This is a genomic window from Pseudoalteromonas sp. S8-8, from assembly GCF_000497875.1.
Lineage (GTDB): Bacteria > Pseudomonadota > Gammaproteobacteria > Enterobacterales > Alteromonadaceae > Pseudoalteromonas > Pseudoalteromonas arctica.
This window is the reverse complement of sequence record NZ_AUTR01000069.1, coordinates 1-57,671: the sequence shown is the minus strand read 5'-3', so window position 1 is coordinate 57,671 and position 57,671 is coordinate 1. Positions and strand designations below refer to the sequence as shown.

The 57,671-nt window shown below is 38.2% G+C and carries 55 protein-coding genes and 4 pseudogenes (1 of these 59 running past the window's edge); 8 read left to right on the top strand and 51 right to left on the bottom strand.

The genetic code is table 11. The features are described from left to right. The 3 genes from L659_RS0120730 to fdxA form a co-directional block, all read right to left on the bottom strand. On the bottom strand, positions 1 to 763 hold the 5' end (the start) of the coding sequence (locus tag L659_RS0120730) for a putative bifunctional diguanylate cyclase/phosphodiesterase (RefSeq protein WP_407072741.1). It extends 992 nt beyond the left edge of the window; the window shows 763 of its 1,755 coding nt (coding positions 1–763); it begins with the start codon at positions 761 to 763; the stop codon falls past the left edge of the window. Between the two features lie 578 nt (positions 764 to 1,341). Further along, entirely contained in the window at positions 1,342 to 3,585 is a 2,244-nt protein-coding gene (locus L659_RS0120725) for a carbohydrate binding family 9 domain-containing protein (RefSeq protein ID WP_024591757.1), read from the bottom strand. A 136-nt stretch (positions 3,586 to 3,721) separates the two neighbouring features. Next, the gene (gene fdxA, locus L659_RS0120720; RefSeq protein WP_002958626.1) at positions 3,722 to 4,045 is read right to left on the bottom strand and encodes a ferredoxin FdxA; all 324 of its coding nucleotides are present in this window, start codon (positions 4,043 to 4,045) and stop codon (positions 3,722 to 3,724) included. A 195-nt stretch (positions 4,046 to 4,240) separates the two neighbouring features. Between fdxA and L659_RS0120715 the strand changes: the two genes are divergently transcribed. Together L659_RS0120715 and L659_RS0120710 are read left to right on the top strand one after the other, a co-directional pair. Next, complete coding sequence (locus tag L659_RS0120715) at positions 4,241 to 5,848, top strand: NAD(P)/FAD-dependent oxidoreductase (RefSeq protein WP_024591756.1); 1,608 nt, start codon at positions 4,241 to 4,243, stop codon at positions 5,846 to 5,848. 95 nt (positions 5,849 to 5,943) lie between these two features. Next, positions 5,944 to 7,443, top strand: coding sequence for an amidase family protein (locus tag L659_RS0120710; protein WP_024591755.1), 1,500 nt, complete (start codon positions 5,944 to 5,946; stop codon positions 7,441 to 7,443). Positions 7,444 to 7,473: 30 nt separating this feature from the next. Here the strand turns inward: L659_RS0120710 and L659_RS0120705 are convergent, their stop codons facing one another. The 21 genes from L659_RS0120705 to dapA all read right to left on the bottom strand — a co-directional run bounded on the left by L659_RS0120705 (position 7,474) and on the right by dapA (position 26,022). Then, complete coding sequence (locus L659_RS0120705) at positions 7,474 to 8,778, bottom strand: DEAD/DEAH box helicase (protein ID WP_002958629.1); 1,305 nt, start codon at positions 8,776 to 8,778, stop codon at positions 7,474 to 7,476. Between the two features lie 90 nt (positions 8,779 to 8,868). Continuing rightward, on the bottom strand, positions 8,869 to 10,098 hold the full coding sequence (locus L659_RS0120700) for a beta-ketoacyl-ACP synthase (RefSeq protein WP_024591754.1): 1,230 nt from the start codon (positions 10,096 to 10,098) through the stop codon (positions 8,869 to 8,871). Continuing rightward, positions 10,098 to 10,823, bottom strand: a complete 726-nt coding sequence (fabG, locus tag L659_RS0120695) for a 3-oxoacyl-ACP reductase FabG (RefSeq protein ID WP_024591753.1) — start codon at positions 10,821 to 10,823, stop codon at positions 10,098 to 10,100. The genes L659_RS0120700 and fabG overlap by 1 nt, the downstream gene beginning before the upstream one ends. After that, complete coding sequence (locus L659_RS0120690; protein ID WP_024591752.1) at positions 10,820 to 11,275, bottom strand: ApeP family dehydratase; 456 nt, start codon at positions 11,273 to 11,275, stop codon at positions 10,820 to 10,822. Before L659_RS0120690 ends, fabG begins: the two co-directional genes overlap by 4 nt. After that, positions 11,268 to 12,437, bottom strand: a complete 1,170-nt coding sequence (locus L659_RS0120685) for a beta-ketoacyl-ACP synthase (protein ID WP_024591751.1) — start codon at positions 12,435 to 12,437, stop codon at positions 11,268 to 11,270. Before L659_RS0120685 ends, L659_RS0120690 begins: the two co-directional genes overlap by 8 nt. Then, the gene (locus L659_RS0120680) at positions 12,434 to 12,994 is read right to left on the bottom strand and encodes a DUF3261 domain-containing protein (RefSeq protein ID WP_024591750.1); all 561 of its coding nucleotides are present in this window, start codon (positions 12,992 to 12,994) and stop codon (positions 12,434 to 12,436) included. The genes L659_RS0120685 and L659_RS0120680 overlap by 4 nt, the downstream gene beginning before the upstream one ends. Beyond that, the gene (locus tag L659_RS0120675; RefSeq protein WP_024591749.1) at positions 12,982 to 14,220 is read right to left on the bottom strand and encodes an NAD(P)/FAD-dependent oxidoreductase; all 1,239 of its coding nucleotides are present in this window, start codon (positions 14,218 to 14,220) and stop codon (positions 12,982 to 12,984) included. Before L659_RS0120675 ends, L659_RS0120680 begins: the two co-directional genes overlap by 13 nt. A gap of 1 nt (position 14,221) precedes the next feature. Further along, on the bottom strand, positions 14,222 to 16,462 hold the full coding sequence (locus L659_RS0120670) for an MMPL family transporter (protein WP_024591748.1): 2,241 nt from the start codon (positions 16,460 to 16,462) through the stop codon (positions 14,222 to 14,224). Between the two features lie 46 nt (positions 16,463 to 16,508). Continuing rightward, the gene (locus L659_RS0120665) at positions 16,509 to 17,018 is read right to left on the bottom strand and encodes an outer membrane lipoprotein carrier protein LolA (protein WP_024591747.1); all 510 of its coding nucleotides are present in this window, start codon (positions 17,016 to 17,018) and stop codon (positions 16,509 to 16,511) included. A gap of 23 nt (positions 17,019 to 17,041) precedes the next feature. Continuing rightward, entirely contained in the window at positions 17,042 to 17,470 is a 429-nt protein-coding gene (locus L659_RS0120660) for an acyl-CoA thioesterase (RefSeq protein ID WP_007580812.1), read from the bottom strand. Then, positions 17,463 to 19,007 carry an HAL/PAL/TAL family ammonia-lyase gene (locus L659_RS0120655; RefSeq protein WP_024591746.1) on the bottom strand — a complete coding sequence of 515 codons (1,545 nt, stop codon included), beginning with the start codon at positions 19,005 to 19,007 and terminating at the stop codon, positions 17,463 to 17,465. The genes L659_RS0120660 and L659_RS0120655 overlap by 8 nt, the downstream gene beginning before the upstream one ends. Next, the gene (locus L659_RS0120650) at positions 19,000 to 19,968 is read right to left on the bottom strand and encodes an LpxL/LpxP family acyltransferase (protein WP_024591745.1); all 969 of its coding nucleotides are present in this window, start codon (positions 19,966 to 19,968) and stop codon (positions 19,000 to 19,002) included. Before L659_RS0120650 ends, L659_RS0120655 begins: the two co-directional genes overlap by 8 nt. Continuing rightward, positions 19,958 to 20,707: a glycosyltransferase family 2 protein gene (locus L659_RS0120645; protein ID WP_024591744.1), complete on the bottom strand. Its 750-nt coding sequence runs from the start codon at positions 20,705 to 20,707 to the stop codon at positions 19,958 to 19,960. Before L659_RS0120645 ends, L659_RS0120650 begins: the two co-directional genes overlap by 11 nt. Further along, positions 20,700 to 21,065 (bottom strand): ApeI family dehydratase, encoded by a 366-nt coding sequence (locus tag L659_RS0120640; protein ID WP_024591783.1) that lies wholly within the window; start codon positions 21,063 to 21,065, stop codon positions 20,700 to 20,702. The genes L659_RS0120645 and L659_RS0120640 overlap by 8 nt, the downstream gene beginning before the upstream one ends. Further along, positions 21,049 to 22,413, bottom strand: a complete 1,365-nt coding sequence (locus L659_RS0120635; RefSeq protein WP_024591743.1) for an AMP-binding protein — start codon at positions 22,411 to 22,413, stop codon at positions 21,049 to 21,051. Before L659_RS0120635 ends, L659_RS0120640 begins: the two co-directional genes overlap by 17 nt. Beyond that, the gene (locus L659_RS0120630) at positions 22,406 to 22,972 is read right to left on the bottom strand and encodes a hypothetical protein (RefSeq protein WP_024591742.1); all 567 of its coding nucleotides are present in this window, start codon (positions 22,970 to 22,972) and stop codon (positions 22,406 to 22,408) included. Before L659_RS0120630 ends, L659_RS0120635 begins: the two co-directional genes overlap by 8 nt. A gap of 4 nt (positions 22,973 to 22,976) precedes the next feature. Beyond that, positions 22,977 to 23,222, bottom strand: coding sequence for an acyl carrier protein (locus L659_RS0120625; RefSeq protein ID WP_002958648.1), 246 nt, complete (start codon positions 23,220 to 23,222; stop codon positions 22,977 to 22,979). Between the two features lie 21 nt (positions 23,223 to 23,243). Then, positions 23,244 to 23,501, bottom strand: a complete 258-nt coding sequence (locus L659_RS0120620; protein WP_007580830.1) for a phosphopantetheine-binding protein — start codon at positions 23,499 to 23,501, stop codon at positions 23,244 to 23,246. Beyond that, positions 23,498 to 24,280 carry a lysophospholipid acyltransferase family protein gene (locus L659_RS0120615; RefSeq protein WP_024591741.1) on the bottom strand — a complete coding sequence of 261 codons (783 nt, stop codon included), beginning with the start codon at positions 24,278 to 24,280 and terminating at the stop codon, positions 23,498 to 23,500. Before L659_RS0120615 ends, L659_RS0120620 begins: the two co-directional genes overlap by 4 nt. Continuing rightward, complete coding sequence (locus L659_RS0120610; protein ID WP_173585785.1) at positions 24,273 to 24,986, bottom strand: beta-ketoacyl synthase chain length factor; 714 nt, start codon at positions 24,984 to 24,986, stop codon at positions 24,273 to 24,275. Before L659_RS0120610 ends, L659_RS0120615 begins: the two co-directional genes overlap by 8 nt. A 118-nt stretch (positions 24,987 to 25,104) precedes the next feature. Then, a complete protein-coding gene (gene dapA, locus L659_RS0120605) occupies positions 25,105 to 26,022 on the bottom strand; it encodes a 4-hydroxy-tetrahydrodipicolinate synthase (protein ID WP_024591739.1) in 918 nt (305 codons plus the stop codon). A 171-nt stretch (positions 26,023 to 26,193) separates the two neighbouring features. On the opposite strand from dapA, the gene L659_RS0120600 reads away from it, so the two are divergent. Next, positions 26,194 to 26,847, top strand: coding sequence for a DUF6058 family natural product biosynthesis protein (locus L659_RS0120600; protein ID WP_024591738.1), 654 nt, complete (start codon positions 26,194 to 26,196; stop codon positions 26,845 to 26,847). A 103-nt stretch (positions 26,848 to 26,950) separates the two neighbouring features. Next, the gene (locus L659_RS0120595) at positions 26,951 to 27,811 is read left to right on the top strand and encodes a delta-class carbonic anhydrase (protein ID WP_032827237.1); all 861 of its coding nucleotides are present in this window, start codon (positions 26,951 to 26,953) and stop codon (positions 27,809 to 27,811) included. Positions 27,812 to 27,887: 76 nt separating this feature from the next. Here the strand turns inward: L659_RS0120595 and L659_RS0120590 are convergent, their stop codons facing one another. From L659_RS0120590 to dkgB, 6 genes are all read right to left on the bottom strand, one after another. Beyond that, positions 27,888 to 28,652, bottom strand: a complete 765-nt coding sequence (locus L659_RS0120590; RefSeq protein WP_024591736.1) for a 2-keto-4-pentenoate hydratase — start codon at positions 28,650 to 28,652, stop codon at positions 27,888 to 27,890. A 138-nt stretch (positions 28,653 to 28,790) separates the two neighbouring features. Beyond that, the gene (locus L659_RS0120585; RefSeq protein ID WP_024591735.1) at positions 28,791 to 29,195 is read right to left on the bottom strand and encodes a hypothetical protein; all 405 of its coding nucleotides are present in this window, start codon (positions 29,193 to 29,195) and stop codon (positions 28,791 to 28,793) included. 294 nt (positions 29,196 to 29,489) lie between these two features. Continuing rightward, the gene (locus L659_RS0120580; protein ID WP_024591734.1) at positions 29,490 to 29,834 is read right to left on the bottom strand and encodes a hypothetical protein; all 345 of its coding nucleotides are present in this window, start codon (positions 29,832 to 29,834) and stop codon (positions 29,490 to 29,492) included. 96 nt (positions 29,835 to 29,930) lie between these two features. Then, positions 29,931 to 30,152: a hypothetical protein gene (locus tag L659_RS0120575; RefSeq protein WP_007580848.1), complete on the bottom strand. Its 222-nt coding sequence runs from the start codon at positions 30,150 to 30,152 to the stop codon at positions 29,931 to 29,933. Between the two features lie 456 nt (positions 30,153 to 30,608). Next, positions 30,609 to 30,896, bottom strand: a complete 288-nt coding sequence (locus L659_RS0120570) for a putative quinol monooxygenase (RefSeq protein ID WP_024591733.1) — start codon at positions 30,894 to 30,896, stop codon at positions 30,609 to 30,611. A gap of 79 nt (positions 30,897 to 30,975) precedes the next feature. Next, a complete protein-coding gene (dkgB, locus tag L659_RS0120565; RefSeq protein ID WP_024591732.1) occupies positions 30,976 to 31,791 on the bottom strand; it encodes a 2,5-didehydrogluconate reductase DkgB in 816 nt (271 codons plus the stop codon). Positions 31,792 to 32,812: 1,021 nt separating this feature from the next. On the opposite strand from dkgB, the gene L659_RS0120555 reads away from it, so the two are divergent. Continuing rightward, positions 32,813 to 33,853 (top strand): metal-dependent hydrolase, encoded by a 1,041-nt coding sequence (locus L659_RS0120555; protein WP_024591731.1) that lies wholly within the window; start codon positions 32,813 to 32,815, stop codon positions 33,851 to 33,853. Between the two features lie 74 nt (positions 33,854 to 33,927). On the opposite strand, the gene L659_RS0120550 is transcribed toward L659_RS0120555, so the two are convergent. Continuing rightward, the gene (locus L659_RS0120550; RefSeq protein WP_007580860.1) at positions 33,928 to 34,890 is read right to left on the bottom strand and encodes a sensor domain-containing diguanylate cyclase; all 963 of its coding nucleotides are present in this window, start codon (positions 34,888 to 34,890) and stop codon (positions 33,928 to 33,930) included. A gap of 328 nt (positions 34,891 to 35,218) precedes the next feature. Then, complete coding sequence (locus L659_RS0120545; RefSeq protein ID WP_007580861.1) at positions 35,219 to 35,488, bottom strand: hypothetical protein; 270 nt, start codon at positions 35,486 to 35,488, stop codon at positions 35,219 to 35,221. Positions 35,489 to 35,729: 241 nt separating this feature from the next. Here L659_RS0120545 and L659_RS0120540 point away from each other — a divergent pair, with 241 nt between their 5' ends. Both L659_RS0120540 and ykgO read left to right on the top strand, forming a co-directional pair. Then, the gene (locus L659_RS0120540) at positions 35,730 to 35,996 is read left to right on the top strand and encodes a type B 50S ribosomal protein L31 (protein WP_024591730.1); all 267 of its coding nucleotides are present in this window, start codon (positions 35,730 to 35,732) and stop codon (positions 35,994 to 35,996) included. Beyond that, positions 35,993 to 36,127 carry a type B 50S ribosomal protein L36 gene (gene ykgO / locus L659_RS0120535; protein ID WP_024591729.1) on the top strand — a complete coding sequence of 45 codons (135 nt, stop codon included), beginning with the start codon at positions 35,993 to 35,995 and terminating at the stop codon, positions 36,125 to 36,127. The genes L659_RS0120540 and ykgO overlap by 4 nt, the downstream gene beginning before the upstream one ends. Positions 36,128 to 36,189: 62 nt before the next feature. Here ykgO and L659_RS0120530 read toward each other — a convergent pair whose 3' ends face one another. Further along, positions 36,190 to 36,576 carry an OsmC family protein gene (locus L659_RS0120530; protein ID WP_024591728.1) on the bottom strand — a complete coding sequence of 129 codons (387 nt, stop codon included), beginning with the start codon at positions 36,574 to 36,576 and terminating at the stop codon, positions 36,190 to 36,192. An 83-nt stretch (positions 36,577 to 36,659) separates the two neighbouring features. Then, on the bottom strand, positions 36,660 to 37,049 hold the full coding sequence (locus L659_RS0120525; protein ID WP_024591727.1) for a cytochrome b562: 390 nt from the start codon (positions 37,047 to 37,049) through the stop codon (positions 36,660 to 36,662). Positions 37,050 to 37,662: 613 nt separating this feature from the next. On the opposite strand from L659_RS0120525, the gene L659_RS0120520 reads away from it, so the two are divergent. Then, positions 37,663 to 40,509: a TonB-dependent receptor domain-containing protein gene (locus tag L659_RS0120520; RefSeq protein ID WP_024591726.1), complete on the top strand. Its 2,847-nt coding sequence runs from the start codon at positions 37,663 to 37,665 to the stop codon at positions 40,507 to 40,509. A 326-nt stretch (positions 40,510 to 40,835) separates the two neighbouring features. On the opposite strand, the gene L659_RS0120515 is transcribed toward L659_RS0120520, so the two are convergent. The 17 genes and pseudogenes from L659_RS0120515 to L659_RS01000000123110 form a co-directional block, all read right to left on the bottom strand. After that, positions 40,836 to 42,614, bottom strand: a complete 1,779-nt coding sequence (locus tag L659_RS0120515; RefSeq protein ID WP_024591725.1) for a sugar phosphorylase — start codon at positions 42,612 to 42,614, stop codon at positions 40,836 to 40,838. Between the two features lie 55 nt (positions 42,615 to 42,669). Beyond that, positions 42,670 to 43,890 (bottom strand): glycosyl transferase, encoded by a 1,221-nt coding sequence (locus L659_RS0120510; protein ID WP_002958673.1) that lies wholly within the window; start codon positions 43,888 to 43,890, stop codon positions 42,670 to 42,672. Then, positions 43,883 to 45,628, bottom strand: a complete 1,746-nt coding sequence (locus L659_RS0120505; RefSeq protein ID WP_024591724.1) for an HAD-IIB family hydrolase — start codon at positions 45,626 to 45,628, stop codon at positions 43,883 to 43,885. The genes L659_RS0120510 and L659_RS0120505 overlap by 8 nt, the downstream gene beginning before the upstream one ends. A gap of 144 nt (positions 45,629 to 45,772) precedes the next feature. Continuing rightward, entirely contained in the window at positions 45,773 to 47,011 is a 1,239-nt protein-coding gene (locus L659_RS0120500; RefSeq protein ID WP_007580880.1) for a uracil-xanthine permease family protein, read from the bottom strand. 9 nt (positions 47,012 to 47,020) lie between these two features. Next, positions 47,021 to 47,650, bottom strand: a complete 630-nt coding sequence (upp, locus tag L659_RS0120495; protein ID WP_024591723.1) for a uracil phosphoribosyltransferase — start codon at positions 47,648 to 47,650, stop codon at positions 47,021 to 47,023. A 146-nt stretch (positions 47,651 to 47,796) separates the two neighbouring features. Then, positions 47,797 to 48,753: a phosphotransferase gene (locus L659_RS0120490; protein ID WP_024591722.1), complete on the bottom strand. Its 957-nt coding sequence runs from the start codon at positions 48,751 to 48,753 to the stop codon at positions 47,797 to 47,799. 222 nt (positions 48,754 to 48,975) lie between these two features. Further along, positions 48,976 to 49,950: pseudogene (locus L659_RS01000000123120) on the bottom strand (transposase). A gap of 106 nt (positions 49,951 to 50,056) precedes the next feature. Beyond that, positions 50,057 to 50,278: pseudogene (locus tag L659_RS0120480) on the bottom strand (Mobile element protein); the annotation flags it as partial. Positions 50,279 to 50,372: 94 nt separating this feature from the next. After that, positions 50,373 to 51,164: pseudogene (locus L659_RS01000000123115) on the bottom strand (transposase); the annotation flags it as partial. Between the two features lie 134 nt (positions 51,165 to 51,298). Beyond that, positions 51,299 to 51,697: a hypothetical protein gene (locus L659_RS0120470; RefSeq protein ID WP_024591720.1), complete on the bottom strand. Its 399-nt coding sequence runs from the start codon at positions 51,695 to 51,697 to the stop codon at positions 51,299 to 51,301. Then, a complete protein-coding gene (locus L659_RS1000000123980; RefSeq protein WP_024592114.1) occupies positions 51,694 to 53,451 on the bottom strand; it encodes an RHS repeat-associated core domain-containing protein in 1,758 nt (585 codons plus the stop codon). Before L659_RS1000000123980 ends, L659_RS0120470 begins: the two co-directional genes overlap by 4 nt. Before the next feature lie 164 nt (positions 53,452 to 53,615). Further along, positions 53,616 to 54,590: a transposase gene (locus L659_RS0120460; RefSeq protein WP_024591718.1), complete on the bottom strand. Its 975-nt coding sequence runs from the start codon at positions 54,588 to 54,590 to the stop codon at positions 53,616 to 53,618. Positions 54,591 to 54,684: 94 nt separating this feature from the next. Further along, positions 54,685 to 54,783 (bottom strand): annotated as a pseudogene (locus L659_RS1000000123975) (kinase); the annotation flags it as partial. A gap of 270 nt (positions 54,784 to 55,053) precedes the next feature. Beyond that, positions 55,054 to 55,536: a hypothetical protein gene (locus tag L659_RS0120455; RefSeq protein WP_024591717.1), complete on the bottom strand. Its 483-nt coding sequence runs from the start codon at positions 55,534 to 55,536 to the stop codon at positions 55,054 to 55,056. A gap of 124 nt (positions 55,537 to 55,660) precedes the next feature. After that, complete coding sequence (locus L659_RS1000000123280) at positions 55,661 to 56,086, bottom strand: hypothetical protein (protein WP_024591716.1); 426 nt, start codon at positions 56,084 to 56,086, stop codon at positions 55,661 to 55,663. An 87-nt stretch (positions 56,087 to 56,173) separates the two neighbouring features. Next, a complete protein-coding gene (locus L659_RS0120445) occupies positions 56,174 to 56,398 on the bottom strand; it encodes a hypothetical protein (protein ID WP_024591715.1) in 225 nt (74 codons plus the stop codon). 220 nt (positions 56,399 to 56,618) lie between these two features. Next, positions 56,619 to 57,671: transposase (locus L659_RS01000000123110; protein ID WP_024589690.1), on the bottom strand; the 1,053-nt coding region annotated here is incomplete at its 5' end.

Genomic DNA, 57,671 nt, shown 5'->3' with positions numbered 1-57,671 from the left:
GCACAAAGTCTTTTTCAAGCTCACTTAGCACGTGCTTAGCAATTTCAACAACTCTGTCGCTATCATCAAGTAATTCTATAAAAATGGAGAACTCGTCTCCTCCTAACCTTGATAAGTTTTGCTCTAATTGGTTAGCACTATTTATGTTACTTAATTTATGGTGGCGTAAAACATTCGCAAGTCGGCTAGCAACTTGAACTAATATTTCATCACCAAAACTGTGACCAAACGAATCGTTTACTTGTTTAAAACCATCAAGGTCTATAAACAGGAGTGCACACTTGAGATCTTCCTGATTCGCATGATTAATTTGTCTGTCGATATGTTCAATATAAGCATGGCGGTCAATTAATAGCGTCAGTTTGTCTTGGCATATACTGGTTTGTGTTTGTTTTACATAATTAGCCACATGCGTATTTAAACTATTTATTGATTGGCTTAAGCTGCTTACACCCAAAGGATTCTCTGCCGGTTTTACTTGCAAATTAAATGCAGTGAGTAAGCTATTGGCTTGAAGATTAAGCTCCGCTATTTGATTTTTATAATGACGCTTCCTACGTTCTCTACGTAAGTACAGGCCAGAACCAAATATTAAGATACATAAAAGTAAAAAATTAATAGGTGATGCAAGTGTCATTATAATTAACTTACTTGAATCAGCAGCTACAAACTGGGTGTCAGTGGTTTTAATAAGCAAAAAGTCAGCAGTGGGCTGCTCAATTATATAGTGGCCATTTAAGATCGGATTATACCAAGGAGCCATATCAAGAGTGGTATTCGTTATTTCGAAACTTCGTATATCAACACTAGTACTAAATAAATTTATACGATTAATCTGATTCGTTAATTCTATGTTTATGCAAAAACAAAATAGAATTATAATTAGAAAAATAAAACCGAACGGTTTAAGTTTACTCATAAAAAAAATCCATCTATTTTGCTTCTCCTATTAAACCTATTACCAAAAGCGGATTATATCGCTTGCATTTAGTACTACGCAAGCATTGATATAATCCTAAGCCATTAGAATAACAAAAATTTGTAACAATAACGGATTAACTAACTATATTTGATATATAGTATAGGTGGCATTAACAAAAATAAACAAAAAGGTTCTAATTGTTTAAAATTTAATACATACCGTCGATAAGCTCTCTTTTGTTTTTTCTTCCGCGTCAATCTAGGCCACACCATTACAGCCTTTAGTATCTGTATTTGCTAATCCTTTCTGACATTCCCGATGCTTCAATACACCATTTCCTAAAATTATTCTTCAAAATCATGCCTTGCTACACAACCTAGGAATGTAACAACTATCGCAGGTACAATTATTATTTTTATTTAAAGCTGCCATGCATAGCTAACTTTTGTAAAAAATGTACGCTGATCTCGCTCAATATTTTTAAGAGAATCGTCTTGGTAACCTCTATCTGAGTAACCCAAATAAAACAGTGTTTGCGCATTAATTTTATATGAGTAAACAAGCTGGCTGCCATAGTCTTTATTGATTTGACTAACTTGGTAAAAGTAGGCGTTTTCGTCTCTATCAATGTCTTCAAATTGTAAAATTAATTTAAGAATTGAACGCATGCTAAATTTATAATGAAGTCTAAAGTCGACCAAGTTAGCAGTAAACACACGTTTCCCTTGCGGGTTGTCTAATTGACTGTAGTTATGTTTTACATCGAGCTGCCAGTGGTCGTTAATATCCCATATAACTTGTGTTTGAGCGTTAAACACATCACCAAGCTGTTCATTTGTATAGTCAATACGGCTTGCATATTCGGTATATAAGGTGAGCTTTAAATCTTTAGTCGGTTTGAACCCTGTGTAAATATAACCAATATTTTGATTGTAAAAATTGCCATTAAAGTTTTCATAACGGTGCACTAAACCAATTTCAAAAATAGATTGTTTTTGGCCTTTAAAGCTTAAAAAGCCTTCGTATTCTTCTTCAAGTAAGTCGCCGTTTTGCGCCCACGTTTTATCCCAGTCAGCTTCGTATGACCATGAGGTAAGTAAATCAGATTCATCTCTGTACCATGTTTGTCCGCCACCAAAGCCTACTTTTTCATAATCAACTTTAGCTTGATAACCTAAATCGGTGCGGTAGTCCTGCCCAATATTTTCATAAGATGCAAATAATTTGTAATCACGTTTATCGCGGGTAAGTTCCAGGGCATATGCTTCATCTGACTGAGTTTCAGATAAGTTATAATTTTGAATTAAAAATTCAGAGTTACGTGTATCAGCAGATGATACTTGATACAAAAGAGTATCCGATTGATTAAACCAGTAGCTACCATCCACTGATAATACAGTGTTGTGATAGTCATCACTTTCTCTGTGCGTGCTTGAAAGGCCAATAGTACCCTGCTGACCTAGGTCATATTGATAACGCCCTGCGGCCGCATTCGTTTTTTCGTTTAAGCTTGCAAAGCCAGAGCCCTGATTCGTTGGCAGTAAAATATTACTATTGTCGTCATCAGCGAGCATTAACGCATAACTATGATCACCCGTTTTACCCGTTAATTTTGCACCTAAAGTAGGCTCTGCAATTGTACGTGTATATAAAAGCTCAAATAAGCTGCTTTTAAAGTAAGAAGCTCCATCTAAAAAGAAAGGACGTTTTTCAGCATAATAAATAGAAAAGGTTGTATTTACATCGAGCTCTAAAGAGTCTGTTTCTACTTGCGAAAAATCTGGGTTGATAGTCGCATTTAAAACAGCGTCCTTGGTTAAACCCCAGCGCAAATCTAAGCCCACTTCGGTATCTATATCACCATTATCCCAGTTACCCGGTAATTCAGATTTATTATCATTACGAAGTGCTGTCAATGTAGGGGTTAATTGAATATTTTTACTCGATTCAATATCGCTAAAACCCACTAACTTATCAAACTGACAAAGGCTACATTTTATATTTCTATCAAATCCCATATTTGATAGCTGATATAAAACATCACGTTGGTAGTTTCTCATGACTGAAAAACCCCACGTTAGCTCTTTTTTATTTTCAGGAAAGCGCAGTGCCTTAAAAGGAATACGCATTTCAACAATGTAACCTTTCTCGTTAATTTGTCCCGCGCTATCCCAAATAGCATTCCATGAGGTATCTGAGCTCCATCCATCAGTATCGGTCATTCTTATATCGCCTTGTGCACCAAGGGGATTCACATGAAATTCATAACCACTGCGTTCATCATTAAATGTATCAATAACAAGAATGACTACGTCGTCTTCCCATAGCGTATCGCGGTCACGAAGTGATGCACGAATTTGTTCAGGGTTTGGATCCTCTGCAATGAAGGCAACATATAAGTTTGTGCCATCTTCGTAAATAAAGGCATCAGTTTTTACAGGAGGTGTGCCTTTTTCGTTAGGCTCATCTTGGTAGAGTAGAGGTATACGTGTCGCATTTTGCCAGTGCGCTTCATCCATAACACCATCAATAGTGATATTTGAATCAATACGAGATAAGGATACTTGCTGTTTACTAGCCGCTACATCAAGGCTTGAGAGTAATAAAACGAAACTTAAAAATAGGAAGGTAAACTTTTTTATTATAGTTATAAAGTACTGCATAAACATCCATTTAGACTGTAATTACTCATAGGGAGTAACTTAAGCTGGGGATTGTAATTTATCCAGGTACATTTGTTAATACTTTGAAATAAAAAATTAACTATTTAATGATAAAGGAGTAACTAATTGTTACGTATTATGTTTCGAGTAGTTTAAGTTTATCGTCTATGCCATTCCATACATCAGCGTCCTCTGGTGCAGGTTTAACCTCTGTAATGCGCGGCCAGACCAGTGCAAGTTCAGCATTCAATTCAGTAAACTCTTTTTGAGATTCTGGTAATTCATCTTCTTGGTATATAGCATCAGCTGAACACTCAGGGACACATAAGCCACAATCAATACAATCAATTGGGCTAATAGCTAAAAAATTAGGGCCTTCAAAAAATGCATCTGCTGGGCACACTGAAACGCAATCGGTGTACTTACATTTTATACAATTTTCGGTAACTACAAACGCCATACTATTTTAATACCTAAGATTTTAAATAACAGCTGCGGATCATACCCATCCACCCCAAAAATACAATAAATAAGTGCCATATCACCCTATTTTAACGTAAAATACGCGCCTTATGTTTGCACACCAACTGTGCCCTACATCCCCTTATTGTGAGCGGTAATTAAAAACCCGCTATGACACCTAAAAGAGATATAAATGATACGTTTAACCGAAATAAAGTTGCCACTTGATCATGACGAAGATGCAATTGGCCAAGCAATTGTAAATAAACTAAAAATCCAACCAGAACAATTGCACAGCTTTAATGTGTTTAAACGTGGTTATGATGCACGTAAAAAAACTGCAATTTTACTTATTTATACACTCGATATAGAAGTAGATAACGAAGCTGATTTACTCGCAGCATTTGAAAAAGACCAACATGTAAAAGTAGCGCCAGACACAAACTATAAATTTGTAGCCCAAGCCAGCGAAAATATAACAGAGCGCCCTGTCGTGATTGGCTTTGGCCCTTGTGGTTTATTTGCAGGCTTATTACTTGCTCAAATGGGCTTTAATCCCATTATATTAGAGCGCGGTAAAGAGGTACGTGAACGTACAAAAGACACGTTCGGTTTTTGGCGTAAACGCACACTTAATACCGAATCAAATGTACAATTTGGTGAAGGTGGCGCAGGTACATTCTCAGACGGTAAGTTATACAGCCAAGTAAAGGATCCAAAACATTACGGTCGTAAAGTCATTACTGAATTTGTAGAAGCTGGCGCACCCGATGAAATTTTATACGTAAGTAAGCCACACATTGGTACGTTTAAACTTGTCACCATGATTGAAAAAATGCGCGCTCGTATAATAGAACTAGGCGGCGAAATTCGCTTTAGCACACGTGTTGACGATATTCATTTAGACGACGGGCAAGTAACAGGTTTAACGCTTTCAAATGGCGAGCAACTAAACACTCGCCATGTTGTATTAGCCGTTGGTCACAGCGCACGCGACACGTTTGATATGATCCACAAAAAGGGGATTTATGTTGAAGCAAAGCCATTCTCAGTCGGTTTTAGAATCGAACATAAACAATCAATGATCGATGAATGTCGTTTTGGTACAAATGCAGGAAACCCAATTTTAGGCTCTGCCGATTATAAACTTGTTCATCATTGCGACAATGGCCGCACAGTTTACAGCTTTTGTATGTGCCCAGGTGGCACAGTAGTCGCTGCAACCTCTGAAGAGGGCCGCGTTGTTACCAACGGTATGAGCCAATATTCACGCAGTGAGCGCAACGCTAACAGCGCTATTGTGGTAGGCATATCACCGGAGCAAGATTTCCCAGGTAATCCACTTGCCGGAATAGACTTACAACGTAAACTTGAAGAGCAAGCGTATGAGCTTGGTGGTAGCAACTACGATGCACCAGCCCAGTTAATTGGCGACTTTTTGAAAGGTAAATCATCAGAAAACTTAGGTGAAGTACAACCCTCTTACACACCCGGTATTAAGTTAACCGACTTGAGTAAAGTGCTACCACAATTTGCAATTGATGCTCTTCGCGAAGCGATACCAGCGTTTAATAAACAAATTCGTGGCTTTTCAACTAACGACGGTTTATTAACCGGCGTTGAAACACGTACTTCGTCGCCTATTAGTATTAAGCGTGATAAAACATTCCAAAGTATTAACACCAAAGGGCTTTACCCTGCAGGTGAAGGCGCAGGCTACGCTGGCGGTATTTTATCAGCGGGTATTGATGGTATTAAAGCGGCTGAAGCGGTCGCACTGTCTATGCTAGAAAACGCTTAAACCTCTTTTTTAAGCTGTTTATCGAAAAGCCTCACTTTGTGAGGCTTTTTTGTGCTAAATGTATAGAAAATAATAACACCTTAAGCACCTCAATAATGATCAAAACATTTACCTTTTCGTTGCTTAGTGTATTGGCAATTTTTAACGCTAAAGCACAAGAACTAAAAACCATCGATGAAATTCACAGTGCATATAAAAATAATTCTATTAATGCACAGCAACTCACCCAAAATTATATAGACCGAATTAATAAACTTAATCCACACTATAATGCGGTTATTAGTTTAGAGCCTACAGCGATTGCTCAAGCTAAAACGTTAGATGAACTTGCCGTCAATGGAACTTGGGCTGGGCCATTACATGGAATACCTGTACTTCTTAAAGATAATATAGAAACTAAAGGCACACTTCCTACAACGGCTGGCTCTTTAGCACTTAAAAATAACGTTACTAATAATGATGCTTTTGTTGTTAAACAACTACGTAATGCGGGCGCTATAATTTTAGGTAAAGCTAATTTAAGTGAGTGGGCAAATTTTCGTTCATCCTATTCATCTTCAGGCTGGAGTGTCGTAGGCGGACAAACACATAATGCGCACGATGTAACACGTAACCCATGTGGTTCTAGCGCAGGTTCTGCTGTTGCGGTAGCACTTAACTTTGCGCCCATAGCATTAGGGACTGAAACAGACGGTTCAATTACGTGCCCAGCTTCAGTAAATGGAGTTTATGCAATAAAACCGAGTATGGGCCAAGTATCACGCTCAGGTGTTGTGCCTCTTTCAAGTAGCCAAGATTCAGTAGGGCCGATGGCGCATTCTCTTAAAGATTCGCTGCTGGTTTTATCTGTTTTGCAAGGTGAGGACTCCCTTGATGCAACAACTACAGGGTTTGAATTAAAAACAGGTAATATAAAATCAAAATCGTCACTTATTATTGGTGCACTGCCTAGCGACAAATTTACAGTTGAAACGCAGCGCCTTTATGCCAAGCAGTTACAAGCATTACAACAGGCTGGACACACTGTTATTAATGTAGATATTACTGATAACTTAGATACGCTATTTGCTGATGAATACTATATTTTACTTTACGACTTCAAAGCCGAAATTAATCATTACCTCGCAAACACTCCAACACAAGTGGCTGTTAAAAGCCTAAAAGCACTTATTAATTTTAATATTCAAAATAAAAAAACAGAAATGCCCCACTTTGAGCAAGACATCCTAGTTCAATCGCAGGCTATTGATTTAACTAACAAACAAAAATACCAGGAGACTAAAGAACGCTATCGCACTTTAGCAACGACAGCCATTGTTAATGTATATAAAAACAACAAGCTTGATATTGTTATAGCGCCTACAGTATCACCGGCCTGGAAAACAGACTTAGTTAATGGTGATAATTTTAATGGCAGTAGTAGTTCGTTATCTGCTATTGCTGGCACAACGCACATAACCCTACCGGTCGGAAAAGTAAGTGGTTTACCGGTTGGTTTGTCCATAATAGCAAATAAAGAGGACGAGCAAGCGGCTTATGTATACGCAAATATTATTGATGAGGTGTTATCACCAGGCACAAAAAAACCTGAGTAAACTCAGGTTTTTTAAACTAAACGGCGTTAACTATGACTTTTTAAGTGACAGTTTTTCGCCTTTTAAGCTTTTACGAACGCTTGAAATACGTGAGCGATTTACTGCTCTCGCTTCACCGGTTGCTTGTCCTGATAACTTGTTAGAACGTGTACGGCGTAAATGCGCTGGTTTTTTACCAATTTTATCAATGAGTACTTCACGGTTACTTACTTCATAACCTTCTAAATATACACGTTTGATTTTTTGGCCGATTAGCGTTTCAATTTCAAACAAAGTGTTTTCTTCTTCACGGCTAACAAATGAGATTGCTTGACCTTGACGACCAGCACGACCTGTACGGCCAATACGGTGAACGTAATCTTCTGCAAGCCATGGTAAATCAATATTAATTACACGAGGTAAGCCATCAATATCAATACCACGAGCAGCGACTTCTGTAGCCACTAATACGCGTACCTTGCCTTCTTTAAATTCACGTAAAGCACGACGACGGTTACCTTGAGATTTATCACCGTGGCAAACGCCTGCCGGAATACCATCGAGGTTAAGCTCTTTAACAAGCTCATCAGCTGTTTCTTTCATGTTTACGAAGACAAGCACTTGTTGCCAGTTTTTCTTACCAATCAATTCAGAAAGTAGCTCTTGCTTACGACGTTCTTCAACTGGGTAAACAACATGCTCAACGGTGCTTGCTGTACTGTTAGTTTGATCAACACGGACTATTTCAGCTTGTTTCAATACTTTAGATGCAAATTGTTTAATTGCTGCAGGGAATGTAGCAGAGAAAAGTAAAATCTGGCGCTCTTCTGCACAGCTTTTAATAACGTTTTGCATATCTTCAATAAAGCCCATATCAAGCATACGGTCAGCTTCATCAAGAACAAGGTGCTTAACACTTGCAAGGCTTAAGTTACCTAAACGAATATGATCAAATAAACGACCTGGCGTTGCAACAACAATATCTACACCTTCTTTTAAAGCATTTGCTTGGCCGGCTGTGCTAACACCACCAAATAAGCTAACGACTTTAAGTGATGTATGCTTTGCAAAATCTCTAAAATTATTTGCAATTTGTTCTGCAAGTTCACGCGTTGGAGCAAGTACTAATGCATGAGGTGCATTAGTTGTGCTGAGTTCAGACTCAACCAATTTTTGGATGATAGGTAAAGCAAACGCGGCAGTTTTGCCGGTACCAGTTTGTGCACTGGCTAAAACGTCTTTACCTTTACGAACAGCAGGAATTGCTGCGCGCTGAATGGGCGTAAGGGTGTGATAGTTAAGTTCGTCCAACGCCTGGATGATTTCAGGAGCGAAACTAAAAGATTTAAAATTCATGCTGTATAACCTACGGCCACATTATCAAGGGTCGCAAATTATACAGTAAAAACGAGCTAACAGTTAGTTATAACTTATCTTTTAACGTGTTTAATCTACTTTATAGCGTTTAAATATTAAAGAGGTGTTAATACCACCAAACGCAAAGTTATTACTCATCACGTAATCGGTATTAATCTCACGCCCTTGATGCCTTATGTAATCAAGCTGAGCACATTCGTCATCAACGTTATCTAAATTAATTGTTGGTGCAAACCAGTTATCTGCCATCATATTAATGCTTGCCCATGCTTCTATTGCACCACAAGCACCTAATGTATGCCCCAAATAACTTTTTAACGAGCTAATAGGTTTGCTGCCCAATGCTTTAAACGTTGCGTGAGACTCGGCAATATCACCTTTATCTGTTGATGTACCATGAGCATTAACGTAACCAATTTTTTCTGGTTCTAAATTGGCATCTTGCAGTGCCATTTCTATCGCTAGTTGCATTGTTTTTGATGTTGGTTGAGTAACGTGCTGTCCATCAGAATTACAACCAAAACCAACCACCTCAGCTAATATTGTTGCTCCGCGCGCTTTTGCATGTTCGTATTCTTCTAAAATAAGTGTACCCGCGCCTTCGCCTATCACTAAGCCATCGCGATTTTTATCAAAAGGTCTTGGTGTTTGTTTTGGTGTTTCATTTTTTGTAGATGTTGCATAAAGCGTATCAAATACTGCAGCCTCTGTGATGCATAATTCCTCTGCTCCACCAGCCACCATTATTTTTTGTCGGCCAAACTTAATCGCTTCATAGGCGAAGCCTATTCCTTGAGATCCCGATGTACAAGCAGAGCTTGTTGTTATAACACGCCCTTTTAAACCAAAAAACACACCAACATTTACAGGGGCAGTATGCGCCATCATTTTAATGTAACTCGTGGCTGTTACACCTGACATCGACCCCGTTTCCATCATATTTGCAAAGGCGAGTAATGGCTCAGTAGAGCCCGTAGATGAGCCATACGCTATACCCGTAGAGCCATCTGTTAGACTTTCGTGCTCGAGTAGTTTGGCTTGTTCAAGTGCGCATTCAGTAGCACGAGTTGACATAAGTGACACTCGCCCCATTGAACGGATTTGTTTTCGTTTGTAATGACCTGGTCGCTCAAAGTGTTTAACTGGCGCGGCTAAACGAGTATTGAGGTCGTCAGCTATATCCCACTCTGGCATAGTAACAACAGCATTTTCGCCTTTAATTAAGGCTTGTTTGAATTCAGACCAATCATCGCCCAATGCAGTGACCACCGACATCCCTGTTACAACAACGCGTTTAATCAAACCATGCCACCATTAACCGAAATCACTTGGCGTGTTATGTAAGCTGCATCATCAGACATTAAAAAAGCGACTGTTCCCGCAACTTCTTTAACGCTCCCCATGCGTTTAAGGGGTATCATTTTCATCATTTCATCAATAGGTAATTCATCAGTCATCGCGGTTTCTATTAAACCAGGTGCCACACAATTAACTGTGATTTTGCGTTTTGCCAATTCTAATGCAAGTGCTTTAGTGGCCCCAATAATACCGGCTTTTGCTGCACTATAATTTACTTGTCCTCGGTTACCTGCAATACCTGACACCGATGACATTGTAATTATTCGCCCACCTTTACGGCTTTGTACCATAGGCATTACAGTTGGGTGTACTACATTATAAAACCCATCAAGGCCTGTACGTATTACACAATCCCAGTCTTCCCCTTGCATAGCAGGAAATGCCATATCGTTAGTAATACCTGCATTACACACCACGCCATAATAAGCGCCATGCTGAGCTATATCTTCTATTATTTGTGCTTTGGCCTGCTCTCTGTCGCATACATCAAATTGTAATAAACTGGTGGTTCTACCTAATGCATTAATTTCATCGCATGTTGCTTGAGCTTGCTCAACACCCGCTCTGCAATGTACTGCAATATCAAACCCTTGCTCAGCAAGTTTTAACGCAATAGCTTTACCAATACCACGGCTTGAACCCGTAACTAAAATTCTTTTTGTCATTGATTTTCTCTTATAAATTCCAACGGGTTTTCAGGCTGAAATACATTAATTTTTGCTTGGCAAAGTAGAGTTTCACACACGAGTATTTGGCATTCAAATACACTTAAACCTGACTCTTCTTGATATAGCTTTTTCACTTCAATAGTCAGCTTACTGCCGTTTTTAAAACACGGTTGATAAGTTTGATACTTTCGCGTGCCAATTAAAAAACCAATTTTTACAGGTTTATTTTCATCATTCGCTAACGCACCAGCGTAAGCGGCAATAGACTGCGCCATGTACTCAACACCAATATAGCTAGGTACGCCGTTAATTGCAGGACTAAAAAAAGGGCTTTGCTCAGTTATAGTAACGCCGCATTGAGCTTCATCTTCGCTGTGTGTTAAAAGGCTATCTATTAAAATCATAGGCGCATCATGCGGGACTACTTGCTCTATAGGGTAATTAGTCAACGTTAACTCCCAATATTAAGCTGGCATTATTACCGCCAAACGCAAATGAATTAGATAAGCAATATTTAAGAGCGGGCTTAAACGCTTGTTTTATTATTTTTATATCAGCCAAATCACTGCCTTCTTTAATCGCGTTATACGGCAGCATATGTTGGCCGCTGTCTTTTAATAATAACCAACATATACCGGCTTCAATGGCGCCTGCAGCACCAAGAGTATGCCCTGTTAAATGCTTACTTGAGCTAAGCGGGGTATTGTTGCCAAACACGCGATTAATTGCAAGTGCTTCCATTTCGTCATTTTTTACAGTAGCCGTACCGTGAGCGTTAATATAATCAATATCACCACAGGATAACTTTGCGCTTTTTAGTGCTTTTTCCATTGAGGCTTGGGCGCCCATCCCATTAGGATCGGGGGCTGACATATGATGCGCATCTGAGCTTTCGCCACTGCCTAGTAACATAATGCCGTTATTTGTTATTGGCTTATTTTTAGTCATTACAAATAAAGCGGCCCCTTCACCAATATTAATGCCGTCTCTGGTGCTAGAAAAAGGCTGGCATAAACCCGAGCTTAAAGAAGCGAGCGAGTCAAAGCCATTAATTGTTAATTGGCACAAACTATCCGCACCACCACAAATTACCACATCGGCTAAATCAGCATTTAGCAAAGCTCGGGCGCTAATTAACGCTTTGCTACTCGACGTGCACGCAGTAGAAATACTGTAACAAGGCCCTAGAGCCCCTATTTTATGTGCAATATAATGAGCGGGTGTAGCTAACTCTTGATCACTGTAACTAAAGTCATCAGGCCAGAGTTTTGTACTTTCATAGTTTTTACGCGCTCTTTCGCCATCATGAATACCTGATGTACTAGTACCCATTACAATTGCGATACGCGACTTATCAATATGCGAAAGTTTATCTAAGGTTGGCTTAATCTGCTCTAAAGCTAGATCAATAAATGTATTGATACGTTTATTATTTGATAAAGCAATAGACTGAACTTGCCCGACATACAGCGGAGTTTGCTCAGCACTTAAACTTTTATTTAAAGTTAATAAAGGAGTTGCAGGGTTATATTTATTTAAGCTTGTTGTGGTTGCATCTTGGCCTATGCCCATCGCACTCACAATGCCTAAATCATTCAGCCAATATGTCACTGTTCTACCTTTTTAAATGTTATTTGATACTGATGTAAAATATTGTTCAACGTTGTCGACTCATCACTATAGTCAATGGTGATAAATGTACCTTCATCGTTAAATACTTCCCGATTAGAGCCAACCTGCTCTATTAAAGCACCCTCTAACTGCTTTTGTAAAAATGCTACTGGCCAATGTACTAATGCAATATCCGCTAAAATATAATGAGGGTCTATCCCTTCTACCGCCAGCATATTTCGTGTTTTTACTGGGCCATTTAAAGGTTTTTCAAGCTCCATAATCGGAAAGCCTTGCACTGTCATTAACAATAACTTAATTGCACCTTTGTCATTTATAGCTAATTGGGCAAATACAGTGTGTGTGTTTTGCTGATTCGTAATATACAAAACATGCTGCCAAGACTTATCAAACATTTGTGCTGGCACACTATTAATATTTAATTGAATATTAGGTGATAGATACACTCTATTTTTAGATGCTGTAAAACTCGTACATGCGCTCAATACAGCAAATATAAATACACTACACACCACATACTTAATTAATTTTGACATAACTGAGCCAACACATTTAAACGGCGTTCACTTTGTGCAACAAATGGGTTATTTGTATCCCATGCGTAGCCCGCTAAAATAGCACTAATCATTTCTCGCACCTGAGTATTTTGTTCAGAGTAAAATATCACATCCTGAAAACGCGTATCGTACCACCCTGTTACAAATGTTCTAAAACAATCGACTCCAGCTTGTAATGGCTGTGCGTAGTGAGCGTCAAAATCGACGACTTCGTTTTTTAAATAGCGATCAACAAGTGGGGCAACTAAATTTGCAGATTTGAGTGCAATTGTTACACCTGATGAAAATACCGGGTCTAAAAATTCCCCCGCATTACCCAATAAAGCAAAGTGCTTACCATATAACTTACTCACATTTGCCGAGTAGCCTTTTATATTTTTTGCTGGAGTTAATAACTCACGCTGTGCTAACAGTGTTTTTAAATAAGGGTCTTGCTCTATAAATTGATTTAGTAAATCGCTAGATTCATCATCATTAAAACGCTCTGACTGCGCCACAACCCCAATACTCGCAGTACCATCACTAAAGGGAATAAGCCAATACCACACGTCTGAATATTGAGGGTGTACGGTAATCAAAATTTTATTTCGATCGAAGCTTGTATCACTAATATTGTCTTTAAAGTGACTAAAATAAGCGCTTCGAACAGGAAAGTTAGAAGGAAGCTCTAAATCTAACAATTTTGGTAATACACGCCCAAAGCCACTTGCGTCCAATACAAATCGGGCATTAACGCGATAAGCTTGCTGCTGCTCATTGTGTACCACTAATGATGCACCATTTGGCTCATCACAGTAGTCAACCACCGTGTGCTTATATCTGATTTCTACGCCTTGTCCTTGTGCTTTGTCTGCTAATAATTTGTCAAAGTCGGCTCTTTTCACTTGATACGTAGTGTCTGGGCCTTTAGTAAATTTTTCAGTGAAATTTATAGTTGTATTTTGCCCTGCCCGATGAAAAGCAGCGCCATCTTTAAACTGAAAACCTAAAGCCGCTGCATTGTTATGTAGTGTATCGATTAAGCCCGCGTCTTCTAAGTACGCCATACATTGCGGCAGTAAGCTTTCACCAATTGAAAAACGTGGAAACGCCTGCTGTTCAAGTACCAGTACCCGCCATCCCTTTTGAACTAAAAGACTACTAGCCAATGCACCAGAAGGCCCAGCGCCAATAACAACAACATCGTACTGCTCAAGGTTATTCAAATTATTGTTCCTTTTGAGGCTTTAAAACACTCAGCGGTGATAAAAAGTAAATAGCTAAAATCCCTACCATTACACTCAGCCCAAAGCTAAAAATAGCCGGTGTATCAGATGCACTCAACATGCCAAATACCCACATTGATGACGCAGCCGATAAGCTAATCGCTAACACATTTTTGGGCTCTAACTTATTTATTTGATAAAAAACGAGGTAATCAATTGCTAAGGCAATAACAAGTAACGCACCGAGTAAATTAAATAACGACAAGCTACCTTGAATCGCATTACATACCCAAAGCATGCTCAACACCACAACAGATAAAATGGTCACCTGCAGCAGCGCTATCTTAATCGTAAATCGCCAACTAAAAAGCAGCCAACTAATAAAACCCGCAAGCACTAGGCTTAATAGTAAATATTCACGGTAATCACTTAATAAAGCACTAATTTGTTTAGGTTTATTATAAAGGTAAATTCCATTGTTTTTTTCAACCTCATTAATTAGTTGATCAGATGAAATACCCGAAATAGACACCCACGTTATCGATTGTTCTGACTCAACAACCATTTGAGAAAGCAGTAATGGTTTAAATGTACTCGTGGCGAGTGTTTCATAAGTTAATAAGGGCGCTTTTGTACTTGCTAGCACTTGCCCTGTAACGCGCTCAGCAATATTCAAAGTCCCTTTGTTTTTTGCCTGTTCAAACAAGGCTTGGTTATCCCTCTGCTTTTGTAAACTAGGCAACCAATGGCTAATGCTATTATGTTTAAAATTAGGGTTTAGTTGGGTTAAGCGTTTTAAAAATTGTTCTTGTTTTTGTAATAGCGCTTCGTCGCTATCTGCAAACATAAAAACAATTTGGCTATCCCATTGCCCAAGTAATAACAAATGCTTTTTTTCGTTTAGCATTAAATGTTCGGAGCTTGCATTTAATAGCTTTACATCGTCATTAAAGCTAATAGGTTTTATCAAAAATAACGCACTTATAAGGACTAATAACGTAATGAGTATTGGTTTTTTTAAACTATTGCAGTATAAAAAAACCTTAATGAGCTTTTGACTCATCAATAAACTCGAAGGCGATAACCTGAGTGTAGATTGCCACAATGGCAAAACTAAAACTGTAAATAGCCAAGCACTCACTAAACCCGCAATAACAAACACACCAACTTGAGATAATAACGTTAGTGGTGCACCTAGTAAGCAGCAATAACCCAGCGTAGTCGTAATAAGAGAGAGTAAAAGCGCAGATTGTGTCCCTTTGCTGTAGCCTTTTTCATGCTCTTTTTTTGCTAAGTCAGTCATACCATGGAATGCATAATCAATGGCAATACCAATCAAGGTAACTGCAAAAACAAGCGTTAATAAATGAATAGTATTAAACAGCAACACCATAGCGATAGCGCCACCAATAAGTGCGCTCAGTACGGTAAAGCTTGCTAATAAAATACTGTTTAAACGCCTAAATACCCAAAATACCATACCAATAAGGGCTAATAAGCTAATGCCACCAAACAGGCTCATCTCGTATTTAGCTTGTTCAGCATTTTCAGCCGTATGAAATAGCACACCAGAGTAAGTAATGCTTAAATCAGGGTAGGTTTTATTAAGTATATTAATCTGTTTAATTATCGAGCCAGCTAAATCAATTGATTTATTAACCCCTAAATTTTCGGGCGCTAAGTTTGCCAAAATGACACTGTATTCAACGCCTTTTAAACGTCGAGTTAAACGACCTTGTTCAAGCGTAAACAATTGGCTTTGTTTTAAGTTATCTTCTATAAATGCCGCTAAGCTCAAACTTGTATCTTTGCTTAAGGTAGCACTTACAAATGGGTTGCCTAACTGATTTAATTGCTCAAGGTAATAATATTCAAACGTTGTTTTTTTGATTAATATTTGCTTGTAAGTATCACTTAATAACGCATGTTTGAAAGGTGAGAATGTTTGCGCTAAATCGTTAACGGACGGAAAGTTAAATGTGCTTTTAATTGCATTATCGTCGAGCCATTTTTGGAAATCATCAAATGCTTTATTTTTATTATTTCCTGCAAACGAGAACATAATACGGTTAGCATTTTGCTGAAAAAAAACATCTTCCGCATGTGCAATTTGGGAGTGCGACTTTGGCAATAAGCTAAACATATCGGCGCTAAACGTTGGTTTAGACAGCCAAAAAGCTGCAGCAAAAAGTAAAATTAAACTGCTAAACCACCCTACAATAACGGTAATTCGTTTTGTCACTGCACTATTCCCTTAATTAACCACTGCATTATTTAAAAACATAATTTTATTTGGAATAAGTAAACTCAATTTTTGTGTTATTTCCTGAGTGCTCATTTAGTGTAATACTGCTCACTTGCTTAGCAGTTTCACATAAAATAAAATCACTAAATAATTGCTGTAACATCGCTTCTTTTGGTGTTAACTGTGTGCAACTGTCTTGCATTTTAGCAATATCAAAACGTGTTTCCAGCGCACTCATATTTACGCTGAGTAAGTCACTCAGTAACCCTACAAATTGCTCGCTACCAGGTTGTGGTATTAACTCACCATTGGCATTTTGTGCAAGCACTTTGCCGTTTTCTATTATGAGCATACTCTCAACAGGCATTTTCACTTGCCAAATGAGCTTTTCATCAATTAACGAAAAAACACCCGACGAAATAAAAGGCTTAGCAAATCCATTAAATTGCTTATATTGCTTAAACTCACCTTTAATAGCTGCTGCATTTACTACAGTGCAAAACAGTAAAAAGCTAATAGCTATGCTCAATGTAAAACATTTTAAAAAATTCATTTAATCGCCTATAAAATAAAAATTTAATTCAAAACCGCTTTTAACTTATTAAATAAAATAGCGGGTGATTCAAATTGCATTTCTTTGGAGCTAACCTCAACCGCAACTTGCGTGGTTGAGGCTTTAGTAAGGCGCTTATTAGTTAGCGAGTCAGTGATTACGTAATCAATCCGTAGTCTATTCTCGTATTCTTTTAAATAAGCCGCTACTTTAATTTTTTGAGTAAATACTGCTGAGGCGACATACTTTATTTGCATATCAACAATAGGCCACGCGTAGCCCGATTCATGCATTTGCGGGTAATCATAATCAAATAAACGCAGTAACTCGCAGCGCGCTACTTCTAAGTAACGTGGGTAGTTACCATGCCATACAACATTCATTGGGTCGCAGTCATGAAATGGAATTTCGATTTCTACCACATGCGTTAATAATGCACCTTTACTATTCATACAACGCCCAACGTTTAGTTTGAATATACCCTATTGTTTGCCTTAGCACGGCTTCCATTGGTCTATCCTCAGTGAGGTTTTCAAAGTAATCAGTTATATCGGTATACATGTTTTGCATATTTTGCGTTAAAGTCGAAAACTCAAGATCGCCTTGTTTTATACGCAATCTAACACCTTGAATACTTGCTAATAACGTACTTGCTAACACTTGTTCTGTTAGCTGTAAAATACGTAAACAATCGCGAGACGCAATAGTTCCCATACTCACTTTATCTTGATTATGACACTCTGTAGAGCGAGAAAAAACGCTGGCCGGCATGGTTAGTTTTAACGCCTCTGCTGTGTAAGCACTACAGCCAATTTGAACCGCTTTAAAACCATGATTAATATAACGGCGCTCTGGTGCACTATCAGACAAGTTTGAAGGTAGCCCATTGTTGTACTTAGTATCAACCAAAGAAGCGATTTGTCTGTCTGCTAAATCAGCAAGGTTTGCAACGGCTGTTTTCATGCTATCCATTGCCATTGCAATGTGGCCTCCGTAAAAATGCCCGCCGTGTAATACATGCTCACCTTGGCCGTCAATTATTGGGTTATCGTTTGCTGAATTAAGCTCGTTTTCTATCATGTGCCTAAAAAACGGCAGACTGTCTTGCAGAACACCAATAACATGGGGTGCACAACGGATTGAATACCTATCTTGAAGTCTGTCTGCATTACGAGGGTGATCGTGATGGTTTAAATCGTCTCTTATCCAACGTGCAATTTGCTGCTGCCCAGGATGTGGCTTAACTGAAAATAATATCTCATCAAAATGATGGCTATTTCCTTTAAGCGCTAAACTTGATAATGCAGTAATACGGCTCGCCAGTTTAGCTAAGTAATTAGCCCTATCAAACGCTAAACACGCTAATGCAGTCATTACCGCTGTGCCATTCATAACGGCAAGACCTTCTTTTGGCCTTAGTGTTAGAGATTCTAAGCCAACTTCTTTCATAACTTCAGCACTGTTACGTACTTGGTCTTTGTAAAACACATCACGCTCGCCTACCATCGCACCTGCAACGTAAGATAACGGTGTTAAATCGCCACTGGCACCTACTGACCCTTCTTGCGGGATCACAGGCACTATATCGTTATTTAAGTAATCTTTAAGTAGATGCAGCATTTCCCAGCTAATACCAGAGTAGCCCTGAGAAAGTGATGTTAAGCGGGTCGCTAAAATTGCACGCCCTTGAACTTTATTAAATACATCCCCGAGTCCACAGCCGTGAAAGCGAGTTAAATGCAGAGGTAATTCATCAACTAAATCAAGGGGTACAGCCACCGTTACAGAATCACCGTAACCAGTAGTAACGCCGTAAATCACGCCATCTTCTTTTAAAAGTGTGTCTAAAAAACGCAAAGCGCTATTAATTTTAACGCTAAAAGTTTCACAGCTATTTAATTGCACTTGTGTTTCATTAAAGGCAACTCGAACAATATCTTCAATTGATAATCGCTGATTGCCAAAAAGCTGTATATTTTGTTCAGTCACACTTGTTCTCCATTGATTGATCGCGCACTACCTGCTGATCACTTTTCCAAAAATCGTAAAAATTAAACCACTGATAAGGATATAAAGCTGCGTAATAACTCAAACGCTGTGCATAGTCAGTAATAATAAGTGTTAGCGCCTGCTGTCGCTCTCGTCGAGGCATTTTTAATGACTGGCTGTAACGTTCAAATATCACTTGATACTTTTTGCTTTTTTTATCTTTTAAACAAAACAAAAAGTAAACAGGGCAATCAAGCAGCGCGGCTAATATAAAAGGCCCCTGTGAAAATGGGGCATTTTTGCCTAAAAACGGTACCTGTACCGACCGAGAAGCCGTTGTTGTGCTTGTTCTGTCACCAACAATAACGATTATTTCTCCCTGCTCTACTTTTTCTTTTAGTAAAATAGCTAAGTCAGGCCCCATATCAGTCACTTGTATTAAATTAACCGACACATCTGGGTTAATCTTTTTAAGCATTTTATTAAATTCAACAGCGTGATGGGTAAACACCAGTACATTTATTTTTTTACTGCTGCGGTGCTGGCTAAGTGCCCTGCACACCTCTAAATTACCCAAGTGGGAACCTATAAAAATAGCCCCTTGATTTTGCTCATCTAGCTCAGCAAATAAATGCTCATTAGTGTATTTAATATCACGTTGGGTTATTCGCCCAAGCCAAGCATCAATTTTATCTAATGCGCTATCTGCAAAACTGCAAAAGTGCGTTAATTGCATTTTAAACGTAACAGGTTGTTTACTGCCTTGGTAAACATTAACCTGCGCTAAAAACGCTTTAGATGCTACACGCGCTACTTTTCCTGTTAAAAAAAGATAAAAAACCACAGGAAACAAAACAATCCACAGCCCTTTTCTACCCAGTAATTTATGAGCAAATAACAGTATTTGAATACCTAAGAAATTACCGCGCTCTTGCATTTTAGACCAGTGTTTAGCGGCCATAACGCCTCTTTAATTTATGCCAAATTAACACAGGAGAGCGAATCAACATTCCAAAAAACAAGCGGGTGTGTAACCACGAAATACGCACGTTATCGTGTAATGGCTGAAAATGAGAAAGCCCATTTTCGGGGTAAATTACTTGGCTAGGTAAAAATACAAAAGGCACATTGCGCCAATATAAACGCACTAAAATTTCGGGGTCAAAATCCATGCGTTTTCCAAGCGATACCTCATCAATTAGCTTTGTACTTTGCTCAAGCGGATATACTCTAAAGCCACACATCGAATCTACAATTGTAAAACTTAACGTTTCAATCCATACCCAAACATGCGTTAAATAACGTGCTAAATAACGGTGTTTAGGCACTGAATCGTCATATATTGGGCAACAGCTTATAAGCGCTTTAGGCTGAGCGTTTGAAAGCGCTATTAGTTTTTTAATATCAGATAAGTCATGCTGACCATCAGCATCAACCTGTATCGCATGCGAAAAACCTAGCTTATATGCTTGCTTTAAGCCGGTTTGTACCGCGCCGCCTTTACCTTGATTATCGTCGTGGGTAACTACACTCAACTGCGCGTGTTTTGCATCAAGCTTACTAAACACATTTTTAGCTTCGACGTTGCTTGCGTCATCAACCATAATAATAGGAAGATTAAATGACGATAATTGGCTCAGTACATCATCAATAACCGTAATGTGATTATAATTTGGGATAACAATACAAAAGTTATTCATTTATCAGGCTATCAAAAATAACACGGCCAGATGCATGCTGTCCTTTGTTTGAATTATACGAAAAGGTATATTTATTCTCTGCTTTTTGCTCTAGCAATAATTCGATTGTTATACCTGGGGTAATCACTACCTGAAATTTTAATACTTCAACATTTTTAACAGGTTGCTGAACATTATAATGTTTGCAAATTGCAGCCACAGCCCAGTCTAATTGCACAACACCTGCGAGTATTGGGCCATCCGTAAAATGTCCTTTGAAATAATCTAAATCATGAGGAACTAGTAAGCTTAATTTATACTTTTGCTCTGCTTTTTCACAAGACAGTAAATCAGGCTGTGTTTTAGTCAACTTTTGCAAAAAGACTCTCCAATGCTTTTAAATTTAACTTTGCCTGTGAGTTGTATGGTAATTGATCTACAAAACGCCACTTCTTAGGGATACAAATTCGCTCAAAGCGCGCTAATGCATGCGCTTTTAATAAATTATTTGTAGCTAACTTACCGTCACCATTAAAAAATATCTGCCCTTTATGCGTAAGCACAACAATAGCGCCTACAATTAACCGCTCACCAGGCAAGGCGATTACTTTAGCTTCACTTACCCACTCACTAGTACACAAATGTTGTTCTAGTTCATCTAAACTTAATCGTTTTTCTTCTAATTTTATAATTCGATCGAATCGGCCTAATAATCTAAATTGACCATTTTTAAGTACTTCGCCTCTATCATCTAAAGGGTAATTTTTGTCGCGAACGAGCGGTGAGTTTAAAATTAAACGCTGATCGTCCAAAGCCCGTACTTTAATACCCGAAAAAGGCTGCCAAAGGCTAACCTTTTCAAGTGAAGTAACTTGTCGATATGCAATACCACCGGTTTCGGTACTACCAAAAACTTGTGTAACTGGTTTATTTAATTGCGTAAACAACGATACAGCATCTTCGTTTAATAGCGGTCCACCTGATGAGAAAATCCATTGTAAATGAGACTTATCATCCACTAAAACATTATCAATACATAACCGTTTTAACTGCGCTGGGCTTGAAACAAACACTACTTTTTTAAATAACTTGAGCTTTGTAGCTATATGTTCTGGATAATGCAATAGCTCTGTATTTACAACCTTTCCTGCACGTAATGGCCACAACAATCTAAACAATAAGCCGTATATATGCTGATGCGAAACACTCGCTATAAAAATAGGATTATCAATCAGTGCGTAGCTATTAATTAATGTACTTAATTCTTTATTTATTACCTGCCACGTTTTTACAATTGGCTTTGCTTTACCCGACGAGCCCGACGTGTAAAAAACAATTGTGCCTTCTTGAGGCCATTTAATTGTTTCAATAGATACAAAGTGAGGTTGATTGACTAAGGTTCCTATATCTAAAAAATCAGCCTCTAAATCGGCTACTAATTCAGACTCACCAATAAAAAAAGGTGTTTGTTTAAGCAAGGAGTTTAACGTTGCAGGTTGCCCATTAGGCGGCAAAATCACTGTGTTTCCGTGTAGTGCCAAAGCAAATAAGTACACGGCAAATTTGTAGGTGTCTGTGGTGTATAAAACAACCGATGATTTAGCATTTAACGTTGATAGCTTTGCTAAAACTTCGTTTATATCACTAACAAACTGACGCTCCGAAATATCATTATCAGTATGATTAAAACATGTTCTTATCGCATTACTTTGAAAAGCATTAAACACCGGCGTTCCTTTTTACTTTTTGTCTGACTAGCCACTCTATAGCAAACAATGTGCCCATAGCTAAGTAAGCAATAAAACCATTATAAAAAGCCCAGGTTTCTAGGCTACTAAAAATACTGGTGTACAGGGCAATGCCACCGTTTAATACAAAAAAAACACACCACACTAGCGTTACTTTTTTTGTATAAATTACACCGTTTTCATCAAGTGAGGGCTCAGTAATGCGCGCAAAGGTTTCAATAATAGAAGGCCCTTTATACAAAGAATACGCAAACACAACTAACATGACTAAATTAATGATTACGGGATACAAACGCAGCCCTAAATCGCTATCCATTACCTTGGAAATCAAAATAGTAATGGCAGCTAAAAATGTAGCGGGCTTTAACCACGGCATTTTATCAAACAAGGCTCTGCTTAACCAAAGTCTAAGCCCGAGTAAAAATAGCAGTAATACTGTAATAATCTGACTATTAAAACGCGTAAGGCCTACGTACACAATAATAGGGTAGCAAGCCAAGCAAATCATAATTAACGTTGTTAAAACTGCTTTTAACATAGTATTAGTTAACTAACTTTTCTATTTCGGTGACTATGTCTTGCACTGTGCGCACAAGTTTAAAGGCATCAGGCTCAATTTTTTTACCTGTGATTTCTCTTAATTTCACAACTAAGTCAACTGCATCAATACTGTCTAAATCAAGATCTTGGTACAGGTTAGCCTCTAAGCTAATATCTTCTGGGTCTATTTCAAATTCGTTTTCTAAAATGCCGTGTAATACATCATAAATTTCAGCAGCGGTTTTCATCTTTCTTCCTACTTTTATATATTAAGAACGTGCTTGTTCAATAAATTTTGCTAAAGAATTAACTGAGGCAAAGTGCGCTTTAGTTTGATCAGAGTTTGCATCTATTTTCACATCAAATTGCTTCTTTATCGCAAGACCAAGCTCTAATGCATCTATGCTGTCTAGTCCTAGGCCATCTACAAATAAAGCGTCATCATCTTGTATGTCAGCAGTGGTCATGTCTTCAAGGTCAAGGCTTGAGATAATCAGTTGTTTTATTTGTTCTTTTAATTCGCTCATATATTTTTTAGCTCTTGTGTAAAATAATGTTGTAAATCTTTAGTCAATTGGCGTGATTGCATCGCAGGCATATCGCTGTCGTACGTTGCACAATTAAACTGCTGGCTCGCAAGCCCCATTGTAAAATGCGCCTGATATGGCGCGACCTTATACCAAGGTGTGCCCTTGGTTAAAGTGTTTGGCTTCATTTTAATTAAAAAAGTAGTAATGGGCGCATGACATCTAATTGCAATATTTGCAGCGCCTCGTTTAAACTTTAATGTTTTGTGAGGCTCTGTCCGTGTCCCTTCAGGAAATACAATTAAGTTATTACCCTTTTGCAAACTGCGCTCGCACTCTCGTAATAGCTCCTGCGGATCGTCATTACTTATATAGCCGGTGCTTTTAATAACGCCGCGCATAAAAGGATTTTTAAATAAATGCGCCTTTACTACGCAATCTGCATTTTTTACTACCGAAATTAAGACAACAACATCAATTAAAGAAGGATGGTTTGCTAATATCAGTTGCCCTTTTAAGCCTTCAATTTTTGCTTTATCGTTAACATGAAATCGAATAACGCCCGTTACATGCATTAAACTAACAAACAATTTGAAGCTGTAATGTACTGTTTTTCGAGCCTTAATCTTTTGTTTAACTGAGTCACTTTGAAATAGGCGCTGAGCAGGAAAAACAATAAAGGCTAATACTAAACCACCCATTCCAAAAACTGAAAAGCAAAATGCAGTAGCAATAGTCCGCCAAATCAACCCACATAGCCTTTGTACATTTTTAAGCATGGTATGTAAGCTGCCAATCGTGCTCAAGCGTGTTATGAACAAGTAATGTATTGCTTCGCTCATACAAAGCTTTAGCGCATTGAATACTCATTGGTAAGTCGCTTTTTTCCATGCCCGTATTAAATACTTTGTTTAAACTAAAATGGGGTTCGCCTTTTTGCGGCGCTCTTATTATTAAACCAATAGAGTGTGCTATTTGCTGTTCATCGGCGTACTGAGCGTAAATATCGGGGAGAGTCTCATCGGTATGAACTATTAACATGTGTTGCTGATCGTTATCAGCAAGTCTTACAAAGCCATCTACGAGTGCATAAATAAAGCTTTCGGCTCCTGCAGCAATAGCATTTGTAGCACTTGTATTACCCTGTATTATCCCAAAAAGTCCCGATGCGGCATTATGCACACTTAACCCAAAACCAGTGGGCGACAGTGGCTGATCATTTACTACATCAATAAGTAAGTTAGACGTTTTGTGAAAATCACCGTGGCGAGAAGAAAAAACACTCGGTAAATTAACGTAGTTACCTTGAGTGCTTACTTGATGAGCACTAAAGAGTGCCATTTTAATAAAGGAAGTCATTCGGCGTCGCTGCATAGCAGGCACCCAACTAAGATTTAATACAGAGGAATCAAACCAATTACTCTCTTTTATTTGTCGCTGTTCGGGCTTTATCCATATAGCGAGTTCTTCAACAACAAATTTCACAGCTCTGCATATTTTATAAGATATAAGGGAAGGAATTTTACCGATTTTAGCAATAGAAGTAAATAATCATTAACAAAAAGCACTGAACTAACACTTTGTTCAGTGCTTGCTCATATTGCTAGGAAAGGAGGGCTATATCGTCCTGCTTTATACACTTAGCTGTGCCGCCAACAACATCGTTGTTATTCAACTCATTAATTAATACTTCGCCTTGAGCTTGCTGCTCATCACTAAGCGGTAAATACGGTAATCTAAATACAGGGTTTACTGCACCTGTCATCATCAACGCGGTATTAATAGCAATGGGGTTTGGTTCACAGAACAACCAGTTCATTAATGGTTGTAACGACGCATTTAGCTCGTTACTTGGCGTATCCATTAACTGACGAAATAACCCAGGTATTAAGTTAGAAGTAACCGAAATAACACCGTGCGCTTTATGTGTGTGGCGCGCATCGTGACTTTCGTCATCGTTACCCGACCAACATGCAATACCTTGTTGTTCATAATGGGCAATACGTTCATTACCGCCACACTCTTTTACACCAATAAAATATTCATGTTTAGCGAGTGGCTCAATAATATCAGGTGTTAGGTCTTGACCTGTTCGCCCTGCTACGTTGTAAATAAAGGCAGGTCCAATATCAAGTACGCGCTTAAAGTGCTCTTTAACACCCGCAATAGACGTACGTCCGTAATATGGATTAATTTGCAGTGCTGCATCCATACCGCTGGCAAAGCCATATTTAGTTGCTTTAATCGCTTCACGGGTGTTGTTACTACCGGTATTACCGACAATAACCAGTTTGTCACCATACTTGTTTGCACTGTGCGCTATAAGCATTAAATGCTCTTCCCAGTTCATTAACTGGCCTTCGCCTGTTGTGCCACCAACTACAATGCCGTCAACGCCTGCTGCAATTTGTATTTCTACGAGTTCATCGTACTTTGCGAGGTCTATTTCACCGTTTGCTAAGTATGGCGTTTTAATAGCTGTAATAAGACTTGCTTGTTTAATTTGGTCTAGGGTGCGCATAAAAAATCATTATTTATAAAACTTGCGCTATTTGTAACATAATTGCCGGTACTTTTGGAGGTGTAAACCCACATTTAATTATAAAATCTCTTGTGTTATTAAGTTTGGTAATACAAAATGAATAACTGTATATATGAACAGTGTTTTATTTTTAACTATACCAGAGGCTTTATGCGTTTATCTGATTACTTAGCAACTCATTTTTATAACACCGATGAACTGTGCCAAGCATTAAATATAGATGCAGATACACTTTTAGCTTGGCAAGAGCGAAGTGTTTTCCCAAAACCAAGTTACTGTATTAAAAGTCAACTTAGCTGCAGCTCATATTCGGGTTTGTATGAATGCGAAGAATATGACGACTATTACCCGCGCGGCTGTGTTAATTGGGGTCAAGGTCTTTTAAAACAAAAAATAGAATCATCAAGCCATGCTTTTAATTATTTTGCACAGCAATATACTGCAAGCCTAACTAAACTCGCTCAGCAAGGGTTTACGTTTAGCGAAGAGCTATTTGGCTGCGAAATAGACGAGCACTTGCAGCAAATTTGGCAACAGTTTTTATGCAGTAAGTACGGCGTGCTTACTCAAAATGGATTAATAGACGAAATAGTCTCGGTAGATATTGGCAGGCTATTAGTTGACGACATTACAGAACTGCGCAGTAAAGCGAGCTTAAACCAAGAAGAAAGAGCGCTACTGCACCCCGCCATGAAGCTTTTAAACAAAGCATTAGGGCATGGCGCCGATCATGAAAAACAACACACATTACGCACCCGCTATATAGATGCACTTATTTTAAAATACGATTTATCTATAAAATAGTTTTGCATTAGTTTGATTATTTATCATTTTAGGATTATTTTACGAAAAACAAGATCTGTTAACTTAATTGTTACGTAAAATATGATTTAAAGGCACTGACTCAATGACAATCAAAACAAAAATAAGTGTAATTTCTGCTGTAATCACTATCCTGTCTTTTAATACGCTAGCTAAAGCTAACCACGAAATAGCAAATGACGACATAATAAAAATGCAGCGTGCAGCACTTGCTAAAAACACTGCAAATAAAGGCTTTGGCCCACAATCTCCACGTAATATTGATAATTATAAAGGCGAAAACACCGTAGTTTTCTCTCATGCCCCAACTTCATCAAATATGAACTTATGTAATATACACTTTCATAAAAATGCTGAACATACCGGTGGCGAGTTTAGTAAATATGCCGGAAATGGTAATGGAAAAGGCTTTAAAAGTGGCTACTTATATTCAGGCTCTTTAACTAAAAGTGAAAGTAAACCAGCAAAAATTGAAATTTGTCCGAGCGATCACGGCGCGCTTTTAGTTGGCGATACCATTGAGGTTCATAACGTTCATACGTCAGCAATTGTAAAACCTGGCCCTACCTTGGGGAGTTGTTTAAGTGATTCGATTAAAAATCCGCAACTACGTGTTGAAGCTCAAGTATATGTATTAGTAAACGACGCTAACGCACTTGATTTTGCTCAAATAAGCGCCGTGTCATCTGTTAATGGTTACTATCAAGCTATTGCTACACCTACAAATACGGGTAAACCTGTTGTTTATAGCGGTTCAACTACTGGTCCTAGTTACAACGAAGCAGGCTCTCCTTTTCAGGTAACATGGTCAGTTAAACCAAAAGTAGCAAAGGTTGATATAAACAGTGTTGGCAAATGGTGTGAAAGTAACACCTTTAACGAAGATCACGCTCACGGCGTACGAAATCTCGTAATAAATCCTGCACTACTCTCTAAAATCAAATAATTAAAATTTAGCCAAATAAAAACAACCCACTAATTAGTGGGTTGTTTTATTATGACCGTTAAAATGAGTATTACGCTTAATGGGATAAAAATGTCACATTAAATGTATTTAAATCTTCATACGTAATACATGTTTGCTCATTGGTATTAAGCTCAACAACACCACAATAAGAACCTGTTATAAACACTTGCCCTGCTTTTAAATTAATTCCCTTTGCTGATAAGTAATTAACCGCCCAATAAAGTGGAAGCTGCGCAAGCTCTGCAGGGTGCACACCCGCCAGGTTTAACTCCAACTCAGTTTGCTTAACGTTAATATTTACAGTACTTGCGTTATACGCTTTGGCTTTATCTATTTGTGGGCCTAAATACACGCCTTGATTAGATAGGCCATCGGCCAGCTTTTCAATGTGAGTGCTTGGAGTGCCCTCATCAAACCTTTTTTGAATAAGCTCAAGTGCTAAATGGGCACTGGCAAATGCAGTATCTACGTCTTCATTTGTATAGGTTTTATTACTTGGTAAATCGCTTTGCAAAATAAATGCAATTTCTGGTTCTATCAGCGCTTTGTTGTTTGTTGTATACAGTGGGCAATTTTCAGCTTGTTTTATAGGTGCATGTAAAAGAGGCGCTAATATAATTGAGCCATCATCTAAAGGCAGCATACACTTCCAGCCATATACAGTTTGCTCATTTAAATAAATCATCAACTTTTGTACTTCTATCGCATCGTCAGTCGTATCTAGTACTAACTCTTTAGGAAAGTTTGAACGTGCTGGGTTTTCATCTCTTTGTGCTAATAAGTGAGTAGCAATTAGTTTTAGCTGTATTGAGTTGTTCACATAAATCTCTTTAAAATACGTTACTGGTTAAGCAGTAAATAGGAAGGATTATATTATTAATGTATTAGCTTAGGCATTAGAACATCATGTTAAATGCCTATAATTAAAATTGTATTTAAAACAAAGCGTGGTAATTATTTAAGTATCAATAGATTTAAGCGATCGTAAAAATAGCCCTAAGCCGCCAAACGCTAAAATTATAATAACAATCAAATCAAACGACGTCATAGTTCGCATACTAAATCGCACACTCGATATAACGCCAAATATTAGTGCGGTTAACGAGCCTAGAGATAGCACCCAGCCTAAAATATTTTTAGAGTTGTAAAAAATCAGACCCACACCAAAAATAAATGGGATCATAACCATGCCGGCTGTAACGCCAAAGCCACCTAAAGCATTAACACTATAAATGCGAGAACTTAGTCCAAAATTAGAGGTCACCGAAATTGCGTTTAGCAGCATATAAAAGCCACCGCACATCATAATTAAACCAATAAAAAAATGCCCAATACCACCAGAGCTTCCACCAGCACCTTTCATTATTAATTATTCCTTTTATATTTTTGACTTATTTGTTTTAGATGGTAATTGCTCGAGTATTCACATTGACCGCAATCTACATAATCAATCAGTGCACACGCGAAAGCACTTATCGCGTGATTACATGCCAAATAACATAAAACCAAGATAAAAAACCATGCAAAATTGCCCATAACACAGACTCGTTAGCACTCCATGAAATAGCAATTGCTAGGGCCGTACCAAAAGAGACTCCATATTTTACTATCTCATTTCTTGAGTTTCTCATTAATTATATTCCTAGTTTTTAACTTATTAGCTGCTTGATTTGCTTACTAAAACTGAAAGTTCTTTACCATCAATATTAATACTTGCTTCTTTGCCTAGTTCAACAACTAAAGAGGGAGCCATATGTTTTCCACCTAGTTTTAGGTCAGTTGCTAAACTAACAGTAGAATCATCAATTGGCGTTACTGTAAGAGCAAAACTATACGAATTATCAACTGAAACTGACGCCTCTTCGTTTGAATTGACTACTAAAATAGGTGAACCAATTAAGTTTTTATTATCATAAAATTTGGCATTCACTATAAAACTATCATTAGCTTGTGCAAATGAGGCAAAGCCTAACAACGCTACTATTGCGATTAATTTTTTCATTATTATCTCCATATAAATTATACAGTTTAAAGCTGTTAAGGCTTTATTGGCTGTGATTTTTTTAGCTAGCAATTTACCAGCTAATGATTAAAAAACTTATGTTTTAGCTCTGATGAAGTAACCAACACCCAGTGAACTAATATAGAACAACACTCCAAATACACTAATATCAATGAGTAGCTTTAGAATGTCAAAAGTATCTGTAAACACAAGATACTCAAAAGCAAATAAGTGAAATATAACTTTTGATCCAAAATACGCAGTTAATAAAGGAATTACAAAAATAAGAATAGATTGATTTGATTTATTAATTTCCATACCCAAGTCTCCATTATTGGTTTAATTAACTCAGCTCTAAAAATATAACACACAAAAAATATATAAATAGTTAGCTATTTTGAGTCTCTTATTCAGTACCACTCGGACTATTTATGGCTGACTAAAATGCCATATTATATTTCTATAATTTACACCAGAGAATTTTAATGTAAACAACAAATTAAATAGGCTATTTATTAGAGTGGGTTGTGATATCAAAACGACTTTTAATAAAGTTATGAACCTCTTTTGATTTCGACGCACTACGAATGCGAATTAACAAAAAAGAGTCCTAATAGGTTTCATTGATATTGGCGAAGTTGGGGATTTAGGCAGGTTGGAGTATAAGAATAAAAGGTGATGTAAGTTAACAGCACCTATTTGAGTATTTACTTTATGAGATGTAATTTAGCTAAGTATTTTAAAATGTACCATAAAAGGCACTATAAAAAGAATTTAACCAATTGATTTATATACATCAATACTACTATTGGTTAAAAGTCCAGTAACTTGCGTACCAAACGCTTTAAAGTGTGGCTCGTTTTTATGCGCTTCAAAGTGCTCATCAGACGCCCACTGTTCGCTAACAACGTAATCGGTATGTTCATCATCACTTTTTACAGATAGTTCATAACGTAAGCACCCTAATTCTTGGCGCGATGACTTTTGTAAGTTTTCAAGTGCTGTAAGCATCACATCTGCATCAATATTTTTGCACGACAGTGCAGCTATAACCGTTAACATGTGTATTCCTTTTTAAAAGTTAAGGTGTAGATAATCTACACCTTAAAATATTTAGTTTAACTTTGCGTTTGAGGTAAGTTTACTGATCCCACTGCGGCGCAAATTCTGGTGTTGCTTGGCGGTCGCCACAATCTAGGCCATCAATGCGGGCTATGTCTTCATCATCTAATTTAACGTGGTCGTTAAAGTTATCTTCTAAGTTTTTACGCTTGGTTGATGATGGAATTGTCGTCATACCGCTGGCGTTAACCCACGCTAGAACAACTTGTGCTGGACTTGCATCGTGCTTTTTAGCAATGTCGATAATGGTTTGATCTTTTAGTACTTTACCTACTACAAATGGCATGTATGCTGTTACATGAATGTCGTGCTGAGCACAAAATGCGCGTAATTTAGTATTAGTTAAATATGGGTGAACCTCAACCTGATTGGTAAATATTTCACGCGAGTCGAGTGTTTGCATTGCTTCATTTAAGTTTGCAATGGTGAAGTTTGATACACCAATGTGCTTAGTTAAACCAAGCTGCTTCGCTTTTAGTAATTCAGTGAGGTATTCACTCATTGGCTCGTCGTTAGCAGGCGATGGCCAATGAATTAGTAGTAAGTCGACCGAATCAACTTGTAGCTTTTCAAGTGACTTTTTAACGCTTGGGATAAAGTCGCTTTTATTTAATTTGTTATTCCACACTTTGGTGGTTAAGAATATTTCACTGCGCGGAATATTACTATCTTTTATAGCTTGGCCTACTTGCTCTTCGTTGCCATAAATTTGTGCGGTATCAATATGGCGAAACCCAACTTCGAGCGCCATTTTTACTGAGTTATAGGCAGTGTCGCCCTCTAAGCGGAATGTTCCCATACCGAGTTCTGGCATTTCTATTACACGTTTTGTCATGGTTTATCCTTATAAAATAATCGGTTTTGAAATACAAACTTCACTAGGGCGTGTTGTCCTTTGTGGATTGAAATTTGTTCAATCTAGGGGCGATTTAATCGCGGCGCGAGGTTTATAACCTAGTGGGCTAAGTAAAAACCGAGCAACAAAGAGTTAATCGCCCCTAGAAAGAACCCAACGGGCAGTGTATGTTTGGTTTTTATGCTGCGTTATCGCCTATTTATGGGGAACAACCACACTACATAGGCTCTGCCTTGCCTAAAAACCAAACTTACTACTGCAAATTCAACAACCAAAGATCAACACGCCCTATAGTTTTACGAAATACACCTTTTACTTCTCATTATGACTGTCACTTAACAATTAATGACCTCATAACAAGTATGAGGTCATTAATTTTAGTTTCAAGGTTAACAGCTAAGACTTTATGCTTGCTGAATCTCGAATTTATCTTGTAGGTTATGGTAACGAAGGGCTAAATATTTTATACAGGAGAAGAAGCAACTAAGCTTTAAAACATGCGCCAGACGGTAAGTTACGTATAAATGCAGTAGCTCTTTTATGCTGCATCATCTTACTTTTTTAATTGGCAATTTTGCTAAGCAATACCTGCATAAAACGCTTGATATAACTTCTCACTACAGCATTATTGGTTTACTTGAGCACACAACCGATTAGACAAACTCTATTAGTAATTTAAAAGATTTAAAATTGGCGTTCGTAAACTGGCTATTCACCCAAGTAGATGACTTATTAAATCACACGTAAATACGCAACTAATGATGAATCAGTGTTTTATTCTCCAAATAATCAAGAAATTATCAAAGCCATGTATTATAAAAAATAGTGCGGTATCATCGCGAATTGTGGCTTTTTTAGATTTCATAAAGCCTAGGCCTAGTTTATAAGTTCTGTATATTAATATTGATATGCTTATTAAACGTTTTAACCGATTTTTTGACGCTTTTTAATAATCAAAAAGTATAAATAATAAAAGTAGTAATTAAAGGTATTAATCAAAATGGATTCTTTAACGCAGATAGCATTAGGTAGTGCTGTAGGTTATGCGGTATTAGGCAATAAAATAGGTCGAAAAGCCGTTTTGTGGGGTGCCATTTTAGGCACACTTCCTGATTTAGATGTATTTTTGCCTTATGGCGGCTCTGTAGAAGCGTTTACTTATCACCGTGGCTTTAGCCATTCGTTATTAATACATTTATTAATTAGCCCGCTCATTGTATGGCTAATATTAAAAGTACACGCGGGAATGCAAATTTATAAAGTGCGCTGGTTTTGGCTAGTATTTTTAAGTTTATCTACACATGCCCTATTAGACAGCCTAACGGTATACGGTACACAACTACTCTGGCCTTTTACTGAGTACCCCTTTGCGGTTTCTAGTGTGTTTATTATTGACCCCGCTTACACGCTTCCTTTATTAATTGGCGTAATATGTACGCTAATACCCAAAATAAAAGCAGCAACGGCTTATCGTATAAATGCAGTGACCTTAGTTTTAAGTAGTCTATATTTATTTTGCGCTTTAATTTTAAAAGTAAATATTGATGACAAAGTAAAAACGGCTCTCAACAACAGACAAATACCAGTCAATGCGTATGTTAGTACGCCTGCTCCGCTAACCACTTTGCTGTGGCGTATTGTTGTGATGTCTGACGGACAATACTACGAAGGTTATGCATCAGTATTTGACGCGCCCAGCGATATTACATTAACGGCTTATCAAACAACGCCTTCACTGTTAAATAATATTAGCGATGAATGGGCTATAAAACGCTTGCAGTGGTTTACTAAAGGGTTTTATTCGGTGCGCCAACAGCAAAGCAATATTGTACTTTCTGATTTACGTATGGGCATGGAGTGCAACTATGTGTTTAATTTTGTAGTGGGTCAAAAAAATGATTCAAAAGTGAGCATTGGTAACTTTGAAAAAATAAGTCAAAGACCAAACTTAAACAATCTTCATAAAATATGGAACAGGGTTTGGCAACCAAATGTGTCTTTAGCATCACCCGCGGCAAAAAATGACTGCAATAGCGAATAACGGCATATTATAAGATTCATACTAGCATGAGGAAGTTAAGTGAAGTTCAAGCAGCAATTAAACTAAATAGTTCACTAAAGTGATTGCTGCTTTTTTTGCTGATACATTGCAACATCAGCATCTTGAATCATATCCTCAACTGATTTACCTGTATCGTGTTTAAAGTGTGTTACTCCTACACTGTAATCAATTTTGTATGGCTTGTTTAAGGTATTATTAGCATGCTCTATTGCATCCGCAAACCTTTGTAAAACAAACTCTGCTTTTGTCTCGTCTGAATCGCTTAACATCGCAACAAATTCATCTCCGCCAAGTCGACCTATTACTTCACAATCACGAAATGAACTAAGCATAATTTGTGCAAATTTATTTAATACAAAATCGCCTTCGTGGTGTCCATAAATATCATTAATTTGTTTAAACTTATTGAGATCAAACAAAATAAACGACATTGATACTTTGTTTCGCCTACATACATTTAGCGTATGTTCGGCAAGGTTTAAAAAGCCACGTCGATTAGAGATTCTTGTTAACTCATCAATTGTGGCTAGTTGAATTGATTGAATTTCTCGCTCGACTAACGTGCCTAAATCTCTTAGTAATTGTTTTTCTTCATCATTGAGTTGTCTAGGTTTATTATCGGCAAGGCACAAAGTGCCTATAATGACTCCTTCCCTTAATTTTAAAGGAAAGCCTGCATAAAAGCGTACTTTAGGATCGCCTGTAACAAAGGGGTTATCAAAAAACCTTTCGTCTTGAGCTGTATCTGGGATTATTAATAACTCGTCTTGATTTATGGTGTGGCCACAAAATGAGGTTTCGCGAGGAAGCTCAGGCGCATCAAGCCCCTGCCTTGATTTAAACCACTGGCGGTCTTCGTCAATCAAAGTAACCAATGAAATAGAAACATTAAACATACGCTTGGCAATACGAGTAACACGATCAAAGCGCTCTTCATGAGACGTATCTAGAATTTTTAATGCTCTAAGCGCGTGTAATCGCTCAGCTTCGTTATTTGGAATCTCAGGTTTAATCATTAAAGCTCTATTAATTTTAAATGTTTTATAAATTACGAAACTGGAGCGAATATTTTCGAGTATATAATCCGATAAACTTATTTAAACTATAAACAGTCTGCCTATTCAAACTAGAACATTACCTAAAAATAGCAATAAATAAATATTTATAAATATCAGTAAGTCGTGCCTAAATAAAGATAAGATTCAATCCGCAAAAAACTATGATTTAAACAGGTGGGAGTAGTGGTTGATACAACATAGCTACTCTTTAATGAAAAAGTAGTAGTGGCTATTTAGTTTTATTTAAATAACCACTGGATTTGGCATACTTACAAAAATAAACACTTTAATTTTGGTGCTCATATTGTCCACGGTAAACTTCAAATACTTTTAAAACAGTATGTTGCTCTTTAGTTAGGTTATCAAACCAATCATCAAACAGCTCATCATCTTCTTGCTCGCTTAGTGCCATATACCTTGCTAGTAACTCTACAATATCATTGTGGTTGCAGGTTAAAGGATTTACTTGTTGCGCCAAGGTACTGTGGTCGCGCTCTCTTAGGGTTTCCATCACCCCTTGATCAATTTGTTCTTGTTGTTGTGTTGCGTCACTCATACATAACCTCTGTAATAACTTTATAACCGTATTTGTTAACGTTTTAACTCTTAAATATAGTTATAACAGCCTAAACGCCAATAGCCAGCATTTTTGATTCAAGTGCTTATTTTTTGATTTGTTTGCGCAAATAGCCAGCAATTACGGCCTTTTTGAGGAACATTTAAATAATTTGCAATGGGAGAATAAATACGTTAAATTTAAATGATATATTATCACATATCATTTATTGAGGCGCATTATGAAACCAAATATTCATCCTGATTACCACGTGGTTGCTTTTCACGATACCGCTGCCGATTCTTACTTTATTATTGGCTCAACCATAAAAACGAGCCGCACAATAGAAATAGACGGTAATACATATCCATACGTACCTATTGATGTATCAAGTGACTCGCACCCATTTTATACAGGCAAGCAAAAAACAACCGCTACAGATGGCCGCGTTGCGCAGTTTAATCGTCGTTTTAAAAGTTTATCGACTGTTAAAAAGGAAAAGGTATGAAAGTATTAAGCTCTCTAAAAAGTGCCAAGCAACGTCCGGGGTGTCAAATTGTAAAACGCAAAGGCCGCGTATTTGTAATTTGTAAAAAAAACCCACGCTTTAAAGCAGTACAAGGACTGAAAAAGAAATAAGTTAAACGGGGATGCTCAACATATAATTAGGTAGCTTGCTTAAGCTACCTAATTTAGGGGGACTATTTTACCACTACTGAAAACTCTGGTACTGCCTGAATTACTTTTTTTACCGTACAGGTATTAACGGCTGCAATAAGCGCCTTTTTATATTTATCAGGGAAGCCTTCTGGTAAGTTAATCTCAATTGAAAATAGCTTTTTACCGTTGTCATCTACATTTTCGTTATTTTGAGTAAGCGTCATACCTTGCGTTGAAATATCACGCTGCTCGCAAAACTTACGCGCATAAAAACCTGCACATAAAACCATACTTACTAAAAAATAATCAAACGGTTCTGGATACTCTGCATTGCCACCAGCGTTTACGCTTTGATCGCTTATTACTTCTAGGTCGCCAAATTTAGCGCTTTGCTTTTGGCCTTCTAACATTGAAACTGAAATTTCCATTGTGTTTCCTTATATTTATTGCTGCAGATACCTTTAACGCAATTAGCTTAAAAGTAGCTACTAAAGATACATATAGTTTAGGTTTATGAACCGAACAGTAATTCAAAGAACCCTGGAGGCTCGTGTAACTCATGATATTTTTTACGTAAATTATCTATATTTTTCAGTGGTTCTTTTGCCGCACTTAGCCCCTGCTCGTTTGCTGCTTTTTTTGCAAGTTCAGCTTGAGCAATCACTTTATCAAGGCCCTGCAATGACTGCTCATGTTTTTTGTAAAACTTACCTGTTTTACTCACTTTAACCAGCTTTATAAATTCATCAATCGCAGTATTAAATTCACTAAGTTGAGTTGCCTGCACCGCTTGTTTATATGCAAGGCCCGTGTTTTTCATATTTACTTCAAGATCGACTTCTTGCTGCGCAAAAGACATTGAACTAAACGCAAAGGTAAAAATAATAACTAAATACTTCATGGTCAAACCTATTAATTAAAAACACCTAAATTGTATCAAGTTTACGTAGCAAAGTAACTTTACGAGCTGTTATGAGCACTTTGAGCTGTAAAGGGGGTTTACAAATCAATCATTTTAAAGCCGCAATAGTGAAAAATATTCAAATAACGATTTTTTTGAATAAAAAACACCTAATAAAAATCACTTTAAAAGAGTAATAACACACATAAACTTTACAAATAAGTACATATAACACTCGCTGACAACTTCATATAAATAAAAATTAATATGTGAATAATTATAAACCGCAAAAAATTGACTTAAAAAACAACTTAAAATTTAACAAATAAAAACCAATGTTAATAACTAAAATATATAAGAAAAACTAAATGTAAAAACACCTCAGTAAATCATTTAAAGGGCCTTTGTAATTAATACCAAAAAACACAATAAAAGTTCTTCAGGTTATTTCAAGTTGCTTATTTTACAGTGAGTTAGCTGCTTTTAATAAAATAATCAGCATGCAATAATCGCCGCCCTCATAAAAAAGTTATAGGGCTTTATCCAAATACAAACTGCATTTGGATAAAACTACATTGTATTTAATTACTATAAAATGTTCTCTGGGAATCAAATGAAACGTCATAATTTACTTTCTACTAGCATTAAATGTGCATTAATTACTGCTGCTGCAACAGCAAGTAATTCTGTGCTTGCACAAGATGAGCAAGCAACAAAAATTGAACGTGTTGAAGTAACGGGTTCACGTATTTTACGTGAAGGTGCTATTGCGCCTGCACCTGTTACAGTTATCAGTGGCGAGCAGCTAATGAACACTGGCGCAGTAAACATTGGTGAAGCGCTAAATAACTTACCTGCACTTGGCAATACATATTCTATGGCTAACTCAGGCCGTTTTATTGGTACTGCGGGTTTAAATATTCTTGATTTACGTAACATGGGTACAGATCGTACTTTGGTACTTGTAAATGGTAAGCGTCATGTATCAAGCTCTGCAGGTTCTCAATCTGTAGATACCAACACGATTCCAAGTGTATGGGTTGAACGTGTAGAGATAATTACTGGTGGTGCATCTGCTGTATACGGTGCTGATGCGGTAACAGGTGTTGTTAACTTTATATTAAAAGACAACATTGAAGGCATGGACTTTAGCGTTACACGTGGTTTTGCCGATTTAAGCAGCTACAACAACGAAAAAGCGACGTTCTCATACGGCTCTAACTTTGATAACGATCGTGGTAATGCAGCTTTTGCTATTGAGTACTCAGGCCAGGATTCATTAAACGCGCTTGATCACCCTTGGACTAGCACTTCGTTTAGTAGTTTACGCAGAGAAGTTTTACCTGGTGAAGATACAAATAGCTTAGACTTTCCTGATAAAATTTTAACGCCAAATGCAGGTTATTACGCAATTAATAACGCGGGTGTTTACGCACTCGAAGATTCAACTAAGTTTATCAATAGCTTTAACCCTGACAGCAGCGCCCGTGATTTATACATAGGTAATAATGTAGATTTGTATTCATGTGCAGAATGTGACTTTTTCAACCTAGGTCAATTTGAAGAAATTCAACCTGAGTTTGAGCGTTACAACGTAAACTTTAAAGTTAACTACGATGTTACCGACGACTTAAACGTTTACTTTGATGCTAAATATGTAAACAGCCAAGGTGAAAGCATAGGCCAACCTGCATTTTTCTTCTTTGACGATGAAAACAGCATTAAAATCGACAACCCTTACCTAGACCCAGCCATCAAAGCGCGTATGGAAGAACAAGGTGTTGATTCGATCATGGTTAACCGCATGATGACCGACCTTGGCCGCCGCATTGAAAACAATACGCGTGAAACAACGCGCTTTGTTACCGGCTTAAAAGGTACTGTATTTGAAGATTGGGAATTAGATACATCAGTTGTTTATGGCCAAACTGATCTAGAGCGTGAAAACGGCGCTAACATGATTGTAGCCAACTACTTTAATGCACTTGATGCAGTTGAAGATACAAATGGTAACGTAGTATGTCGTAGTGCTGCAGCCCAAGCTGATGGCTGTGTTCCTGTAAATATTATGGGGTTTGGTTCGCCATCTCAACAAGCCATTGATTACATTAATACGGTATCTGTTGGCACATCAACTATTAAGCAAACAGTTATTTCTGGCTCACTTGCTAATGGCGCTATTTTTGAATTACCAGCGGGCTATGTAGGTGTTGCATTTGGTGCTGAGTACCGTAAAGAAGAAAGCGAAACAAAAGAGCCTGATAACGCTGAAGGTACTTTCTTTAACGCTCTGGGCGAAGATAAAGGCTCGTTTAATGTTCGCGAAGTATTCTTTGAAGCGACGATGCCAATTTTAACTGATTTACCGCTTATTCAAGACTTAGTGTTTGATACTGCAGTACGTCATGCTGACTACAGTACGATTGGCGAAGCAACTAGCTGGAAACTTGGCCTTGATTGGACTGTAAATGATGAGCTACGTGTACGTGTAACACAATCTGCTGCGCTTCGTGCGCCTAACATTAGTGAAGTATTTGGTGCAGCAAGCCAAACTTTCTACAATGTAGACGACCCGTGTCGCGCTGACAACCTAGGTGATTTATCAAACGGAGCAACCCGCACTGCAAATTGTGCCGCGTTAGGTGTAGCGAGTGACTTTAACTCAGGTTACGATGCAGCCTCATTAGATGGTTTAAGCAGTGGTAACCGCGATGTAAAAGGTGAAGAGTCAACAAGTACAACTGTAGGTATTGTTTACCAACCAGAGTTTTTAGAAAATGCGCTACTTACTATTGATTACTGGGAAATTGAACTTGAAGATGCAATTGACACAATTAATGCGCAAGACATTCTTGATCGCTGTGTTGATAGCGCAACAGGTATAAACAATCAATACTGTAACTTAATTACACGTAATACTAATAGTGAAATTACTTTAATTCAAAACTCAGTACTAAACGTTGCCGGTCAAAAGGCATCAGGGGTAGATTTTGAACTAGGTTACGACTTTGACGCGCTTGAAGGTAGCTTTAAAACACGCTTAATTGGTACTTACTTAATTGAACGTAAAGATTACCCGTTCCAAGACGACCCTAGTAACTACATTGAATACGCAGGTACTACAGGTGAAGCTAAGTGGCAAACTAACTTATCTGTAAGTTATGTTATGGATAACTTTTTCTCAACAGTTGAAACACGCTTTTTGAGTGAAGTAGAGCTATACACAAATTTTGAACTTGATAGCAACCCTAACCCAAGTAATCAAATGTCTTATGGTAAATACTTTATTACTGATATGACTGTAGGTTACAACTTTAATAGCGGTTTAGGCGTTAAAGTAGGTGTTGATAACGTATTTAACCGTAAACTTCCGTACGGTTCACGTGGTACAAGCGCGGGTAGCGCAAGTTACGATAACATTGGCCGCTTTGGCTACATTAACTTAAGCTACAGCTTATAATTAATAAAATAACTTATTAGGGCGTGTTGATCATTGGTGGGTGAATTTGCAGCAGTATGTTTGGTTTTTAGGCAAGGCAGAGCCTATGTAGTGTGGTTATTCCCCATAAATAGGCGATAACGCAGCATAAATACCAAACATGCGCTGCCCGAAGGGTTCTTTCTAGGGACGATTAACTCTTTGTTGCTCGGTTTTTACTTAGCCCACTAGGTTACAAACCTCGCGTCGCGATTTAATCGCCCCTAGATTGAACAAATTTCAATCCACAAAGATCAACACGCCCTAGTTAAAACAAAGGCTCGCAGTGCGAGCCTTTTTAATAGGTCTTATTTAATATTACTCAGCCACACGCTTTGGTATGGTTCTAGCTCTATCGTTAATTGGCTTTCTTCAATCGTTTTATTTGCAACCAAATCAAACCACTTTTGGGTGTTAATTAAGTTTAAGTCGGCCAATGTGAGTGTTTGTGGTTTATCGCTAATGTTATAAACACAAAATATGCTTTGGCGCCTGTCAATGCTTTGTCTCCAAAAACCAAATAACCCACCCGCTAAATGCAGCGTAAACTGTGTAGCATTTGGGTGAAAGGCACTCTGCTTTTTGCGTACTGCCAATAAGCTTTTTATGCCGTTAAACACTTTATGATGATGACTATACTTTTCACCAATTGCAGCCAGTAGCTTTGATTCTTGCCAACGATGGCGGTTAATAGCGCGGTTATGCTGTGAATTTTCAAATCGGTCGTAATCGTTAGTTGTACCCAACAAACTATGAATATAAAGCCCTGGGATACCTTCAAGTGCAAACATAATTGCGTGAGCACACATAAATCGCTCAAGGCCAAACTTATCGGGGCCATTGTGCGTCCCTTGTAGTGCATCAAATAAAGCAATATTTAGCTCGTACGGTGTATGTGTGCCATCGTTACTTGTACGCATAGATACACGACCACCAAACTGCATGGTTGTACTTACTAGTGACGCCACTTCGCTAGGTTGTAGTAAACCTTCAATTGGTCTGAGCCCTACTCCATCATGCGAGGCTATAAAGTTAAAGTATGCCGTACCATTTTGCGCAGGCGGCATGCTCATCATCCAATGCTTTATTGCAGTACTATCACCACTAAGTAATGTATGAAGCAACAATGGCGGTAAGGCAAAGTTATAAATACTGTGCGCTTCGTTAGCGTTACCAAAGTACGATAGGTTTTCTTGGTTTGGAATATTGGTTTCGGTAATTATAACTACGCTGGGCTCTGCGTGCTCAATAAGTGTTCGCATTAGCCTTACTGCTTCATGTGTTTGCGGCAAGTTAATGCAACTTGTATTAAGCTGTTTCCACAAAAATGCAACCGCATCAAGCCTAAACAAACGCACGCCATTGTCTAAATAATGCCTAATTATTCCCACAAACTCTTTAAGTACATCAGGATTGCCAAAGTCAAAATCAACCTGATCGTGACTAAACGTACACCACACATGTTTTTCGCCGCTTGGCGTAGTTACAGTATTTAATAACGATGAGGTTCGCGGGCGTACAACTTGGCTTAAATCATCCGTTAAGCTCGCCGTTTTGAAGTAGTCTTTACCCGGGTGTAAATCATTTAAAAAGTTCTCAAACCATACACTTCTGCTTGAACAGTGGTTAATAACTAAATCTGCCATGAGTTTTACATCTTTAGCTATATTTTGAATATCATTCCAATCACCTAGCGACTCGTTAACTTGCACGTAGTTCATTACGGCAAAGCCTTCATCTGAGCTGTACGGGTAAAATGGCAATATATGCAGCGCATTTAACTGCATATCACATTGCTCTTTTATAAACCTGTGTAGTGTTTTAAGCGGTGCCTCCATTGGGCTCGATACGGCAAATTCACTATCATCGTGTTTAATAATAGAATCGCCATAAGCAATCAATACTATATCTTGTTCATCCCATCTGTTTGTATGGGGGGTCGGGTCGCGCAGTGCATTGCTACCTAATATAATTTTAATGAGTTGCTGAGCTAGCTCAGTAACCGATAAAGGCAGCTCAACCCCCTCATAAATAATATGAAGATGTTGCTCTACTCGTTGTAAAAATAATTCGCTAACTGAAATCACATGCGCCCCTAATATTTATTGTTTAGACTTATAGGCTAGTTAACCTGCACGCAGGTTAACTATATTCTTCGTTATCTAGCTCTACGGCTTCTTTTAAGCGCTCAAGTACGTCTGGCATTGCTGATACAACACGGTTCCAACTTGGCACAAATGGCGCTTCCATTGGGTTTTCTAAAAAGTGTTGCCCTGCTTCCATAATATTTTGTGCAAACATTTCTACTGCTTTTTCTTCTTGGTGTACATCAAGCGTTAACCCGTTCATAAGCGCATCGTTGTGATAGGTTTCAATAAAATCTAGCCCGATACGATAGTAAGTCGCTTTTAATGAACGAATTGTTTCGCTGGTAAAAGTAACACCTTGTGTTGCCAGCTTTCTAAACAATGCCTTAGTAATATCAATCGACATTTTAGACAAGCCTGCGCTTTGGTCATCAAGTGAAAGTTCTTGGTGCTTATGATCGTAATTATCTGCAATATCTACTTGGCATAAGCGGTTATGGGAGTAATTACGATACATTTCACTCAGTACGCCTATTTCAAGGCCCCAGTCACTTGGAATGCGAATATCGTTTAAAACATCGCGTCTAAACGAAAACTCACCTGCAAGTGGGTACCTAAAAGAGTCCATATATTCAAGGTAGTCGGTATTGCCTAAAATTGTTTTAAAGGAGCGAAGCAAAGGCGTTACTAATAAGCGCGATACACGGCCATTAATTTTGCCATTCGCAGTACGCGGGTAAAACCCTTTACAAAATTCATAGTTAAAACGCGGATGCGCAACGGGGTAAATTAAGCGAGCAAGTAAGCTTCTGTCGTAGGTTAAAATATCACAATCATGCAGCGCAATAGATTCCACCTCTGCTGTTGCTAATTTATAGCCCATGCAATACCACACATTACGGCCTTTACCCAGCTCACGCGGTGCAACGCCTAGCTCTTGTAATTCTTTATCAAGTGCTTGTAAGCGTGGGCCGTCGTTCCATAATACTTTATGGTTTTGGTTTAGCTCTTTAAAAAAACCAAGTGCATGGCGATACTGTGCTTCGTCGGCTCTATCTAAGCCTATGGTAATTTGCGATAAATACGGTACTTCGCGTAATTCGCTAACTATATTTTGCAGTGCAGGGCCTTCGAGTTCACTAAATAACGAAGGAAGTATTAATCCCATTGGGCGCTGCTTGCTAAAAGTAAGTAGCTCTTTTTCTAGATCCTCAATTGGTCTGTCGGCAATGTTATGTAATGTAGTAATAATGCCATTTTGATAAAAATCAGCCATGAGACTTTTGCTCCTCAGAAATACTTAAAATACTGCTAATGCACGGCAACGATGTTATTTCTTCAATCCAGCCCAGCGGTGCTGGCGATTGAGAGTATCGTGCTTTATTGTGCGACAATTTAACCGGTTTTTTACTCGCCGGATTGGCGATAATAATGGCGATATTTGCATGCTCTAACATTTGCTTATCGTTATCGCTATCACCCAATGCAATGACCGTGAGAGGCTTTCTGAAATGATGGGTAAACTGTTTAACTAACCACTGCTGTGCAGCGCTTTTATCGGTATTTTTGGCAATATGAATGAAGCGCCCACCAATTTTTATATCGTAGCCGAGTGCTTCAACATCGTTTACAAAGGCTGTGAGTAATTCGTCGTTGCCATACCAATAAAGAGGGTCTGAATAATCGCGGGTTTGTGCGCGTCTTGCTTGCGCATCATCGAGCCCTGTAAGTTCTGATATTTGCTCACTCGATAAGTCACTAAACAATTTGTAATGTGCTTTATAATCTGCCTTTAAAGTATTTAGATCATCTAATAAACTCGATAGCGGCTTTGCCATTGCGTAGCACCAGTAAGCGCCTATTTTTTTGCAACCAATAGGCTTAAGTTCAAAATAATCTTCTGGAATAAATACCGCTGCACCGTTTTCAACAATAAAAGGCTGTTGAATATTTAAATCGTTTTTAAGCTCTATAACTTCGCAAAAAGTTTTACTGGTATTAAACACCACAGGAATATGTGCATTTTGCAGCTGCTGTAATAACTCACTGATATTATTGGTATTGTAATCGGCGTGATCGAGTAATGTACCGTCCAAATCTGTAAAAATAATGGGTTGAAGTGTGTCATCACTCGTTAGGTGCATACCGCTAATATCGCGGTTGCTATCAAGTTCAATTAAAGCGTTTGCTTTAGCGCTCAGTGTGTTTAAGTTCTCACGCGTAATGCGCTCAAAATGAGAAATAAAATACACCAATTGCTCGTTAGTCATGGTGCCTGAGCCTTCACCTTTTTTGGCTATTAACTTTTGTTCTTGCTCTTGTCGCCATGTAAAAACATCACTAAAACTCGGTGCTTTTAGCATAACGGTATAATCAATTAGGTTAAAAACAGCTTTATATTCGTTTGCCAAACAGCTGTTTACACAGCGGCGCCAAACGCCTTCTTTATCAAGTTGTTGCTCTAATTCGTTAAGCGGTTCACTCAATGAAAACAGTGGTTGTGGCTCACTACCTACGCACCACCCTTCTAAAATAATAATATCAACGGGCTTTTTGTTTGTCAGCCAATCACTTGCTGGCACGCAGTCGTCTTCGTGTTTATTAAAACGCGGAAGCGGTATGTTTACCTCACCTGCAAGTAAGTTAGTTATTGTGCTATTCATTAACGCTACGTCGTGAGTACCCGGTACTCCGCGAGTAGTAAAAAGAGGATGTACATCTTTGGCAAGCTCAGTACGTGCTTGTTTTGCTAAATAAAAGTCATCAATCGACAATGCAACACTATTAAACGGAGTGTTTTTAGAAAACCAGGTAACTAAAAAATCAGCGAGTGTTGTTTTTCCTGAGCCTTGGCATCCATTTATGGCAACAAAAATAGGAGTATTTGTTTTTTTAGATTCGAGGATGTCATGCGCGAGTGGAACAAAATATTGCTCACTCAAATATTGATACTTTAAAGGCAGTTGGTGTTTTGCTAAAAACGGGGTTATATCCACAATATTGGCCTCTGACATAGTTACTCCTTTGCATACAATGCGTCTGGGAGTTAAATGCAGGTACTAGACCATTATTATTTTTATATATTTATTAATAGGTTAAAAAAATAGCGCATTCAAAATGCGCCATTATGGTGCAATCCATTTACCTAATGTACAAAATTAAACTTTTTCAGGTTCTGCTTTTGGTAGTACTAAGTTAAGTACTATTCCTAAAATAGCGCAGAGGCTTACGCCCTCTAAGCTAAATTGGCTGCCACCAATATGCATACCACCAATACCGCACACCAAAATAAGTGCAACAATACTTAAGTTGCGTGGTGCTGTTAAATCATCGCCCGACTTAACCAGTGTATTTAAACCCACTACAGCAATAGAGCCAAAAAGTAGGATCATAATGCCGCCCATTACTGGCACAGGAATAGTTTGCAAACCAGATCCCATTTTAGCTACAAACGCTAAAATAATGGCAATAACGGCTGTCCACATCATTACTTTAGGATTGAAGTTTTTGGTAAGCATTACAGCGCCCGTAACTTCTGAGTATGTAGTGTTAGGCGGGCCACCAAATAACGATGCTGCAGAAGTAGCAAGTCCATCACCAAATAAAGTGCGGTGAAGCCCAGGCTTTTTCAAAAAATCTTTATTGGTTACTTGGCTAATAGCCATCATGTCGCCAATATGTTCAATTGCAGGTGCGATTGCTACAGGTACCATAAACAAAATAGCCTGCCATTTAAACTCAGGCCAAGTGAAGTTTGGTACAGCAAACCACTGTGCGTTAGTCACTGCGTCAAATTGCACAACGCCCATACCAAGCGATAAACAATAACCCGCTACAACCCCTGCTAATATAGGTATAAGCTTAAATACGCCTTTTCCCCATACTGCAAAAATAAGCGTAACCACTAACGAGAACAACGAAATATAAATAGCGCTGGTGTAATCAATAATTTGAATACTGCCGTCGCCACTTTTACCCATCGCCATATTTACAGCAACAGGAGCAAGCGCAAGACCAATAACCATAATTACTGGGCCTACAACAACAGGCGGTAAAATTTTATGAAGCGTTGCAACGCCTTTAAATTTTACTAATAAGCTTAAAAGCATATAAGCAAAACCTGCAACCATTAAGCCGCCCATAGTGGCCGGTACGCCCCACATTTGCACAGCGGCAATAATGGGAGCAATAAAGGCAAACGATGAAGCTAAAAATATAGGCACTTGGCCTTTAGTCACTACCTGAAACAGCAAAGTACCAATGCCTGCGGTAAAAAGCGCAACATTAGGATCCAAGCCCGTTAAAAGCGGTACTAATACCAGTGCACCAAATGCTACAAACAGCATTTGCGCGCCCGTTAAAATAGTTTTTATTGAAAAGGTGTCATTATTTTGCACTTAAGACTCCTAAACAGTGCCGAATATTTTGTCGCCTGCATCGCCTAAACCAGGGATAATATAGCCCTTTTCGTTTAAGTGACTATCTACTGAGGCTGTAAATATTTCTACATCTGGATGAGCGGCAAGTGTTCTCTCTACACCTTCTGGTGCTGCAACGAGTACAATGACTTTGATTTCTTTACAGCCTGCTTTTTTAAGCATATCGATTGTGGCAATCATTGAGCCACCCGTTGCAAGCATAGGGTCAATAACTAGGCTTAGGCGTTCATCAATATTACCTACTAGCTTTTCAAAATAGGGTACTGGCTCGAGTGTTTCTTCGTTGCGTTCAAGACCAACAACACTTACTTTAGCCGCTGGTAATAACTGCATAACTCCATCCATCATACCAAGCCCAGCGCGTAAAATAGGCACTACGGTAATTTTTTTACCTTTAATGTGTTCAACCTTTAGCTTGTTTCCATCCCAGCCTGTAATTTCGTTATCTTCTAACTGTAGATTTTTAGTTGCTTCGTAGGTTAATAAGGTGCCAACTTCAGAACATAATTCACGAAAGCTTTTAGTACTAATACCATGCGCTCGCATTAGGCCTAGTTTATGTTGAACAAGAGGGTGAGAAATAACGTGAATAGCCATGATATAAACCTACTGATACAAGAATTTGCAGTATTTTATATTAAAAAAGGTCATTTGACCTGTAGTTTTATAGAGATTTTCATACATCGTGCCAAAATGTATTGTTTTGCTTGATATTTATGCAAGAGACTAGCAAAACCTGTTTATTAAATGTTACCCGCTAACCAGCTGTTTACTTGCTTAAGCATATAGCTATTTATTTTTTGATGCTCAGGGCTCCACCCAGCCAAAAACCGATAAAAGTCAGTCCATGCAGCAGGCCATAAAGCGAGCCAATCGTCAGCTATTTTACCTGATGGTGCTTTAGGGTGATAAGTTGTAATAGCAGCCTTTAAATTATCAAAATAATACGCAAGGTACTCATCAGCGCATCCGTGTAATTGTGCATCACTTAAGCAACTGGTCATAAAATACATTACATCAATTATCCCGCAACCTGCACCTATATACTGAAAATCATAACCGAGTATTTTATCGTGCTCATTTGCTGCAAAGTTAGCAAGTTTTGCATCGCCATGAATTAGCGTTTTGTACGCACAACTTTGTAGCTGCTCATCTATTTTATGTGCAGCATTTTTAATATCGGACTTTTTATCAAGGTTATCTTTTAGTTTATTAAACTCATCTGGGCGCGTGCTTAAATGCCAGTAGTTGCCTTGCTGCCATAACCCTTCAGCGGGTTTACTTAAGTTAAACGCATGAAAGTGTGCAAGCCACCTTAATATAGCTTTAACATGTTGTGGCCCTGCTTGAGTAAACCCATGTTTGGTAAAGTTTTTAAACACCAGCGCGTATTCATCGTCTTTATTAATTGCACCTATACATTCAATACTTTGCGCATGTACTGGTAAATGTTGGCTATAAAGCTTATAAAATGTGTATTCAACACTATACGAGTGCTGCTTTCTTTTAAGTGCAAATTCGCTTTGTTTAATTTTAGGATGGTGTATATAACTGGGTATTTTAATCGCTTTAATAACGCAGGCTTTATCATCAAGCTGGCACTGCACAATACTGCCACATCCACTCCAAAGTAATGTAAGCGTATCGCCAATTTCAATGTGCTTAAAGTGAGGTTGTAATAAAGGAATGTAAAATGCCATAGCTATATTAAGTAATTAAGTTTTTTGTAGTTTAACATTAGTGGACGTTTTTAATAAAACTAAGGCATAAAAAAGCCCCACTTGGTTTTATACAAGTTTGTATGTAAATAGTGGCCAAAATCACTATGCCACTACACTCTTAATCTAAATTACACGTATGAAAATGCCTGCATGATGCAGTTATGATTTATTAATGAATAGTTTTACTGAATAGTTGAAGCTTTATGCTAGTAGCTTTTCGCAGTTACTGATATTCGCTCGCCGTTTTCGCTTTAAGTTTACACAATAACCTTCTTGTGAGGCTGGCCTGCCTACTGCGCCATGAAATACGCGCGTAAATTGGGTTGTAAGCTTTAACCAGTTTTCTAAAGATATATTCACCCTTTCTAGTAAAGGCAAGTGTGTACTTTCAATATACCCTCGCTTATCTTCTCGTATACAACGTCCTGTTAATTCAACAAGTTCAAGGTACGATTTAAGCTCAAACGGCAGCCCTTTTGGCATTATTTGACGTGGCATGCCTGCAAAGCGCTGTAGTTGTTTTGGTTGTTTACCATCCTTTGCATACGTTAAACGCTGTTTGATGCTGGTATGGCCTGAATCCTCTGGAGTGTTAGCCATTTTAGCTCTAATCGGGTTTAAATCGACATACGCCATGCAGGCCGCTAGGGCTGCTTCATCTAGTAATGCTTGCGATTTGAATCTACCCTCCCAAAACCTGCCGGTACAGTTATCTTCCTTATTTGCTCTGCGAGCAATGTCTTCATTTAATAGCCGCATAAACCAGCTGATACTTGCTAGGCGTTCGCGGTATTATTTAACCGTTTGATTGAAAAAGATGAGTTCAACTTTACTTAGCTTTTCACCTTGTACATATTTTTGCGTTAGCAATGTGCCTTTACAGAGTTTATGCCAGCGGATAATAATCGCTTTATCATTTAGCCTATTCGCTTTTTTATCATCAACATACAAGACTAAGTGCGTATGATTACTCATTACGGCATAAGCACATACATCAATACAAAATATTTTTCCTAATAAGAGCAACCTATCTTCAACCCAGCCTCGTCGATGCTCGTAAGACTTACCTGTAAAGTGGTCTTCGCCACATAAAAATGCACGGCGCACGCAACGCGAAATACAGTGGTAGTATTTTGTATCAGCCAAACTTACTTGACGCTTTCTCGCGATAGCCATAAGACACCCTGCTTGTTTTTTACACTAAACAAAGGCTAGTCTTTAACTTCTAAAAGTGCAAAATTTAGAGTGGGTGTCTTGTTTATTTTTCCTAAATTATTTTTCCTAAATGGGTATGATTACTCATGACGGCATAAGCACATACATCAATACAAAATATTTTTGCTAATACGAGCAACTTATCTTCAACCCAGCCTCGTCGATGCTCATAAGACTTGCCTGTAAAACGGTCTTCGCCACATAAAAAAGCACGACGCACGCAACGTGAAATACAGTGATAGTACTTTGTATCAACCAAACTTACTTGACGCTTTCTTGCGATTGCCATAAGACACTCTGCTTGTTTTTTGCACTAAATAAAGGCTAGCCTTTAATTTTAAAAAATGCAAAATTTAGGATGGGTGTCTTGTTTATTCTCCAGTACTTTCAATATATCCTCGCTTGTCTTCTCGTATACAACGTCCTGTTAATTCAACAAGTTCGAGGTACGATTTAAGCTCAAACGGGAGTCCTTTTGGCATAATCTGACGTGGCATACCTGCAAAACGTAATAACTGTTGAGGCTGTTTACCTTCTGCGGCGCATGTTAAGCGCTTTTGTACACTGGTACGGTCTGATTCTTCTGGTGTGTTAGCCATTTTAGCTCTAATGGGATTTAAATCGACATAGGCCATACAAGCTGCAAGTGCTGCTTCATCTAGTAATGCTTGCGATTTGAATCTGCCCTCCCAGAACCTCCCTGTGCAGTTATCTTCTTTGTTCGCTCTGCGGGCAATGTCTTCATTTAGTAATCGCATAAACCAGCTGATACTTGCTAGGCGTTCGCGGTATTATTTAACCGTTTGATTGAAAAAGATGAGTTCAACTTTACTTAGCTTTTCACCTTGTACATATTTTTGCGTTAGCAATGTGCCTTTACAGAGTTTATGCCAGCGAATAATAATCGCTTTATCATTTAGCCTATTCGCTTTCTTATCATCAACATACAATACTAAATGCGTATGATTACTCATGACGGCATAAGCACATACATCAATACAAAATATTTTTCCTAATAAGAGCAACCTATCTTCAACCCAGCCTCGTCGATGCTCATAAGATTGACCTGTAAAGCGGTCTTCACCACACAAAAAAGCACGACGCACGCAACGTGAAATACAATGGTAGTATTTTGTATCAACCAAACTTACTTGACGCTTTCTCGCGATAGCCATAAGACACTCTGCTTGTTTTTTGCACTAAATAAAGGCTAGCCTTTAACTTCGAAAAGTGCAAAATTTAGGATGGGTGTCTTGTTTATTTTATTAGCCAAAAATAAAGCCCCTTACGGGGCTTTGGGTTCAAAAGTTTAAAATGGTTTGGGTGTTTTATACATATAACGCTTGTCTATGTATAAAACTTCACTATCTATTGAGTTTGCTACGACCAGATAGGCTTTAACATAATCTTTGGTTTCATTATGACCGCCATAAACCATATATGCGATATGATCTTTTTCCAATTTAGGAGCTTGGCAATTCAAAGGTTCATCGTCTATCTCTGCAACTTCAGATACTAACTTAAGTTTTAGTGTTACCTTCAGTAACTCACTCATTTTAATACTTTTACTATCACCGAGACCCAAAGTTTCTCTTGCTTCAATTTCAATGTCTATTGGACAAAATTCCATAGCTTTAACCTCCAAACTCTTAAATCCAATTAATATGAATAAAATAAGAAATCCTGCTATCGTTGATATTTTAATCATTTATCTAAATCCTTCTCTAGCGCTGGTAATGCAATTTCAGATGTGTTTTTTGCTTCCTGGCCAGTTAAATGTTCAAAAGCGTTCCCAGCATAAGTATTAGAATTTTGCCCCCTAGGTTGGTAAGGAATTTTAGCTTGATTTACACCCTTATTAAAAGCCCCAACCGATTTTTGAACTTCTCCCATTGTTGCTTCAACAGTAACTGAAGATAAAGTTTCAGTTCCTGGTTGGTTGAAGTCTACATTAACAGAAGCTGGCGAATCATTGGCAACCAAATTCACGCCTTCATAACTGCTATCCATGATAGCACCAGATGCTCCACCTGGATATTCACCACTGGGGCCGCCTCGGGTTATTCTAGTTTCACCTGTTTCCGTATCTTTGTATTCTACAAAGGCATGCCCAAACTTTCCTACAATTGGTGCATTCCCGATTGGATATGCTTTTAATGCAATCACCGTGTCCATTCCATCGGGATCAACATATTTGTATGGATTATTATTAGCGTAAGCATAACGATTGAAATTGTGAACATTCTTAAACCCAACCGGATCATTACTATAAAACCGCCCGATAACTGGATCATAGTATCGTGCCTGCATATAACTCAACCCTAAGTCGGTGTCGAATTTATGCCCTGTGTACCCTACATCATCTTTGGGGGCTTCTATCGATTCACCAAATGGACGAGCATGCTGACGGCTTTCATTCACTGTTTGCGGTGTTACATCACCATATTTGGCAATCAGTTTTTTACCTAAGTAAATATAGTTAGTGCCGCTGCCGGTTATGGTGTCGCCTTTTTCTCTGTACAGCAATGTACCATCTTGGCTGTACATTGAATAACTTGTACCGTTAGCATCTGCCTGTTTTACGCGGCGGTTATGACCATCATATAAATAGCTGTTGCCTTTGGCTGAAGTAAGCTGATTAGCGCGGTTAAAACTCAGCGTGTATGCGCCATTATTAGTGATGTTACCTCGGGTATCGTAACCTATTGAGCCATATCGACCACTTACGCCGGTTACTTTAGATAAACGATTTTTAGCGTAATCATAGGTATAATTAAGTGTTTTATTCTTATTTTTATAGTACGTAATGTTACCGAGCCCATCGTAGTGCATTTCACTCGAGCCAATACCTGAACCACCAGTGGTACTGGTTAAGCGGTCAAGGTCGTCATACTGTAAATTAGTTAAACTATAGGCGCTGTTTTGGCTATCAATAATCGACGTTACATTTGCATTATTGTCGTAATCATAGGTTAAAGCCATAACAGTACTAGGTATATTACTGCCAGCTGGGCCTGTGTCTTTAAGCTGTTTTGGTAGTAGGCTATCTGCATATAGTGTTGTTTGATGCTTAACACCATTACCATACGTAAACGAACTCAGTGTACCATTAGCATAGTAGCTTGCACTTTTCGCAAAACTTAAATCAACATTTCCACTTTTATACACTTGTGCTTCTGTTGGCTCACCAAAACCATTGGGTTTGAAGTTTACAATAGTTCCATCTGGGTAACCTAACTGTTCACGCTGTTGCAAAGCATTGTATTTATAATTAAGCATTAGAGGTAGCTCATTACCCACAAATAGCTGCTCTTCTTCGAGGCGATTTTGGTTGTTGTACTCATAACGATGAATTACATTACCAGCTGTTAAGGTTTTAACGTTCCCGTTGTTATCGCGCTCGTAGCTAACATCGCCTGAAGAATACAGTAAACTAGACATCCACTCTAATATAACAAACAAAACTGTGCCACTAAATTCGCCATTCAGATTCTGAATTAATCTTTTTTTGCTGAGTGACTTTTATTTTATCCATTAAATAAGTCATTAACCCTATTAAACCTAAATTACACGCATAGAAATGGCTGCATGATGCAGTTATGATTTATTACTGAATAGTTTAAGTTTTATGCCAGTAGCTTTTCGCAGTTACTGATATTCGCTCGCCGCTTTCGGTTTAAGTTTTCACAATAACCTTCTTGTGACGCTGGCCTGCCCACTGCGCCATGAAATACGCGCGTAAATTGGGTTGTAAGCTTTAACCAGTTTTCTGGAGATATATTCACCCTTTCTAGTAAAGGCAAGTGTGTAATCTCAATATACCCTCGCTTATCTTCTCGTATACAACGTCCTGTTAATTCAACAAGTTCAAGGTACGATTTAAGCTCGAACGGGAGTCCTTTTGGCATAATTTGACGTGGCATGCCTGCAAAGCGCAGTAGTTGTTTTGGTTGCTTGCCTTCTTTTGAATACGTTAAACGCTGTTTGATGCTGGTATGCTCTGACTCCTCTGGGGTGTTAGCCATTTTAGCTCTAATAGGGTTTAAATCTACATAGGCCATGCAGGCCGCAAGTGCTGCTTCATCTAATAATGCTTGAGACGTAAAGCGCCCCTCCCAAAAGCGGCCTGTGCAGTTATCTTCTTTATTTGCTCTGCGTGCAATGTCTTCATTTAATAGCCGCATAAACCAACTGATACTTGATAAGCGCTCTCGGTATTGTTTAACCGTTTGATTGAAAAAGATGAGTTCAACTTTACTTAGCTTTTCACCTTGTACATATTTTTGCGTTAGCAATGTGCCTTTACAGAGTTTATGCCAGCGAATAACAATCGCTTTATCACTAAGCCTATTTGCTTTAATATCATCAACATACAGTACTAAGTGAGTGTGGTTACTCATTACAGCGTAAGCACATACATCAATACAAAACACTCTGGCTAATTCAAGCAGCTTATCTTCAACCCACCCTCGTCGATGCTCGTAAGATTGACCAGTAAAACGGTCTTCCCCACATAAAAATGCACGTCGAACGCAACGCGAAATACAGTGGTAGTATTTTGTATCAACCAAACTTACTTGACGCTTTCTTGCGATAGCCATATGACACCCTGCTTGTTTTTTACACTAAATAAAGGCTAGCCTCTAAATTCGAAAAGTGCAAAATTTAGGATGGGTGTCTAGTTTATTCTAGTTTCTGCACAATATTGCCACACCCACTCCAAAGTGATGTTAACGTATCGCCAACTTCAATGTGCTTAAAGTAAGGTTGTAATAAAGGAATGTAAAATGCCATGGTAATATTAAGTAATTAAATTTTTTGTAGTTTAACATTAGTGGGCGTTTTTAATAAAACTAAGGCATAAAAAATCCCCACTTGGTTTTATACAAGTTTGTATGTAAATAGTGGCCAAAATCACTATGCCACTACACTTTGATTTTGAAATTAACTGGATAAAACCATGTCTTCCTAGGTTGAGTATATTTAGGCATTTTAGCCTCTTCAAAGTGATGAGGAGGTGTCCACTAAAACGGGTGAGGAGCAATGTCCTGCTTGAATGGTTTGTTATGTAACCTTTATACCACTTTCCTCAAAAAACTTTTCTAATTTACTTTTATTAATGTTTGATAGAAAAGCAAAAGATCTAAAGGTAATACCGACTTTAGATTTAAAGTCTATTAGGTGACCCAGCGGACCAAGATTATAGGAGCGTATTTCTTGAAGTGAATCAAGTGCAATGTCATCTTTAAAAAAGCCATAACCGTAAAAGTACAACCTATTTTGATGAATTTGAAAAACAGGCTTACTTAAAGCTCTAATAGACCAAACCCAAAGGATAAAACCGACACCAAATAAAATAATCAAAGTAAAATCTAAACGATAGTTAAGCAAGCTAAGTAATAATTCATCATCGCTCCTATTACGAGCCTCTAAGAAATAAACACCTAAAAAAGTTCCTATCGGAACTCCAGGTATTACCCAGATGTACATTAAGAATGCTTTCCACATTGGATAATGTTCTGTGGACGAGTTTCTCCAGAATTTCACGATTCTTCCTTGGTTACATAACTTTTAAATAAGGGGCGCAGGCATGTGGGCTAAAATCCGAACGAAGTGAGCAGCCCACATGTTTGTGTCCCAGCCCGCGCAGCGGGCGAACTTAATTTTTTTGTTATACGTTTGATTGAACAAAAAACTGCCTCATGCCAGTGCTATAGAACACATAGTACGCCCAAACAGCTATTATTGCCCCACCTATTACAACCCCAGTTAAAGAATAAAAAGACATGAAGGCAATAATAGATGCCCAGTATAAAAAAGTACCAACACGGCCAGCCCAGTGTTTATTCACTGAAGCAAAGCAAATTGCAATGATTAGTATGCTAAATAACAGAAAGCCGGGTGCCATACCTGTTAACCAAAATTCTTGATAAGTAAGGCTGCGCCCATTCAACGAATACTCTCCGTTTGGCCAAGGCCAGAAAGCAAAAAGCACCATCAGTGAATATGTAATTGAGTTGAGCATATGCTGAAACCGGAATAACTTTGGCATCCCTTTCGTTTCTTTGAATACTCTCATGAATTTATTAAAAATCATCCTTGATGCCTGTTCGACGTATAACGATTCGAATATGCGGCGCGCGCTGTTTGCGCGTCGCGCCATAATTTGTTTGTTATATGCAAATTACTCAACAGCCTCAGTAGTATTGTTTTGATTAATGTCATTTTTTAACACTAGAATGGCAATATAAATTAAACCGAGTGGCGGAATAAATGCTAATAGCACGCCTATAAATGTAGCTATTTTAGGTGTGCTAGTTTTACGTTTAGCCAAATAATAACTAAGGACGCCGATAACGATCCCAGAGATAAATATTATCTCTCCTAATAGTGTTGCATTGATATTCATACGCGATTCTCCTTTTGCATATAACGAGCCTGTAGATTAACTCGTTTTTAAATTTGTTTTTATTGATAAACAAACCATAGCTGAGTTCCTATTTTGGTTCAATTGATTACTATATTTTTATGCAGAATATAGAAGTGTTTGATATTGTTTTAATTGGCGTTTTGGAAGGGATTACGGGTGTTTGAGTGGCTTTAATTTAGGTTAAAAGGGCTTCCCCTTTTTAATGTATCGTATTTTTCAGCTTTTCTATATTATGAACAAGGCAATACAATTGCCATTGCGCATTTACTTTCGCTTGACCCCGTAAGGTCAATTTATTCATGCCTTTGTTCACTGTAATATTCCCGAACACCGGTTCAATACAGCCGAGCCGTTTGCTGTATTGTCGTCGTCCGATTGGGCTGTCTATTTTAACTTTCATCTTATCGACATAGCTCAGCTTTTTGCGCGATTCATTATTTATAAACTGCACTTGTCGTCCTCTTTCTATCGGTGGTTTTCGCATGCATTGCTGCTGTAGCGGGCATGTTTTACAGTCTTTTAAGTAACCACAGAATCGCGTGTATTGCTGGTTATGGCTGTTTACATTGACCCCGCTTCGCCACATGGCATTGCCTGCAGGGCAGCGGCATGTTTGCGTTGTCTCATCATAATGAAAATCGTCTGAGGTAAATAACCGAGGCTTGCCTTTGCTGCGTTTTAGTCGCCGTTTTTCTTGCTCTGTTTCGTATGTTTCGCTGTCTTTAAATAGCGGATTTCGTTTTCTAAATTGGTTATCCGCAATGTAGGTATCGAACCCACTTTGCGCCATAAACTCAAGATTTACTTCGCTGTTAAACCCACTGTCTGCGGTAAATTTGATGGTGTGTTTATCTGCCATTTTTTCTGTATTGAGTTTAGCAAGCTGCTGTTTTAATTGTGCAACGGCTGGCTGTAAAGTTTGTTGTTCGCCCACTGAGCCCCACGCTTGTGCTTGCAGGATGATTTGATGTTTATCATCGTTTATCGCGATGCCGTTGTAGCCTTGAATTGTCCCTTTTGAGGTCGTCATCTTCGCACTATCTGGGTCAGTGATATTACTTTTAACAGGCTTGCCTTTACTGCCTGTTTTCTCTTCGTGAGTGGCTAAAAACTCGGTGATTTTACCTGCACTTCTATCCAGCTTTTCTTTTTGTTTTAAGTCCTGAGTTATCAACTCTTCGCCCAGTCCATCTTGTGATTGGTGGCGTTCAATAATACGTTTGCTTGCGCGTTCTAGTTTTGCTTTTTTGCG

Coding starts and splice junctions, on each gene's coding strand:
- L659_RS0120725 (WP_024591757.1), bottom strand. CDS start 3,585: ATGCAGTACTTTATAACTATAATAAAAAAGTTTACCTTCCTATTTTTA.
- fdxA (WP_002958626.1), bottom strand. CDS start 4,045: ATGGCGTTTGTAGTTACCGAAAATTGTATAAAATGTAAGTACACCGAT.
- L659_RS0120715 (WP_024591756.1), top strand. CDS start 4,241: ATGATACGTTTAACCGAAATAAAGTTGCCACTTGATCATGACGAAGAT.
- L659_RS0120710 (WP_024591755.1), top strand. CDS start 5,944: ATGATCAAAACATTTACCTTTTCGTTGCTTAGTGTATTGGCAATTTTT.
- L659_RS0120705 (WP_002958629.1), bottom strand. CDS start 8,778: ATGAATTTTAAATCTTTTAGTTTCGCTCCTGAAATCATCCAGGCGTTG.
- fabG (WP_024591753.1), bottom strand. CDS start 10,823: ATGACAAAAAGAATTTTAGTTACGGGTTCAAGCCGTGGTATTGGTAAA.
- L659_RS0120680 (WP_024591750.1), bottom strand. CDS start 12,994: ATGTCAAAATTAATTAAGTATGTGGTGTGTAGTGTATTTATATTTGCT.
- L659_RS0120665 (WP_024591747.1), bottom strand. CDS start 17,018: ATGAATTTTTTAAAATGTTTTACATTGAGCATAGCTATTAGCTTTTTA.
- L659_RS0120660 (WP_007580812.1), bottom strand. CDS start 17,470: ATGAATAGTAAAGGTGCATTATTAACGCATGTGGTAGAAATCGAAATT.
- L659_RS0120650 (WP_024591745.1), bottom strand. CDS start 19,968: ATGGCCGCTAAACACTGGTCTAAAATGCAAGAGCGCGGTAATTTCTTA.
- L659_RS0120645 (WP_024591744.1), bottom strand. CDS start 20,707: ATGAATAACTTTTGTATTGTTATCCCAAATTATAATCACATTACGGTT.
- L659_RS0120630 (WP_024591742.1), bottom strand. CDS start 22,972: ATGTTAAAAGCAGTTTTAACAACGTTAATTATGATTTGCTTGGCTTGC.
- L659_RS0120625 (WP_002958648.1), bottom strand. CDS start 23,222: ATGAAAACCGCTGCTGAAATTTATGATGTATTACACGGCATTTTAGAA.
- L659_RS0120620 (WP_007580830.1), bottom strand. CDS start 23,501: ATGAGCGAATTAAAAGAACAAATAAAACAACTGATTATCTCAAGCCTT.
- L659_RS0120615 (WP_024591741.1), bottom strand. CDS start 24,280: ATGCTTAAAAATGTACAAAGGCTATGTGGGTTGATTTGGCGGACTATT.
- dapA (WP_024591739.1), bottom strand. CDS start 26,022: ATGCGCACCCTAGACCAAATTAAACAAGCAAGTCTTATTACAGCTATT.
- L659_RS0120600 (WP_024591738.1), top strand. CDS start 26,194: ATGCGTTTATCTGATTACTTAGCAACTCATTTTTATAACACCGATGAA.
- L659_RS0120595 (WP_032827237.1), top strand. CDS start 26,951: ATGACAATCAAAACAAAAATAAGTGTAATTTCTGCTGTAATCACTATC.
- L659_RS0120585 (WP_024591735.1), bottom strand. CDS start 29,195: ATGAAAGGTGCTGGTGGAAGCTCTGGTGGTATTGGGCATTTTTTTATT.
- L659_RS0120580 (WP_024591734.1), bottom strand. CDS start 29,834: ATGAAAAAATTAATCGCAATAGTAGCGTTGTTAGGCTTTGCCTCATTT.
- L659_RS0120575 (WP_007580848.1), bottom strand. CDS start 30,152: ATGGAAATTAATAAATCAAATCAATCTATTCTTATTTTTGTAATTCCT.
- L659_RS0120570 (WP_024591733.1), bottom strand. CDS start 30,896: ATGTTAACGGTTATAGCTGCACTGTCGTGCAAAAATATTGATGCAGAT.
- dkgB (WP_024591732.1), bottom strand. CDS start 31,791: ATGACAAAACGTGTAATAGAAATGCCAGAACTCGGTATGGGAACATTC.
- L659_RS0120555 (WP_024591731.1), top strand. CDS start 32,813: ATGGATTCTTTAACGCAGATAGCATTAGGTAGTGCTGTAGGTTATGCG.
- L659_RS0120550 (WP_007580860.1), bottom strand. CDS start 34,890: ATGATTAAACCTGAGATTCCAAATAACGAAGCTGAGCGATTACACGCG.
- L659_RS0120545 (WP_007580861.1), bottom strand. CDS start 35,488: ATGAGTGACGCAACACAACAACAAGAACAAATTGATCAAGGGGTGATG.
- L659_RS0120540 (WP_024591730.1), top strand. CDS start 35,730: ATGAAACCAAATATTCATCCTGATTACCACGTGGTTGCTTTTCACGAT.
- ykgO (WP_024591729.1), top strand. CDS start 35,993: ATGAAAGTATTAAGCTCTCTAAAAAGTGCCAAGCAACGTCCGGGGTGT.
- L659_RS0120530 (WP_024591728.1), bottom strand. CDS start 36,576: ATGGAAATTTCAGTTTCAATGTTAGAAGGCCAAAAGCAAAGCGCTAAA.
- L659_RS0120525 (WP_024591727.1), bottom strand. CDS start 37,049: ATGAAGTATTTAGTTATTATTTTTACCTTTGCGTTTAGTTCAATGTCT.
- L659_RS0120520 (WP_024591726.1), top strand. CDS start 37,663: ATGAAACGTCATAATTTACTTTCTACTAGCATTAAATGTGCATTAATT.
- L659_RS0120510 (WP_002958673.1), bottom strand. CDS start 43,890: ATGGCTGATTTTTATCAAAATGGCATTATTACTACATTACATAACATT.
- L659_RS0120505 (WP_024591724.1), bottom strand. CDS start 45,628: ATGTCAGAGGCCAATATTGTGGATATAACCCCGTTTTTAGCAAAACAC.
- upp (WP_024591723.1), bottom strand. CDS start 47,650: ATGGCTATTCACGTTATTTCTCACCCTCTTGTTCAACATAAACTAGGC.
- L659_RS0120490 (WP_024591722.1), bottom strand. CDS start 48,753: ATGGCATTTTACATTCCTTTATTACAACCTCACTTTAAGCACATTGAA.
- L659_RS0120470 (WP_024591720.1), bottom strand. CDS start 51,697: ATGATTAAAATATCAACGATAGCAGGATTTCTTATTTTATTCATATTA.
- L659_RS0120460 (WP_024591718.1), bottom strand. CDS start 54,590: ATGGCTATCGCAAGAAAGCGTCAAGTAAGTTTGGTTGATACAAAATAC.
- L659_RS1000000123280 (WP_024591716.1), bottom strand. CDS start 56,086: ATGATTTTTAATAAATTCATGAGAGTATTCAAAGAAACGAAAGGGATG.
- L659_RS0120445 (WP_024591715.1), bottom strand. CDS start 56,398: ATGAATATCAATGCAACACTATTAGGAGAGATAATATTTATCTCTGGG.